Genomic DNA, 57,671 nt, shown 5'->3' with positions numbered 1-57,671 from the left:
TCGGTGGCGCTGCTGGTGCGCCCGGCAAGGTTGCGCACCTCGTCGGCGACCACGGCGAAACCGCGGCCCATCTCGCCGGCACGGGCCGCTTCGATGGCGGCATTGAGCGCCAGCAGGTTGGTCTGGCTGGCAATCGACTGGATCACCTGGGTGACCTTTTCGATCTGTTCGGTGCGGCTGCTGAGGCCGTCAATCAGCTGGCGGCTGGCGGCGGTCTGGGTGCTGAGTTGCTGCATGGCGGCGATGGCCTGGTGCAGCTCATGTTGCCCGTTGGCGCTGTTTTGGCGCACCGATTGCGCCGCAGTCAGGGTCTGCTCGGCGCGGCGGGCATTGTCCTGCTCGGTCTGGGTGATGGCCTCGGCAGCCTGGTTGATCTGCTCGACTGCGCCCAGCTGCGATTGCAGCTTGCTGGCCAGTTGTTGCACCGCGTGGGAGACCTGGGCGGCGGACAGGGCGTTATGACAGGTGTGGCGGGACAGCGTGCGGCTCAGTTCGTTGAACTGCACGCCCTCTTCGGCGGCGTGCGCCGGGCCATCGTCCTTGCGCTGCCAGGGCCCGAGCCAGGGCCACAGCGCCAGCAGCATAAAGGAGGCCATGCTCAGGTATAGCGGCATCTGGACCTGCTGGTAGAGCACCATCAGCCCGGCCAGGCCCAGAGCATGCAGTGCGCAGGTCTTGGGGTAGCTAATAAAAGCAGAGCGCATAACCAACCTCGTTATTTTTATGCCGATTCCGGCGTTGCCAGGCACGGGTACCGGCGCATAGCTGTGCAGCCGGCCGGGAGTTGTATGCAGCGCGCTGGAGGCGCGTTGTGCGTGCACAGTTGATCGGCCGTTGTCAGCGAATCTGTAGACCATAGTGGGGGCGACTCCTTACGGCCAGCATTCACGAGGTTCTTGATTCGATCACCCCTGGCGGCGCAAGGCCATGGCACTTTGGTAGCACAAGGCCTAGCCGTAAAGACGATGGCGCTGGATAAAGCCGCGGTCCAGATAGTCTTTCCAGCGCCCGTAAAACCGACCGCCGGCACTGTAGCCATGCCAGTCGAGCAGTGCGCCGCCGTCGCCGGTGGCCAGCAGCGCCAGGCTTTGTCGTTGCGGGCGGTAGCGTTGCAGCGGCAGGCCGCGCAGCGCAGCGTTGAGGTTGGCGGCCAGCACCGGGGCCTGGCGCACCGAGTAGACCCCGCTCTTGCGCGCGCCAGGCAGGCTGGCACAGTCGCCCACGGCGAAAATCGTTGGATGGGTATAGCTCTGCAGCGTTGGTGCGATCAGCACGAAACCCTGCTCATCGCAGCCCAGGCCGCTGTGCGCCGGCCAGGCAAAGGCTTTGGCACCGCTGGCCAGTAACAGGCGTTGGCCGCGCCAGACCGGTTCGTCGCCGCTGAGCAGGCAGTCGTTCTTGATCTGGCTGATCGGACAATCCTCGCGCACCCAGACGCCGCGCTGGCGCAGATGGCCGAGGGCGCGCAGGCGCACCCCGGCAGACAGACCATCGAGCAGATGGCCGGCGCAGAACAGCGCCAGCCTTGGCACCTGGCCGGCGAGCGCCAGGGCCAGTTCGACCCCCGCCGCGCCGCCACCGAGAATCGCCATGGGCTGCGGCGCGGCCTGCCACTGCTGCCAGCCCTCGAGAAACTCCGCGAAGGGTTTGACCGCCAGCAGCTGCATGGCGTCGCCCTGCTGCGGCGGTGCAGAAACTTGCGCGCCGACATTGAGCGACAGCCAGCTGGCATCCAGGGTGCGGCCATCGACCAGCTGCACCTGCTGCTGGGCGGCGGACAGGCTTGCCACCGGACTGACGATCAGCTCGACCTTGGCCGCCCGACACAGCGGCTGCAGCTCGACCTGACAATCCTCCGGCCGATGCCGCCCGGCCAGCAGCCCCGGCAGCATCCCCGAATACCAGGCCGCCGGCCCTGCACTGAGCAGGGCAATGCGCCCCGGCGGGCGCTCCAGAAGGGCCCAGCGCCGCAGTACGCCAAGGTGCGCGTGGCCGGCACCGATCAACAGCAGGTCATAGTGATGCGTCACGCCGAGCTTCCATGGTTGCACGTGCAGGGGTGCAACCATGGTAAAGCCATGTCGTCGTGATGTGTTGCTGGAATGTGAGGGTGTGCAGTGCGCACCAGGATTGCGCTCCCGACGACTTCGTTAGCTGTCTGCGCCGGGCAGGGTAATATGTTTGACCTGCTGAAAGGCTGACAAGCCCCAGGGCCCCAGCTCGCGGCCGATGCCGCTGGCTTTGCCGCCGCCCCAGGAGGTGTGCGGGTAGATCACCTGCGCCGAGTTGATCCATACATGCCCGGCTTCCAGTGCAGCCGCCACACGCAGGGCGCGGTTGCGCTCGGCGCTGACCACGGTGGCGGCCAAGGCGAAGTCGCAGTCGTTGGCCTGGCGCAGGGCATCGGCCTCGTCGCTAAAGCGTCGGCTGCAGAGCACCGGGCCGAAGATTTCCTCGCGCCACAGGCGGCTGTTTTCCGGCACATCAGCGTACAGCGTGGGCGCGACAAACCAGCCGGGCCCCGGCAGCTGCCGCGCGCCGCTCAGGCACTGCAACCCTTCGCGCTCGGCGATGGCGAAATACTCCAGCACCTTGTGCAGCTGCGCCTGGCTGGTCATCGGCCCCATTTCACAGCCTTCGCTGTACGGATCGCTGACCCTGAGCACATTGAGGGCGGCGCTCAGCTTGTCCAGCAGGGCGTCGGCGATGCTCTCTTCGACCAGCAGGCGCGAGGTGGCCGAGCACATCTGCCCGGCGTTCCAGCAGATACCGGCGATGATCCATTGCACCGCCTGGTCCAGATCGCTGTCGGCGAACACCAGGATCGGCGACTTGCCGCCCAGCTCCAGGGCCACCGGCAGGGTGCGGGCGCTCGCGGCCTGCATCACCTTGCGCCCTACCGCATTGCTGCCGGTAAAGGACAGCTTGGCGATCTGTGGATGAGCGACCAGCGCCGCGCCGGTGGCAGCATCGCCCGGCAGCAGGTTGAACACCCCCGCCGGCAAGCCGATGGCGTTGGCGATCTCGCCCAGTTGCAGCTCGATCAGCGGGGTCAGCTCGGAGGGTTTGAGCACCACGCAGCAACCCGCCGCCAGGGCCGGGGCGAGCTTCCAGGCGCTGGTGACCAGGGGGAAGTTCCACGGCACGATCAGGCCGACCACGCCGAGCGGCTCCAGGCGGGTAAAGGACTGGTAGCTGTCGTCCGGCAGGGCCACGGCGGCGTTCTGGCGGGCATCCAGGCCGTCGGCCAGTTCGGCGTAATAGGCGAAGGTGGCGATGGCATCGCTGATATCCAGTTCGGCCTCATGCCGCGGCTTGCCGTTGTTGCGCATCTGCAACTCGATCAGCTGCGGGCTGCGCGCCTCGATCTCTGCGGCGAAGGCGCGCAGGTAGTCGGCGCGTTCACGTGATGGGCGCAGGCTCCAGGCCGGCAAGGCGCGTCGCGCCGCCTGTACCGCCAGCTCGACATCCGCCGCCGACGCGCAGGCCACGCTGGCGATCCGCTCGCCGGTGCTGGGGTTGAATACCGGCAGTTGGCTGGCGCTGCCGGCGGCTTGCCAGGTGCCATCGATAAACAGTTGTGCTGTCATGCATCACCTTGAACGGCGTCTGAGGACGCAAGGGCTTAGGGCTGTAAATGCGGGTGGTCGGCAAACCAGGCGTCGATCAATAGACGCATGCGTTCGCCGGAGAAGCTCGGGAAGTGGCCGCCATGCACCACGCGTACCGGCAGCGCACGCAGGCGCGCCAGGCTGCTGGCGTAGTGATCCAGGTTGGAGTGATAGGCGTCTTCGATCAGCGGGCCGTCGTAGAGAATGTCGCCGGAAAACAGCGTCTGGGTTGCCGCTTCCCACAGGCTGATGCCGCCCGGCGAATGGCCGGGAGTATGCAGTACCTGCAACACCCGGTTGCCCAGATCGAGCACATCGCCCTCCTCGATCAGCCGCGTGGCCGGCGCAGCATGCACGCGGTATTCGGCGTAGCACAGTGGGCAATCCGGGTGCGCCTCGAACATCTCATCGCCGACAAAGGCCGTGGCCAGGGTATTGGCCCCGGTTGGCGCGGCGAGAATATCGGCTTCGGCTGGATGCACCAGGCGCTCACTAAATTCATGGTGGCCGGCGATATGGTCGAAGTGGCAATGGCTGGCCACCGCCAGCAGCGGTTTCTCGGTGAGCCAGGGCAACTGCTCACGCAGGCTGACCAGGCCAGAGCCGGAGTCGATCAGCACATCGCGCTCGCGGCCTTGCACATGCCACATATTGCAGCGGTAGAAGGGCCGTACATAGGGTTCGTGGATCAGCTGTACGCCGTCATCCAGACGGTGCACTGCAAACCATTGTTCGCGTGTGACGATTTTCATGTCGTGCTCTCAACCGGGTGGCGGGGCAGCCCCGCCACGCAGGTTCAAACTAGGCCAGTTGCGCCTTGGGCACCAGCACCCAGCGGCGCAGGATGGCATAGCTGGCGGCGGTGATCAGAAACACCGGGAGCGAGGCACCAAAGGCCAGTGGTGCAACCCAGCCCCAGTAGTAGGCCAGCACTGCGCCCAGGCCGTAGGCAGCGAAGGCAGCGGGGTTGAAGCCGCCGACATAGCGGTAACGACCGCCATCCTCGCTGAGCAGATCGCCAACGTCGTACTGACCCCGATGAATCAGGAAATAGTCGGCGATCAGCACGGCAAAGGCCGGGATAAATACGCTGCCGATGATCAGCAGGAAGTTCTGGAAGTTGTCGAGGATACCGGGAATCTGTGAGCCGAGAATCGACAGCACGCCGATGCACAGTGCCGGTTTCCAGAAGCGGGTCTTCGGGCTGATATTCAGGTACGACAGCGAGGCGCTGTAGACGCACATCACGTTGGTGGTCATCACCGAGAGGAACACCACGATGGCCGCCGGCAAGCCAAAGCCAAAACCGGCCAGCAGTACCGCCGGGTCGTAGGTCTGTTCCATGCCGCCGAGTACCGAGAACCCCGATACCGCGGCACCCAGGCCCATGGCCAGCAGGGTGGCGGCCACATAGCCGACCCAGGTGCCGACGGCGGCTATGCCCTGGCTGCGGCAGTTGCGGTTGTAGTCGGCAGCCAGGGGAATCCAGGAAAACGCCGTGGCGATAACGATATCGAAGGCGATGCCTGGGCTGATCTCGTTACGTGGCTCCACCGGCATGCTCAGCAGACTGGTGAATTCGAACTTCTGCCCCATCACATAGAAGACTGCGCCAGCCAGCAGCAACATGCCGACAGCAGCCCAGCGTTCGACCCGCTCAATGCCCAGGTGGCCGCGCAGGGCGATGAGCAGCACCAGGGTTTCGCAGAGGATGGTGAACAGCGGCAGGTTGGAGTAGCCGGTCAGATGCTCGACTGCGTAGTTCAGGCTCATGCCGGCCAGCAGTGCCTGAATCCAGCTCCAGGCCAACAGGGTCAGCAGGTTGACCAGCGACGGCAGTTTCGCGCCCTGAGAGCCATAGCTGCCGCGCGCCAGCACCATAGTGGTCAGCCCCGAGCGCTGCCCCATCAGGCCGACCAGTACCAGCGGCAGTATGCCGATGGCCGAACCGGCCAGCACGATCAGCATGGCCTGCACAAAGGGTAAGTCCGGCACCAGCAGCATCCCGGTGAGGATGGTGGTAACCACCACGTTGGCACCCAGCCACAGGGCGGTGGTACCGCCAAGACCGAGGCTGCGGTGGTCAGAGGCAGTGGGCGCAAGGCCGTCCTGACCGAAGTGTTGAGTTATGTTCTTGAGCACGCGGGTGACTCCCCTGGTTGTTGTGTTTATTCGGTTGGTGCGTGGCAGTTGTTTTGCAGGTCTCTGGCGGTTTTTTGTGGTCTAGCTGGCGAGCAGCGACAGGTGTTCGTGACAGGCGAGCCATCGGTCGCTGTCAGGCTGTCGTCGGAAGACAATGGTCTCGCGTTCCCGGCTATGCAGGTCGTTGCCGGCAATACGCACATGTGTGCTGACATCGTGAATGAAAATTGCGCTGTCGCCGTGCAGGGTCAGCAGTGGGGCGCTGGATGTACAGGCCAGGACGGTAAAGCCCTCGGTCTGCCAGGACGCCCAGCGTTGACGGTAGGCGTCGAGATTGGCTAGCACCTCGTCGCAACTGTGAAAGACGAAGGTGGCGTCCTCGCTGAAGGCGGCGAAGTACCTTGCGCTGTCGTTATTGGCGAAGGCGCTGACCAGTTCAGCGGCCGCCTGCAGTACAGCCTGAGCGTCGTGCGGCGTTGCCGGGTTGTGTGCGGCGTTCATTGTGGCACCCTGTTACTTGTTGTCGTCGGCATCGCATGGCGTGCCCGTCTGCAGCTATTAGGCCTGTTCAGCGGTGCTGAACACCCGGCAGCACGCAGAGCATTTCGTAGAGCAGATTGGCCCCCAGCAACGAGGTGTTGCCGGTGGTGTCGTAGGGTGGCGAGACTTCGACCAGATCGCCGCCAACCAGCTGCAGGCCCTGGCAGCCACGGATGATCTCCATTGCCTGGATGGTGGTCAGGCCGCCGATTTCCGGGGTGCCGGTACCTGGGGCCCAGGCCGGGTCGATACCGTCGATATCGAAGGAGAGGTACACCGGGCCGCCGCCGACCTTGGCGCGCACTTCTTCCATCAGCGGGGTCAGGGACTGGTGCCAGCACTCTTCGGCCTGGACCACACGGAAGCCCTGCTTGCGGCTCCAGTTGAAGTCCTCGGCGGTATAGCCCTGAGCGCGCAGGCCGATCTGTACCACGCGGTCGCAATCGAGCAGGTCTTCCTCCACCGCGCGGCGGAAGGTGGTGCCGTGGGCGATCTTCTCGCCGAACATATGGTCATTCACATCGGCGTGGGCGTCGATATGCACCAGGCCGACCTTGCCGTGCTTTTTCTTGATGGCACGGAGAATCGGCAGGGTGATGGTGTGGTCGCCGCCCAGGGTCAGGGGGATGATGCCCAGTTCGAGGATCTCGTCGTAAGCCTCTTCGATGATGCGGATGGCCTCGGCCATATTGAAGGTGTTGATCGGCACATCGCCGATATCGGCGATATTCAGCGAGTCGAAGGGAGCCGCGCCGGTGGCCATGTTGTAGGGGCGGATCATCACCGACTGGGCGCGAATCTCGCGCGGGCCGAAGCGGGTGCCGGAGCGCAGCGAGGTGCCGATATCCAGCGGTACGCCGACGAAGCCGACATCCAGTTCACGTTTCTCTTCGGCTTTCTGGATATGTGGCAGACGCATCATGGTGGCGATGCCACCGAAGCGCGGCATCTCGTTGCCGCCCAGGGGCTGGTGCAGGATCTTGTCCACGGCTAGGCCTCAGCATTCTTGTGGTTATAGGAGTCGTTGGGCCGGATTGTTGGACAGGCCGTGCCTGCAACAAATCGTTGCAGGCAAAAACTTAGTTCAGGAATTTCTAAACTAATAAGCGCCTCTGTAGGATGGGTTAGCCGCATAGCGGCGTAACCCATCAACTCGACCGCATGGGTATCGCTGCGCTCAACCCATCCTACGAGGAGCCCGCGCCGATGAGCCAAGCCCTGCCCGATCTCAAGCTGCTGCGCATCTTCGTCTCGGTGGTGCGCCACCAGGGCTTTGCCGCGGCGCAGCAGGAGCTGAACCTCTCCACCTCGGCCATCAGCACCTATATGAGCCAGCTGGAAAGCCAGCTGGGTCTCAGCCTCTGCCATCGCGGCCGCGGCGGCTTCAGCCTGACCAGCAAGGGTGAGCTGTTTCATCAGGAGACGCTGCGCCTGCTCGGCGAACTGGAAGGCTTCGAGCGTTACTCGGCGGCGCTCAAGGGCGAGCTGCGCGGCACCCTCAACCTCGGCGTGCTGGACTCCACGGTAAGCGACCCGGCTCTGCCGCTGGCCGAAGTGATCGGTGCCTACAGCCAGGAGCACCCGGCGGTGCATCTGCACCTGTCGGTGGCCAGCCCTTACGAGCTGCAACTGGCGGTACTGGATAACCGCCTGGACCTGGCCATCGGCGCGTTTTCCACGCGGATGAACGGCCTGGTCTACCAGCCGCTGTACCGCGAGCAGCACTGGCTGTATTGCAGCGAGCGCCACTCGCTGTTTGGCGCGCGGCGCATCCCCGAGGAAGTGATCGCCCAACAGCGCATGGTCGGTCGCGGCTACTGGAGCCAGGCCGAGCTGGCCCGGCACGGCTTCAAGCACAGCGCGGCGACGGTGGAGTCGATGGAGGCCCAGCTGATTCTGGTACTGTCCGGTGCCTATATTGGCTACCTGCCGGAGCATTACGCCCAGTCCTGGGTCGACCAGGGGCGGCTCAAGGTGCTGCTGCCGGCGACCTTCGGCTACCAGGCCCCCTTCTCGTTGATTCTGCGCCGTGGCCGCTCGCGGGAAGCGCTGATCCAGACCTTCCGCGACCTGCTCAAAACCCAGCTGAATGCGTGATGCGTATGCCGGTTAGCCGTGTTTCAGTCCTTCGCGGTAATGGCTGGGCGCTTGCCCGGTCCAGCGTTTGAAGGCGCGGCTAAAGCTGCTGGTGTCGGCGAAGCCGAGCAGGTAGGCGATCTCACTGATCGAGCAGTGCGGGTCGCGCATATGCTGCAGAGCCAGGCTGTGGCGGGTGTCGGCGAGCAGGCTCTCATAAGTGCAGCCCTCGTCGGCCAGATGCCGCTGCAGGCTGCGCAGGCTCAGGTGCAGGGTTTGCGCGATACGCTCGGCGGACGGTTCGCCATCCGGTAACTGAACCTCGAGGCAAGCACGCACCCTCTGCCTCAAGGTGGCGCTCTGCAACTGTTCGAGGGTGCGCTTGAGCACCGTCTCATTGTGTTCGGCCAGTTCCGGGTTGCCGTCGTCCAGGCGCTGTTCGAAGGCGGCGCGGGGGAAGCGCAGCAGGTTTTCCGTCGCGGCAAACAACAGCGGTGCGCGGAATACCGCATGCCAGGGCTGGGCATCGGCGGGTTCGGGGCGCTGCAGCTGCACCGCCAGCGGGGCGAAGTCGCGGCCCAGGCGGTTGCGGCAGCTGCGGATATAGATCGCGGCGAAGGCATCCAGCGCCTCGGGGGCCGGCGGCGGGCTGCCGGGCGGTACGCGAAAGCTGAATTCGTAGGCGTCGGCGCATTCGCGCAGTTCCAGCTCGAGGGCATCGCTGACCACCCGGTGGTAGCGCACGATACGCTCGAACATCTCGTGCAGGCTGCTGCTGGCACCCAGGGCGTAACCGAGGGCGTGAAAGGTGGTGGGGCTGACGTACTGCGAGGTTTTCAGGCCCAGCGCCGGGTCGCCGCTGGCCGCGACGGCCAGTTGCCACAGGCGCGTGGTGATGGACAGCGGGCAGCGCGCGTTGGGGTCGTCGAGCAGGCTCGGTTTCAGCCCGGCCTCCAGGCACAGCGCCGCGCTGTCGAGGCCCAGGGCATCGAGCTGCTTGCGCAGGGCGCGGGTCCAGCTGGCCAGGGTGGTGGGTTCGGCAGTCATGCAGATTGGCGGGTCCGGTCAACAGGTTGGCGTTCAGGGTCAGGCGGTCGCCCGTGCTTGGCGGCACAGTAGCCCCTCATCAACATGAGGATGTAGGCATGCCCCACTCCCCTGCAAGCACTGCAGCACTTAATGACGCGCAACGCGCCGCACTGATCCGCCAACAGGTGCTTGCCCATGGGGTCGAACTGCGCCAGCGCTTCCCCCTGCTCAAGCATCAGGATGCCCTGGGTGCCGGCATCCTGACCTTCGCCCTGGCCGGCATGCTCGGCTCGGCGGCGCTGTATATCGGCGGTTACCTGGCCTGGTGGGCCTGCCTGCTGCTGAACGCCTTCTTCGCCTCGCTGACCCACGAGCTGGAGCACGACCTGATCCACTCGATGTACTTCCGCAAGCGCCGGGTACCGCACAACCTGATGATGGCGCTGGTCTGGCTGGCGCGGCCGAGCACCATCAACCCCTGGGTGCGTCGCCATTTGCACCTCAACCACCACAAGGTGTCCGGCAGCGAGCAGGATACGGAGGAGCGCGCCATCACCAACGGCGAGCCCTGGGGCCTGGCTCGCCTGCTGATGGTTGGCGACAACATGATGAGCTCCTTCATCCGCTGGCTACGGGCGAGCAATCCCAAGCACCGCCGATTGATTTTGACCCGCACGCTCAAGGTCTATGCGCCGCTGGGTTTGCTCAACTGGGGCACCTGGTATGTGTTTCTCGGCTTCCATTTGATCGACTTCGCGGCCGCCGCGCTGGGCGCGCCAGTGACCTGGTCGGCGACCACCTTGAGCGTGATGGCGCTGGTGAATATCGCCGTGGTGGTGCTGGTCGGCCCCAACGTGCTGCGCACCTTCTGTCTGCACTTTGTCAGCTCGAACATGCACTACTACGGCGACGTCGAGGCGGGCAACGTGATCCAGCAGACCCAGGTGCTCAACCCCTGGTGGCTGTGGCCGCTGCAGGCGTTCTGCTTCAACTTCGGCAGCAGCCACGCGATCCACCATTTCGTGGTCAAGGAGCCCTTCTATATCCGCCAGCTCAGCGTGCCTTTCGCGCATAAGGTGATGCGTGAGCACGGCGTGCGCTTCAACGATTTCGGCACCTTTGCCCGGGCCAATCGCTGGACGCGTCGCGAGCAGGTTGAGTCCGCCAAGCAGGCTCAGGTTGCCTGATTCCTTAAAGGTAGGAGCGGGCCATGCCCGCGATGTTTTTGCATCGCAGGGGTTCGCGGGCATGGAACTGGGTGTCCCCCCCGCTCCTACGTCGTCAGGGCTTGCCGCGCTGCAACAGTGGCGCGGCGAAATAGCTTTCCACCGACTCGCCGGTATTGTCGCTGTCGGCGGCGAACACCACGCCGAGAACCCTGCGCGGTGCGCTGCCAAAGGCGGCGATAGCATCCGCGCGCAGGTCGCGGGACTCGCTCAGCCATTGCCCCAGTGGCGCTTCCGGGCCGCGCAGTACCTGCATCTCCACGGTCTCGGTATAGGCGCTGCGGGCCTGGCTGCCCGGCGGTTGGCGGTTGTCCCAGACATAGCTGAGGGTTGCCGCTGGCAGATCGGGGTCGAAGAAGGTACGCGCCAGGCGCAGCTTCTGCCGGGTAACAAAGCTCAGCGAATCCAGCGGGTAATCCAGCAGTACATAAACTCGTGCGGCGTAGTCGTCGCCTTCACGGGTGGCGAAGCGCGCCCGCTTCAGTTTCTGCTCGGTGCGCCATTGCCAGCTCAGTTGCCAGGGCTGGTCGCCGGGCAGGTCCAGCGGATGCAGCAGGCCACCGGCAGCGGCATCGGCTTTGATCCGCAGCACCTGCTTACCACCCTGCTCGACCAGGTTGCGCTCTGAGGGCTTGAGCTTGGGGATATCCGCCAGCCGCCAGGGAGCCGACCATTCGCCGTTGGGCGGGCCGGCCGTCCAGGGCGTCAGCTGGTTATCGGCTTGAGCCACCGGCGTCAGTACCAGCAGCGCCAGCAATAACCCGCGCATCAGCTTCTGCGCCAGGTGTGGAAGCGCTCGACCAGGCGCAGCAAGCCTTGCGGGGCATGGGCGCGCTTCCATTCGCCGGCCGCGTATTTGTTGGCCTCGGCCATGGTCGGGTAGGTGTGAATGGTGCCGAGAATCTTGTTCAGGCCCAGGCCGTGTTTCATTGCCAGCACGTATTCGGCGAGCAGTTCACCGGCGTGTTCGCCAACGATGCTGACGCCGAGAATCCGGTCCTTGCCCGGCACGGTCAGCACTTTGACAAAGCCGTGGGCGGCTTCGTCGGCAATCGCCCGGTCGAGATCATCGATGCCGTAGCGGGTCACCTCATAGGCGATGCCCTGAGCATTCGCCTCGCTTTCGTTGAGGCCCACGCGGGCCACTTCGGGGTCGGTAAAGGTGCAGGCGGGAATCACCCGGTAATCCACCTTGAAGCGCTTGAAACCGCTGAACAGTGCATTCACCGCGGCATACCAGGCCTGGTGCGCCGCCACGTGGGTGAACTGGTAGGGGCCAGTGACATCGCCCACCGCGTAGATATTGGGGATGCGTGTGGCCAGGTATTCGTCGACTTCCAGGGTGCCGTTGGGGCGCAGGGTCAGGCCCAGTTCCTCGACGCCATAACCGCTGACATTGGCCACCCGGCCGAGGGCCAGCAGCAGGCCATCGAAGGCGATGGTCACCTCCTCGCCGGTGTCCAGGCGGCGGGCGACCATACGCTGTTCGCCATCCACCACCTCGAAGCGCTCGGCGCGATGCTGCAGGCGCACATCCACGCCGTCGCTACGCAGGCTCTGCAAGACCAGCTCGCTGGCGTCGGCGTCTTCGCGCGGCAACAGGCGCTCGGCCAGCTCCACCTGAATCACCTGGCTGCCGAGGCGCTGGAAGGCCTGGGCCAACTCGCAGCCGATCGGCCCGCCGCCCAGTACCAGCAGCCAGCGCGGCTGCTGGCGCAGGTTCCAGATGGTATCCGAGGTGTAGCCCTGTACCGCCTCTATGCCGGGGATCTTCGGCACCAGCGGCCGCGCGCCGGCGGCAATGATCAGGTTGCGACTGGTCAGGGTCTGGCCATTCACTTCCACCGCCCAGGGCGAGAGGATTTTCGCCTCGCCCTGAATCACTTCGACGCCCAGCCCGCTGTAGCGCGCCACCGAATCATGGGGTTCGATGTCGGCGATCACCCGCTGGATACGTTGCATCACCGCCGGGAAATCCACCGCGCCCTGCACGCCGGTAAAGCCCAGGGCCGGTCCCTTTTTCAGTTCATTGGCCAGCTTGGCCGAGCGCAGCAGCGCCTTGGAGGGTACGCAGCCGGTGTTCAGGCAGTCGCCGCCCATCTGGTGTTTTTCGATCAGGCTGACCTTGGCCTTTACCGCCGCGGCGATATAGGCGCTGACCAGGCCGCCGGCACCGGCACCGATCACCAGCAGGTTGCGATCAAACGTCTTGGGTTTGTGCCAGCCGGCATACACCCGCCGCGCCTGGATCAGGCCGAGCAGCTTGCGCGCGATCAGCGGGAACACCCCGAGCAGGACAAAGGCACCGAGCAGCCCCGGCGAGAGGATGCCGGCCAGGGAGTCCAGCTGGCCCAGTTCGCGCCCGGCATTCACATAAACCAGGGTGCCCGGCAGCATGCCCAGCTGGCTGACCCACCAGTAGGTGCGCACCGGCAGGCGGGTCAGGCCCATGGCCAGGTTGATCAGAAAGAACGGGAAGACCGGCACCAGACGCAGGGCGAACAGGTAAAAAGCCCCTTCCCGTTCGACGCCGTTATTGATGCCACTCAGGCGCTGGCCGAAGCGGCTCTGTACCCAGTCACGCAGCAGAAAGCGGCTGCTGAGCATGGCCAGGGTCGCGCCCAGGGTGGAGGCAAAGGAAATCAGCACGAAGCCTTCGATCAACCCGAACAGCGCCCCGCCAAGCAAGGTCATCAGCGCCGCGCCGGGCAAGGACAGCGCGGTCACCGCGACATAGGCGAGAAAGAACAGCCCCGCCGACTGCCAGGGGTTGCTCGCAACCTGGGCGTTGAGCGCGGCCTGCTGCGCCTTAAGGGCTTCCAAATTGAGGTACTGGCCAATATCGAAGATAAAGAAGCTGCCCAGCAGCGCGAGGATCAGGCCCATCAGGGCGATTTTGCGGCTATTCATCAGTCAGCGCCTCCAGGGCGCACAGGCTTTGGCACAGGCTAAAACCGCCCAGCAGGGCAGTCTCGGGGCGGTCGCTCAGCTGGCCGAGCACCCGTGAACGATAGGACAACGCCGCCGGGCTATGGGCAGGCCACTGGCGGTCGAAGTCGGCGAGAAAGGCATCGTGCGCGTAGTTGAGCGGCAGCGCTTCGATAAACAGGCCATCACGCTGGCAGCGATACAGCGCCGCTGGATGTGGTGTCGTCGCGATGCGGCTCAGCAGGCCATAACGGCCGCCGGCAAAATTTGGCAGCCCGGCTGCACCGTTGTTGATCAGCGCGCCGTGGGGCAGATTCAAGGCTGCTGCCGAGCAGGTATGGCTGGTGGCGAGTACTTGCACATTGTTGGCGGTAAACCAAACATCCAGTTGCTGCTGGCGCTCCGGCTCGCTGAGCGATTCCCGCGAGCAGTTCCAGCCGGCCAGGGACTGCTCGTCGCCATGACTGATGGCCACACGCTGCCCGCCGACCTTGACCAGTGCGGTGGCTGGTCGCGTCGTCAGGCGTTCGGCCATGCCCGGCAAACCCTGCACGGTTTTGTTGAGTTCCTGCTGGATGGCATTGGAGCGTTCGACCACCGCTTCTTCCACCGTCAGCGGGTAGGCACAGCCGCAGCCGGCCCCGCTGTCGTCGGCGCGGCCCAGTTCGGTTTCGACATTGCCGCGCAGGGCCAAATGGCCGCTCAGCCCTTGCTCGATGGCCTGGAAAATCGCCGGATCGCGGTCAAACCAATGGGCGTCGCCGTTAAACACCACCCGCGCATTCGGTTCGGCGGCCAAGCGCCGCTCTAGCGCCGCCAGGGCCTGGCGATTGCCATACAGGCCGCCGACCACATAGAGCACGTCGCAGTCGAACAGCGGCTCACCGCGAAAGGCATCCCGTGCCAGGCGGTAGTCCAGCGGGCAATCACGGCCGGCGCGCATCAGGTTCTAGCCCCCAGCCAAACAGGGGTAGGGTGCGCCGTGCGCACCAATTCCGCAGGCAGATGCCTGGTGCGCACAGCGCACCCTACGAAGCCAAGCCGCATCAGGCAGTCCTCCGTAGCCAGCCGGGCAGTAGATAGCCGAGCACGCACAGCCCCAGTCCATACAGGTTGGTGCCGAGCAGCAATGCATATTTGCCGTCACCGATGGCCCAGCTCTGCGGAATCCAGTTCAGGGTCAGGGCTACGCCCAGGCCCAGGCCGGTCCAGAAGCTCAGGTGAAAGCCCAGGCGGGTGGGCGTGGTCAGGCCGTGGAGGACGAACACCGGTGCCAGGCCGATGACCATGGTGCCGCTGATGGTGGTGGCCTTGAGGATATCGGTGCCGGCGATCATCGGCAGGTTGCCGAGCAGGGCGAACACCACCATTACCGCTATGCCCACGCCAATGGCTTTCTGCCCGAGGTCGCGGCCGGCCAGTTTCGGCAGTTCGCGCCCGGCCAGTTTGGCCAGGCTGGAGAAGGTCGAATCCAGGGTTGAGCCGGCGGCGGAAACCATCACCACGGTCATCACCAGCAGCGCGCCGATACCCAGGCTCTTGGCCAGGGCGGCGGGCACGTTGTCCGACGCGGCCAGGCCACTGAGCTGGGCGTGCACGCCGATCAGGCTAAAGGCCAGGATGGCGATAAAGCCGAGAATGCCGGCGATCAGAAAGGAGCGGCGCATGGCCTTCTCCTCGCTGATAAAGCCGCGGTCGGTCAGCACCGGGTCGTGGAAGCCGTAGCTGAACGCCTGCAGGCCGGCGACCAGCAGCAGGTCGACCCCGGCATTCAGCGCCCAGTTACTGGTGCTGGCCAGCTCGCTGGGCGAATGCTGCGGCAATACGAGACCGAGCACCCAGACCAGCGCGATGACGAAGATCGCCGCCTGCGCCGCATCGGTGAGGATCGAGCTGCGCAGCCCGCCGCGCAGGCTGTAGGCCAGGGTCACGGCGGTAAACAGCAAGGCCGAAGCGATAAATTCGAAGCTGCCGGAATCACCGTAATAGCCGCCGACCACCGCGGTGTTGCTCCACACCTCGTTAAACAGGCGAATCAGAATCGCCGCGGAGAACGCCAGCGCCGCGCCGCGACCGTAGTGGCTGCTCAGGAAGCTGACCAGGCCGGTGGCCGCATAACGCCGACGCAGGCGGTAGATGACAAAGCCGGTCAGCGGAATCGACAGCCAGTACATGGCATAGGCCAGGCCGCCGACCAGGCCGTAAGTCGCCCCCAGATTGGCGGCGTTGGTTACCGACTTGGCGAATATCCAGCTGATAAAGATGCTTGAAGTAATCAGCCAGGGGCTGGCGCTGCGGCCCTGGCTGTCTTCGCCATTAAAGAAACCGCCCAGGGTCACGGCGCGTGGCGAAAGCGCCAGCATCAGCACGCCGTAGACCACGAGAAAACCCCAGAAGAACAGCCCGGTCAGACTGGTTGGTTGCATGGACTGATCCTTAATTGTGGGTTATATCGCCGGCCGTAGGGTGCGCTGTGCGCACCAACCGTGGCCGGTTAATCATTCAGCGCGCCGCCGCAGCTGGAGCCCTGCCCGGCGGTGCAGGCGAAGCAGTGGTCGCGGGTGACGATGGGCTTGCCGTCCAGGCTCGCGTTCAGCAGGTCACGCAGATGCGGCCGCTCGCGGCCGATCAGTCGGCCTTGCAGCTCCAGCGGCAAATCGAGCATCTGGTTGAAGTCGCAGTCGTACAGGTAGCCCTGCCAGTCGACGCTGACCAGGCTGCGGCACATCAGCGGTTCGAGGTTTTCCGGCCGGTAGCTGTCGCGCAATAGCTGCATATAACCGTTGAACTGACCCTTGCTGACCAGGGTGCTGCCAAAGCGCGCAATCGGCTGGTTGGTGATGGTCAGCAGGTGGTTGAAGTGGATGCCGAAGTCCTCGGCCAGGTGGCGTTTGTAATCGGCTTCCAGCGCCGCTTGCGGCGGCGGCAGGCTCGGGCCCTGCGGGTTGTACACCAGATTGAGAATCAGCCCACTGCCCGGCTGGCCATAGCCCAGGGCATTGAGCTGTTGCAGGCCCTTGATGCTGGCATCGAACACGCCATCGCCGCGCTGCTTGTCGACGTTATCGCGCGAGTAACAGGGCAACGAGGCGCTGACTTCGACGCCCTGGTCGGCGAGAAACTGGGCAAGGTCTGCATAACCCGGCTCGCTCAAGATGGTCAGGTTGCAGCGGTCGATCACCCGCAGGCCTTCGCGCCGCGCGTGGCTGACGATCTCGCGAAAGCGCGGGTGCATCTCCGGTGCGCCGCCGGTGAGGTCGAGGGTGTGCACCGGATGGGCGTCGATCACCTGATGCAGCAGCGCCAGGCTTTCGTCGGTCATGGCCTCGGTGCGGGTCGGCCCGGCATTGACGTGGCAATGCAGGCAGCGCTGGTTGCAGCGGTAGGTCAGGTTGATCTGCAGCGCTTCCAGCTGGCCGCGGCGAATCGCCGGAAAGGTCAGTTGGTCGAGCAGGGGCAGCATTGCATGCACGGTTTTGGCTCCTTGATGCTGACGCGCAAGCTGAATATTTCCAGCCTCTAGGTAGCCACTATAGAGAGTGCCTGAGGGGTTTTGTTACGCGCGCAGGCAGAAGAATGTTGTGGAATAAGTTATACACATCTTATACAAATGATGCAGAATCGACCAACTTAAACTCGGGTTACCAGCCCCCAGCGCTTTCGAGGACTCGACCATGCTAGTGCGCCTTACCTATGCCAGCCGTGCCAGCCATTCGGTCTCAGCCGAACTGATCCGCGAAATTCTCGACAGTTCGCAGCGCAACAACCCGGGCAAGGGGCTGACCGGAGTGCTCTGCTGCAACGCCGATATCTTTCTGCAGGCGCTGGAAGGCCCGCGTGATCAGGTCAATGCCCTGTATAACCGCCTGGCCGACGACAGCCGGCACAAGGACCTGTGCATCCTCGACTATGCCGAGATCGACGTGCGCCATTACAGCAACTGGAGCATGGGCTGGGCCGGGGCCAAGCAGGCCAATCGCGAGCTGTTTCTCAAGTACTCGAGTAGTGACCGCTTCGACCCCTTCAACATGAGTGCGGTCCAGGTCGCCGGCCTGTTGCAGGCGCTAAGTGAGACGCTTAGCGCCATCAAGTCGCCGGTTCTCAGCTAGAATTCCCGAGCGTCAACTCGTCAGGCACTGGCGGGCTGTGTTCACCCTGAGCCTTGACGCCCTCGCAGTCTACTGAGGCGTCAGGATGTTCCAGCTGTTCAAGTCCTCTGTGCTCGGCCTGTTGTTCGGCCTCTGCCTGCTCGCCAGTCCGACCTTTGCCGCCCCGCCCATGCTCAGCCTGGACAGCAACACCCTGGTGCGGCCGGTCGCGGTGCCCGCGGTCCTGGTGCTGGAAGACCCGAGCGCCAGCCTGACCGCCGGAGAAGTGCTGGAGCTGATCGAGGCCCAGGGCGTGCTGACCCAGGGCACACCGCTTATAGGGTATTCGGCCAGCGCCTGGTGGCTGGCCTTTCGCCTGGACGCCCCGGCCGCGGCGCGCCTCAACCTGATCATCGCCCACCCTTTTCTCGATGATCTGGAAGTCTGGCTATACGACCGCGAGCGCCTGATTGCGCCCTACTACAGCGGCGACCATCGCCCCTTTCTCGAGCGCGGCGAACCCTACCCGCACTTTATGCTGAGCCTGCCGCGCTTTGGCCAGGGCCCGCACACCCTGCTGTTGCGGGTGCAGAGCGGTTCGTCGATCAGCCTGCCGATGCAGGTGGTCGGTGCCGAGCAGAGCAGCCTGCTGCTGGCCCATGACTGGCTGCAAAGCGGCCTGCTGCTCGGCGCGCTGCTGAGCCTGATGCTGTTCTACATGATCAAGTTCAGCACCCTGCGCGAACCGCAGCTACTGTGGTTCTGCCTGACCCTGTTCGGTGTGGCCCTGTACAACGCCGCGCAGCATGGCCTGGTGGCGCTGTGGCTGCCGCAGTGGCCATGGCTGCCGATGCAGCTGACCAACCTGGCCAATCCGGTGATGATGATCTTCAGCAGCCTGTTTCTGATCAGTGCACTGAGGCTCAAGCTGGGGCGGCTGGTTTATCTGCTCAATGGCTTTTTCGCCCTGATCCTGCTGATCTGCGGCTGGACCATCGTCAGCTACGGCCACCATCGCGCCTACCAGACACTCAATCTACTGATCCTGCTGACCGGTGCGGTGCAGCTCAGCCTGCTCCTGCTTGGCGTGCGCCAGCGCCGGCCCTATGCGATCGGCTACCTGTGGTGCTGGAGCGCGGCGCTTTTGCTGCTGCTGCTGGTGCCCCTGGGGCGAGCCGGGCTGGTGCCGCTGATACCCGGATTCAATTACCTGCATGTGTACCTGCCGGCCATCAGCCTGCTGCTGTTCGGCGGCATGCTCGACAAGCAGCTGGAACAGGTACGGCGCGACCTGCTGCACAGCCGGGCCCAGGCGATCAGCCATCTGCAGCAGTACCAGGCGTTGTTCAGCAACAGCAGCGAGGGGATCTTTCGCTGCAGCGGGGCCGGGCTGCTGCTGGAGGCCAACCCCAGTTTCGTTGCCTTGCTCGGCGGACAGATGGTCGAGGGCCTGAATATGCAGGCGCTGTTCGGCCGCGAGCAGTGGCTCGAACGTCTGGCGCTGCTACGGGGTGAGCAGCCGGCCGCCAGCCAGGAGTGTCGGCTACAGGGGCTCGATGGCCGGGTGCACTGGGTCTACCTCGCCCTGCAGCAGCGGCCGGAGCAGGACAGCATCGAGGGCATAGTGGTCGACCTCAGCGAGCGGCGCGCCCTTGAGGAGCGTCTGCAACACCTGGCGGCCCATGATTCGCTGACCGGCCTGCTCAACCGTCGCGAACTGGAGCGGCTGCTGCAGGAAAGCCTGAAGGAGGTTGCCAGCCGGCCGTTCAGCCATCTGCTGTGCCTGGATCTGGACCAGTTCAAGCAGGTCAACGACCTCTGCGGCCACTCCGCCGGCGACCAGTTGCTGCGCCAGCTGTCTGCGCATCTGCAGCACCAGTTGCCGGCGGATGCCGCGCTGGCGCGTATTGGCGGCGACGAGTTCGCCGTGCTGCTGCGCGCCGCGGATGGGCTGACGGCCCTCGCCCATGCCGAAAACCTGCGCCTGTGCGTCGAGCAGTTCGTCTTCTCCTGGCAGGGCCGGCCGTTCCGCGTGCAGGCCAGCATCGGCCTGCTGGAACTCGACAGCGGAGTCCGCGACTGGGAAACCGCCCTGTACTGGGCCGACAGCGCCAGCCAGCAGGCCAAGCACCAGGGCCGCAACCGGGTACAACAGTTCAATCCGGCCGATGGCGCGCTGCTCGAACACCAGCGTCAGCTGCAATGGATTACCCGCCTGCGCGAAGGCATCGAGCAGAATCACTTCGAGCTGTTCTATCAGCCGGTGATGCCGTTGCAGGGGGCCGACGACGGCCTGCGCTACGAGGTGTTGCTGCGTTACCGCGACCCACACAGCGGCGAGTTGTGCAGCCCCGCGCAGTTTCTCGGTGCGGCCGAGCGCTACGGCTTTCTAGGGGCCATCGACCGCTGGGTGCTGCTCAGCCTGTGCCAGTGGCTGGCCGATAACCCACGCCATGTGCAGCTGCTGGCCCAGGTCAATCTCAACCTGACCGCCAGCTCCCTGCTCAATGCCGAGTTCCACCAGTTGCTGCACAGCCAGTTGCAGCGGCACAAGTTGCCGGCCGACAAGCTGTGCATCGAGGTCACGGAGATGGTCGCCCTCGGCGAGCTGGGGGTGTCGGCGCAATGGATCAGGCAGCTGCGCGAGCAGGGCCTGAAGGTGGCGCTGGACGACTTCGGCAGTGGCTTCGCCTCCTACGCCTACCTGCGCCATCTGCCGCTGGATATCGTCAAGATCGACGGCAGCTTTATCAGCGGCCTGGAGAACGATCCGATCAATCAGGCCATGGTCGGCTCCATGCAGCAGATCGCCCGTCAGCTGGGCCTTAGCACCGTGGCCGAGTTCGTCGAAAACCAGGCGACTCTGGAGTGCGTGCGAGCCTTGGGTATCGATTACGCCCAGGGCTACTTCATTGCGCGCCCGCAGCCCCTGGCCGGGCTGGCCGATGCGCGGCTGAGCGAGTTGGGCTTGAGCCGCTTGCCGGTGGGCTTGACGCCCTGAGGGACCGTTCGCTCGAACTGGGCCCGTAACCCAAAACCGCTGCCGCAGGTCTTGATCGGTTGTTGAGCCGCTCAGATGGCCCCTTGCCACGCCTTCTGTAGAAGCGGGCCATGCCCGCGATGTTTCTCCGGAATACCGCGATCACGGCCATGGGCCTGGGCCCCCCGCCACACCTACGAACCACCTAAACCCAGGGGCTGGATGCGATTCGGGGGGAATTGAACAACCGCTCCCGGATTTCATCCGGGCTACGAAGGCGGCACGACGGTCACGACACGGCGTAAGCCAATAGCGAAAGCCACAATATCCCGAGCAAAAGAAAACCCGCCGAAGCGGGTTTTCCATACAGCCGTTGTGCTTACGCCAGCTCGTCGAAGCACTCGGCGATGATCGCCAGGCCACGATCGAGCAGCGCATCTTCGGCGGTCAGCGGTACCAGCACGCGCAGCACGTTGCCGTAGGTGCCGCAGGACAGCAGGATCAGGCCCTTGTCGCGCGCCTTGGCGACGATCTGCCCGGTCAGGGCGGCGTTGGGTTTGTGCACGTCGCCGTCTTCGCACAGTTCCATGGCGATCATCGCGCCGAGGGCACGCACCTCACCGATGCTCTTGTGCTTGGCCTGGATGGCCTTGAGGCCGGTGACCAGACGCTCGCCGACGGCCTTGCAGCGGTCCAGCAACTTCTCTTCCTCGAACACTTCCATCACCGCCAGGGCCGCGGCGCAGGCAATCGGGCTGCCGGCGTAGGTGCCGCCCAGACCGCCTGGGGCGATGGCATCCATGTATTCGGCCTTGCCGCACACGCCGGCCACCGGGAAACCACCGGCGATCGACTTGGCGAAGGTGGTCAGATCGGCGGCGACGCCCATCTGCTCCATGGCGAAGAAGGTGCCGGTACGGCCGGCACCGGTCTGCACTTCGTCGGCGATCAGCAGGATGCCGTGCTGATCACACAGCGCGCGCAGGCGCTTCATGAAATCTTTCGGCGCGACGTAGAAACCGCCCTCGCCCTGTACCGGCTCGATGATGATCGCGGCGATATCGCGCGGTTCGGCATCGTTCTTGAAGATGCGCTCGATGCTGGCGATCGCGTCATCGGTGCTGACGCCGTGCAGTGCGCAGGGGTACTGGGCGCGGAACACGCCGCCGGGCATCAGGCCCATGCCTGCGGAGTAGGGATTGACCTTGCCGGTCAGCGAGAGGGTCATCATGGTGCGGCCGTGGTAGCCGCCGGTGAAGGCGATCACCCCAGCGCGACCGGTGGCGGCGCGGGCGATCTTCACCGCGTTCTCCACCGCCTCGGAGCCGGTGGTCACCAGCAGGGTCTTCTTGGCAAAGTCGCCCGGTACGCGCGCGTTGATCTTCTCGCACAGTTCGACGTAAGGCTCGTAGGCCAGCACCTGGAAGCAGGTGTGAGTCAGTTTGGTCAGCTGTTCCTGCACCGCGGCCACTACCTTGGGGTGCAGGTGGCCGGTGTTGAGCACCGCGATGCCGCCGGCGAAGTCGATAAACTCGCGGCCTTCAACGTCGGTCACGGTGGCGTTCTTCGCCGACTCGGCGAAGATCGGGTGGATCTGGCCCACGCCACGCGGAACTGCGGCCATGCGGCGTTGCATCAGGGATTCGTTGGTCTTGCTCATAAGGTCCTCATTCGCCGGTTAATCTCGGCGTGGTTCAAGGATGTGTCACCGGCGGCGGCTTGGCAGTATTCGATGATCGACTGTCACAGCACGCCCGGCCACAAGGTATGTCCATATAAAGCCGAAGGCGCAGCGCTCTCGTGCGTCTCCGGCGGGGTTACTGCTACTTCGCCAGGATTAGATACCCAGGCAGAGGTATTTGATTTCCAGGTAATCCTCAATGCCGTACTTCGAGCCTTCGCGGCCCAGGCCCGAGGCTTTCACGCCGCCAAACGGTGCGACTTCGTTGGAGATCAACCCGGTGTTGACGCCGACCATACCGTACTCCAGCGCTTCCGCCACACGGAACACGCGACCCAGGTCACGTGCATAGAAATACGAGGCCAGACCGAACTCGGTGTCGTTGGACATGGCGATCACTTCGGCCTCGTCCTTGAAGCGGAACAGCGGGGCCAGCGGACCGAAGGTTTCTTCCTTGGCCACTGCCGCGTTCTTCGGCACGTCGACCAGGATGGTCGGCTCGAAGAAGCTGCCACCCAGGGCATGCGGCTTGCCGCCAGCGAGCAGGCGCGCGCCTTTGCTCAGGGCGTCGGCGATATGTTCCTGGACCTTGGCCACAGCCTTGTCGTCGATCAGCGGGCCGGTGGTGGTGCCTTCATCCAGACCGTTGCCGATCTGCAGCTTGGCCACGGCGGCGGCCAGTTTTTCGGCGAAGGCGTCGTACACGCCGTCCTGAATGTACAGGCGGTTGGCGCATACGCAGGTCTGGCCGTTGTTGCGGTATTTGGAGATCAGCGCGCCTTCGACGGCTTTATCCAGGTCAGCATCGTCGAACACGATAAAGGGTGCGTTGCCGCCCAGTTCCAGCGAGACCTTCTTGATGTCCTTGGCGCATTCGGCCATCAGCTGGCGACCGATTTCGGTGGAGCCGGTGAAGCTCAGCTTGCGCACGATCGGGTTGCTGGTCAGCTCACCGCCGACTTCGCCGGCGCTGCCGGTAACCACGCTCAGCACGCCTTTCGGAATACCAGCGCGCTCGGCCAGAGCAACCAGGGCCAGGGCGGAGAACGGCGTCTGCGACGCAGGCTTGATCACCATGGTGCAACCAGCGGCCAGGGCCGGGCCGGCTTTACGGGTGATCATTGCCGCCGGGAAGTTCCACGGAGTAATGGCCGCGGTCACGCCGATCGGCTGCTTGATCACGATCAGGCGCTTGTCCGGCTGGTGGCCCGGAATCACGTCGCCATACACGCGCTTGGCTTCTTCGGCGAACCACTCGATAAAGGAAGCGGCGTAGACAATCTCGCCCTTGGCTTCGGCCAGCGGCTTGCCCTGCTCCAGGGTCATTAGGCGGCCGAGGTCGTCCTGGTTCTCGATCAGCAGTTCAAACCAGCGGCGCAGCTTGTTCGAGCGCTCCTTGGCGGTCAGGGCACGCCAGGCCGGCAGCGCACGGTCAGCGGCTTCGATGGCGCGACGGGTTTCCGTTGCGCCCATCTTTGGCACGCTGCCGATGATTTCGCCGGTGGCCGGGTTGTTGACTTTGATGGTCTGGCCGCTGTCGGCGTCCAGCCAGGTGCCGTCGATATAAGCCTGCTGACGGAACAGCTGGGTGTCTTTCAGTTGCATGGCAGTCTCCTAAATTCCGACACCCTGGCATCGGCACTTGAGTGGGGGTACGCCGCTGGGCAGCGCGCGTAGGCTATTGTTTGGCGATTGTTGCCGCTGGTGGGCGGCGGTTCGGCGCAAATGCTCGGTATTACGGGCAGTTTTCGCCAGAACGTTTGAAATCTCAAACGAATCCTAGGGTCAAGAGGGGTAAAGGGCAATAGCCTGTTCGAAAAAATTAACGCAAATTTGCCAGGCTCCGCGCGTTTGAGCCGCTATTTAGCGAGGGTGCGCGCCGTGCAGAATTGCACACAAAGCGCTCTGCACTGCCGGCCAACCCGTGTTGCGAGCGCAGCGCAACGCCCCCTGGCATGGACGCCCGCCAGCGACATGGGTATGATTGCGCCCGCGCTGCACCAGTAGCTCAGCTGGATAGAGTACTGCCCTCCGAAGGCAGGGGTCGTGGGTTCGAATCCCGCCTGGTGCACCAAATAGCTGTTTCAACCTGTCTCAGACAGTCTACGAAACACCCCAAGAAGCCCGCCCTGTGCGGGCTTTCTTGTATCTGGCTGTATCTCCCTGTTTACCCCTATACCTTCCCTTCGTGTATGCCAGCTTGTATGCTGGCCTAAAATTCGAACCGGAGGCATACAGGCATGAAGCGCAGCGAGATAAAACGCCGCCCACTGGCCGACACCACCCTAGCCGGCCTGGAGCCAGAAGGCGCGGCCTACAGGGAACATGACGGCCAGGGCCTGTACTTCCGGGTGAAGCCCAACGGCGGCAAGTCCTGGGAGCTGCGTTATAAGAAGCCGGACGGCAAGTGGTCATGGCTCGGCCTTGGAAGTTACCCCGATGTGAGCGGTGCAGGTGCCAGGCAGAAGGCCGCCGAACTGCGCGCCGATGCCGCCGATGGAGTCAACCCGCTGACCGCCAAGCATGCCCGCAAGGCTTCTGCGCTGGAGGCTGCCAACAGCACCTTTGAGGCGCTGGCCAGGGAGTGGATCGAGATACGTCGCCCTGGCTGGGCTGCCAGCACCGCCACCCGCACTATTGGTGCCCTGGAATTGCATGTCTTCCCAGTGTTCGGCAAGCGCTTGTATGCCGGGATACTGCCCATCGAGTGGATGGAGTTTCTCCAGGGCATGGAGAAGCTGGGCATCATCGAGCAGATGAGCCGGGTGCGCCGATCCTGCAAAGAGATCTACGACCTTGCCCGCGTCACTGGTCGTGCCGTGCATAACCCGCTTGAGGGGTTGAATCGCTTCCTGCAATCCAAGCCTGCCGAGAACTATGCCCACGTCACAGCCAAGGAACTGCCCACCCTGCTGCGGGCTATTAGTGCTTACCCTCACGCCCATGATCTGCGTCTTGGTCTGCGCCTGCTGATGCTGACAGGGGTGCGCCCCAGCGAGCTACGAGAAGCCCGTTGGGATGAGTTCGACCGTAAGGCCGGGCTGTGGCTGATCCCTGCCGAGCGGATGAAGAAGCGCCGCCCCCATACCGTGCCGCTCTCTCGCCAGGTACTCGATGCCCTAGAGCAGCTGCACAAGATGACAGGGGCTTACCCTCTGTTGTTCCCGGGCCGCAATGACCGCACCAAGCCGCGCAGCAATATGGCATTCAATATGGCTCTGCGTCGCATGGGGTATGCCGGCCGGCAGACTGGCCACGGCTTCCGCCATATCGCGTCCACCACCCTGCGTGAGAACGGTTTCGCCAAAGACCATGTAGAGGCTCAGCTCTCCCACGTTGAAGACGGCGTGTCCGGCGTTTACAACAAGGCCACCTACTTGGAGCAACGTCGCACCATGATGCAGTGGTATGCCGATCACTTGGACGAGCTGGAGCGGGATAACGTCGTGGAGTTCAAGCTAGGCCAAAACCGATGAGCAGTGTTGGCCTTCTGAAGCAGTTCATTGCGGGCGTATACGCTGAGCGGGGCCGAACGCAGCTTTGAGTTGCTCCTAAGATGAGCCGACTTTTTCAACAGCATCGGTCGCGAATGGCTGGAACCGGCCAAAAGCAGTCACTGGGAATGGACTTGCTCAGCGCGTATCGAGTAGTGTCTGAAGCGAATGCGTTCGCGCATCTGCATGAGCTACCGTGGCTTTCCGTCCATGGTGCATAACTCCTTATACGGTCACCCGACCGCTGCAACACCCTGACTAGACAGGGAAAGCAAAGAGGACAAGGAATGTTATCCACCAAATGCCACAGGCGTTATCACACCATTTGGTGTCTATTTATAGTTAGGAATTTATCAGTATGCCGGAAGCAATTACGGGAACTTTGCTCGGCTTGGGCGGGGTCATCGGTGCGATTTTCGCGATCCGAAAGGCATGGGGGTGGTTATTCCCAATCAACGTATTAGCGGGAATCCGTGTGCACTTCGATAAGTCAGACCAAGACGAAATTCTTGCAACAATTACAAATCGAAGTTCTGAAGCCATCTATTTAGTCAAGTGCCGTGGGCGTAGCGCGAACTCAATTAGCTACATTATTAAAACTCATCTTCGTCATCCATTTATCAAGCCCCGACTCTACGGTAATGTGCGGTTCGGCGCACCGGTTTACGAAATGATCGGCCCCGAACCTATTTGCCTGGCACCGGGCCAACCTGTAAATCTATCGCATCAACTTTCCTTTGCATTACCTATCTTCGCCTTTACGAACCCTATGGTCCAAGTTGAAGTCGTTTTGTCTAATGGCAGAGTCTTTCGAAGCCAAAGGTTAAAAATTCCAAATAATTGGCACGTCACCAAACAGATCCAGAAAGCGCGTGAAAGCGGAGTAAATTCCTAACAAATGGTTCAAATCGTTCGCTTCGCTCTCTGGGGCCGGCAGAGCCGGCCCCTTAACCAAACGTTAGAAGCCACTACAAGGAGTTCCGCAGTGTCTGAAAAGAATGAAGAAGCCCCAGAAACTATTTCTCTCAAGGCTGTTTATGAAGTAAGTATAAAGGCCCGAGACTTTGAGATTAGCCACCTAATTCAAAGAAATAATTTCTTCATGCTATTTCAAGGTGTATTGCTCGCAAGCGTTATGCAGGCAGAAAACAGCCGGCCATTCGTTGAGTTAGTCGTTTGCATTACGGGGTTTCTTGTATCGATATACCAAATTCAAATGGCAAGCGGAGCAAAATTCTGGCAGGAGTGGTGGGAGAGTCGAGTAGAGCATTTTGAAGTATTACTTTGTGGAAAGCTCAAAACCGAAACCCACGAGCCACACCAACTTTTTTCAGTCCCCCCTGGTAAAGCTAAAGAAATAGTTGCTGCTAAGCTTTCTGCCGGAAAGACGAAATTTTTAACGAATCCTCTAATTCTTAGCTCATTCTCCGTTGGCAGAGCACCAATTAAAGTCGGTATTGTTTTGGCTTTTGCATGGCTAGTACTGCTATGTGCAACACTAAATTTAACAGAAATTTTCTCTTGGTTTCCAAACGTTATTACTGGCTTCCATGTTGTAGCAATTCCAAGCGATTAATGTCTTCTAACAATGTGCTCAAATCGTTCGCTTCGCTCACTGGGCCCGGCTAAAGCCGGCCCCTTAGCTTAATCGTTAGGCTCTTTATACTGGAAGTTATATGAACATACTAAGTATCGGGTTAAGCGGGTACGACGTTGCGCTAATAATCTTATGCCCGCTCGGCGCAATGATCGGGAGCTTTGCTCACGCAATTGTCGAAACCATAGATTTAAAAGGTCCGCCCACAAATGAATCAGACATGCGGATTGCCTCAAAAGAACTACAAGAATTACGCGGAATTTGGCTCGGTCTACGCCTAATGCTTGGAGCAATACTGGGCCTAATAATTGGCCTTTATTTTATTGGTGCCATTCAAGAAACACCATCAACTATTGCCAAAGTCATGGCGCTGTCCATACTCCTAGGGTATGCAGCCCCTAAAATATGGGAAGCCCAAGATAAAATAGTTACAGCAAAAATAAACAAAATAGTTAACTCTGAAATATCTCAAAATAATACAAGCGCCTAACAAGTGGTTCAAACCGTTCGCTTCGCTCACTGGGACGGGCTAAAGCCCGCCCCTTAACCAAACGTTAGATCCAAAGGAGAAATCAGTGCTGCGAATTAAAGGGAAAGCAAGCGTTGATAGTTCGCTAAGCGCAGACACTGTTCTTTGGAGATACCTAGACACTTCAAAATTTGTACATTACGCGACCAGTCAAAATATATTTTTATGTAGAGCTGATAAGTTTGAAGACCAATTTGAAGGTTCCTTTACCCAGTCAATACGCCATGCAATAGAGAAGTCCTACAAAGACAACAAAATAAATTACACCTACGAAAAGTTTAAAGAAAAGCTGAAGCAAAGTGTGTATGTCAATTGCTGGCACAAATCGCCCAACGACAGCATGGCGATGTGGAAACTATATGGGGCAAGCAATTGCGCAGTAGCCGTAACCACCACTGTTAAAAACCTAGAAAAAGTTTTTAACGACGCCAAGATCGACGGACACATAGCAATCAAAAAAGTAACGTATGTAAAGCACTGGCGAGAGCCAAGCTTAACCATAAAGCCGTATTCTAATGTTTTTGCATACAAAGTTACGGCATACGATTATGAGAAAGAGGTAAGAGTAATAATCGACAGATTCGATGAGGGGCATGTCAATAATGAATCAGGCATAATCATAAACGCCCCTGCACAGGAGTTGATTAGAAGCATCGTAGTATCACCCGAAGCGCCTGAGTGGTACAAATCCATGATTGAGAAGGTTGCCAAAGATTATGGCATTAATGCTCCAGTGCGCAGATCAAAACTAGCAACTGGCCCAATATAATTGCAGCCCTTCTCAGCTATCGAGCCAGATCTAACAGCTGGTTCAAACCGTTCGCTTCGCTCACAGGGACGGGCTAAAGCCCGCCCCTTAACCAAACGTTAGGCAATGACCGCACTGGGTCGAAATCGGCCGGTTGCGAGCGGCCGCATTTGGCCGAAAACTGACCGTGCAGAACGATCAATGAGCCGGCTCGGCCGTACGCTTGTATGGTGGGTTGTTCGCAGGGAAGCAATCTTGGAACTCCGTGTAGATGCCTGCCATCGTTCCTGTCTCCGGCGGTACACCACTCAGAATCAAAAGCAGATTGCCTGCGATTCCGAGCAGACCATTCGAGTGCTGGATCTCTGCTAAAACCAGCTCTGGCGGAAACCCTCTTCCGTGACGATTAACTGCATGGATGCCTCCATGCACGTAGGAATTCAAAGGCCTCCAAGAGTAGTGCTTAAACTCCTTTAGGTGTGCTACCGGAGCGTGCGGAGCTTTCACTTCAATCTCTTCCAACATCTGGCTCAGCATAGGGATTTTGCTTGCCTGCTTTGCCGTCTCATGTGTGAGCTCAGCAAGCATCAAATCCGCCTGACCATCCTTGGCTACATAAAGCACCCACAGTGCGCGAACTAGTGATTCGTACTGTACTCGCAGCAATGCAGCCGCAGAGGTGTACAGCCCTGCTGCTACCAGATGCTTCAGGCTCCTGGCGTGCTCAAATCCTAGACTAGCTAGTGCCTGGGTTGCCTGCAGGCGACTGGAAGCATTGACCAAGGGCAGGGCGAAAAAGCCGACAAGCCGGTCCTCAAGCATGGCCGACCGTGCCAGTAATTCATCGAAGTGCATACAGATGCCCAAGTCAGAGAAGAGTCATGTCACCAAGGATTCTATCGGCACCGGGCGATGACCGCATCTGGCCAGTTGTAGCCTGTCGCGATCGACAGCTATGGCGCGATCTCTACCAATTCTATGGGAATCGGCTACTGGTCAACTCCAACCGAATCAGTGAGCAGCACTAATGCCAGAGTCTGGCCACATGGAGCATGGTGCGCATGTATTCTCCACTCTCGGTGCCACAAACACGTTTTCTATGGATACCGGCTTGAATACCTGTCTGGATACCGAGGCATCTGAACTGGCATCGTGTTTTCCAAGGGCTGGGTAACCACCCGGTAACCTTGGTTTGCGACCACATCTCATTACAGGCCGATTCCCTGTTAACCGGCTTGTTAACCTATGTCTGTTAACTGATTTCGGGCTATCCCGTTCATTAACCCGAACTCGCTAACCACCTGTTTTCGTGCGTACCAAGTTGCGTACCGCGCACTGCGTACCATCGGTGTGACGATGCATGAATAGCCTGTTTGGTGGTTTCGCTTGCGGACACATCCAGGCGTTAGAGGGGTGCTACGAGTTCGGCAGGTATGTGCGTATGGACGCTCAGCCATCGTCGCTATGCTCGGAACCCGCAGCTCTAGGAAATCTATTCGCCGATGGAGGGTCGGGGCGAACTGGCGCATCGTATGGGCCTGCTGTTAGAGCTGGGGACGAGGCTCCTGATGAAAGTCAGCGGGTCGTGGTGAGTACTGACTGGCTTATTGCGGATGGCGGTCAATCCGTTGACCTGTAGTCGGTGGTCTTGGCGTCAGATCCAAGGGGTTGCCTCGTAGATGGCGCGCAGTGCGGTGCCAGTCGAGCAGTAGCGGCTTGTTGGCGGGTAGCAGAGGATGCATGCGAAGGCATGGCCGTAGTACTGGTCGCGTGCTGCCAGCCACTCGGGCGTGGCGGTTGCTGCGGTGCAGACGAAGTGCTGCGGCTCGCTGGTCGACTGGGCGTCATTGACGGTGCTCAGTTCGGCCAGCAGCTCGGCGCGGTAGCCACGCACGAACTGGCGCAGGTCTTCAGTGAGGCGATCCGCTGGGGTGACGCGCAGTCGCTTGCCTTCCAGCTCAACGGCCAGGCCAGCTCCGCGCAGGTAGTCCACCAGGGCGGCCATTTCAGAAGTACTCCGATTGACTGGTAGCGGAAGAAATCTTTCGAACCGAAGTCCCAGAAGTCCCAAGTCCCAACTTTTCAGCGGGTACGTTTGGGACTTGGGACATTTGGGACTTGGCAGCGGAAACTTTCTTGCGCACCTCCCAGCGCACAACGCCCCCACTACCCTTGCCGTGACACTTGCACTCGATGCCGAGTTGGCGAAGCGCAGGAGCGGCACGGCGCAGAGCATCTCCCAGGCCCTTGGGAGACTTCGGCCAGGAGTCGCAGCCAGTCGGACGGTACTGCTCCAGGGTTTGCAGGATTTCCTTGGCCGACGCGTTCATGCCCTGCGGCCGGCCCGCAATCATGTCCACCACCGCAGCAGCGACAGGGCTGGCGTCGATGGTGCGCGCCAGACTTTCCTGCCGGCTGGCACCGAACTCGCGGAGAAAGTCCTCCGGTTTCTGGCCAGCAGCCACGGCAACTGCCATACCCAGCAAGGCAAACTCGACCAGGCGCGGGCGGTCATCGGCAGGCAGGCGCATATCGGGGAGGATGGCCAGCGCCTTGGCAGCCAAGTCGAGCAATGCTCCCAGCAAGCGCGCGCGGCCCTCCTCGTACTCGCGCCACAGGTTGGTGACTTCCTGCCGTTCGCTGATGACAGGCGTCTCGATGGTGATGGCGCGATCCACCAAGTCCTGCGCGGTGACGGCGGCGGAAATGCCGTTCAGGATGATGGGGCGTTTCACGCTGATGACGCTTTCCTCCGTGTCGGAATAAAGCTTGCGCTTGGCGAAGCCCCCTCCCGTGGCCAGAACACACAGCGCATCCTGCATCGGGGCCGACAGGTGCGAGATGTTCTCGTAGCTCATCAGGGCGCAGGCTCCAGCAGACACGAAAATATCTTCGACCGACTTGGGGGCACCGCGCAGGTCGCAGGCATTCGGGTCGATCAACCGGCGCAGGGCCATCTGAGTCGTGCTCTTGGCGCTACCCTGCTCGCCCAACAGTTCCGCGACCGGAAAAGGGGTGTCGGGACGCAGGCACTCGACCAGCCAGGCCAGCACCAGCAGGCGGCAGCCATGCGGGACGTTGGCAACCTTCCACAACAAGTCGAGATTGCCGCCAGGGACCGGTACGGGCAACGGCTGCATGGATTCGGGGCGGACGAAAGCGACCTCCAAGGACTCGACGATCTCCCAGCGACCGGGGCGCAGGCGTACGGCACGGCTACTGCCGGGCATCGCCAGATCGATCCAGTAGTCTCCCGCAGCACCAGCGAAACGCAGGCAGACCTCGTGTTGCTCTCCGTGGAACCGACCCAGGCCGGCAAGCGTGCTCAGCGCCTCGCGCACGGATTGTTCGCGCGGCGTCTTTCCCGTCTCGTTGTAGAAGCTGGCCAGTAGGCAGTCGCGGAACTGCCGGGATGCCAGGTTGCGCACCTCGCCGGTCTTAAGGTCACAGGCGTACACCTCCTTGTTGGCGTCGTGAAACAGCTCGAAACGTTGCTCCACGAACTTGACCAGGTGCGATGCCTGGCTCTGCTTCTCCTCCGGTTCTGCTTGGTCTTCGCTCGGCGATTCGTCCAGTGCCGACAGCTCCCGGTCCAATTGGTCAATGCGCTCCTGTGCCTGCGCGAGCCGGGGAATGTCTTCGTCGCGCAGGTCCTGGGGTTTGCCCTTCGCCGCATCGATAATCATGCGCTCGAAACTGCGCTCCTTCTCCAGTGTTGTGCGACGGTACTGCTGGCGCTGCTCATGGCTCAGGTTGCCGGGAAACAGGTCGCGCAGCTTCATGCCGACCGCAGCCAGCACGTCGCGGTTTTCACAGCCGGCGTAGCAGTAAACCAGGGCGCGGCCATCCTCGCCGCGCGACAGGCTCAGGGACGGCGACTTGTCATCGTGCGCCGGGCAGCGGGCGCTGTAGCGGGCTCTGTACTGTTTGACATCATCCAGCCGCGACAGCAGCAGGCCGAGCGGATCGCCACCGGGACGGCGCAGGGGAGTCACGGAATCAGTCATTGCGGCGGGACTCCTGTTGCTCGGAGGGCTTGAGCACTGCAATGGCCAGCGACTCGTTAGCGTCGAGCCAGGCGCGGTGTGCGGGCACCCAGTCCGGATCGTACGAGCCAGCCCCTCCAGTGTGCGTGAGTGTGCAATGGGTCATGCCGATACACTCCCGCCGAACAGGTCGCCTAGGACAACTCCGTAGACCTCCAGCCACGCATCTGCCGGCCAGGACACAGCCTTGCCATAGCGCGGGCACGGCACCTTCGGCGGCGTCACGTCGTGCGTCTTGCACCACTTCTTCAGTGGGCGGAATCCTTGCGTGCCGAACCGGCGACCGGATGCGTTCTCGACAGCGATGATGGTCGCGTGCATCCTGCCTCGGCCCAGCTCTTGAGCGAGGCGCGCGGCTTCGCGCTTGGCAGTCGAGGCGGTGGCCATCGCTGTCGCTTCGCGCTTGCTGCCGATCTGCGCCTTGGCCGCAATGGCCTGGTCACGCTCGGCGATGGCTTGGAGCTTCTCCCGCTCGCTGGTCAAGGCCATCTCCAGAAGCTCCAGGCGCGAAAGCGCGGCAGGGGTTGCCGGGCGGAAGTAGCTCCGCACCAGTTGGCGCTGAACGTCCCAGGCCAGATCGTCGGTCAGGCTCTTAATCAACATCAGGTAGCCCGACTCGGTCAGCAGGGTAAGGCCGTTTGGGGCGTTGGTCCCCATCTGTCGGGCTTCGTACGAATTTCGTACGAAGAAGTCCTCGGACTCGATGAAGCGCAGACGGTGCTCATTGAAGTTACGGCGGGCAGTACCATCCACTCGTTCGTGAACCTTATCGATCATGGCCAGCGTGATAACTCGCTGACCTTGGTACTCGATGATGGGCATCTGGTGGCCGCGGACCGTGATGGTATTCATACGACCTCCGCGCGTTTGGCGATGCGCGAACGCACCCACTGCTGGACTTCGGCCAGCACGAAACCAATTGGAGCGCCGCGAGCAGAGCTGTCACTTAGTGGCACGGGACGTGGAAAAGTCGGGTCATCCTTGAGGCGCTTGTAAATCGTTGGGCGACAAATGCCAGTTATTGTCTCGAGCTCAGGCATACGGATGATGATGAAATCCGGATCAAACTCCGGGATTGTGGCGGCTTGAGGCGTGAAGTGAAGCGGGGGTTTCAGCATTTACGTATCCACACTGATTGAATGGCGGATAGGCGAAGCTATGTGACTGGCGATGGCTGTAAACAAGTAGAGACAAGATTTTCCGTAGACTTTTTTTTGCGCTCTTGGATCTCCTCAACGTTGTTGCAGGGATGGTTGAGCTAGATTTTCAGGTTCAGAGCTGGCGCTTTCACGGGGGCCATGAACACTTAATGGCCAGGTCAGTAAATGGTCAAATCAGGTCCAGCAGCCGGCACCGTGTATGCCAGCCTGTATGCCAGAAAAATCACAATATAAGAAAAGCCTTTAAATACAAATGGATAGGAAGCAGGTTAGAGGCACGCCTGGGCACCACCTTTAAAAAGCCAAAAGCCCCGGATGAAAATCCGGGGCTTTTGCGTTTCAGGGTCTCCTCACTGCAAACCCAGGCGTCGGGCCAGGCGGATCAGGTTGGCGCGGTCGATGCCCAGTTCGCGGGCGGCGGGGGACCATTTGTGTTGGTGGCGGGCGAGGGTCTGGCTGATCAGCTGTTTCTGGTAGGCGTCCAGGGCTTCGCGCAGGGGCAGGCTGTTGTGTGCGGCGGGGGCGCTGGGCGTGGGCTCGGGTGCGGTGGGCTGGCTGTCCGGCAGGTCGAGAGCGCGGGTGTCGATGCTGAGGATGCGCGGACGTTCGCTGCAGGCTGACAGGGCCTTGAGCGCGGCGCGGCCGATCAGGTGTTCCAGTTCGCGCACGTTGCCCGGCCAGTCGTGGGCCAGCAGGGCCTTCTGCGCCTCGCTGCTCAGGCGCAGGCTGCGTAGGCCCAGGCGTGCGCGGTTCTCCTCGAGAAAGTAGCCGGCCAGCAGCAATACGTCGCGGCCGCGCTCGTGCAGCGTCGGCACCTTGAGCGGGTAGACACTGAGGCGGTGGTAGAGGTCGGCGCGAAAACGCCCTGCGCGCACCTCTTCGGCCAGGTCGCGGTTGGTCGCCGCCAGCACCCGCACATTGACCCGTTGCTCGCGGTCGGCCCCGACCCGCTGCAACTGGCCGCTCTGCAATACACGCAGCAGCTTGGCCTGGGCCGCCAGCGGCAGTTCGCCGACCTCGTCGAGAAATAGCGTGCCGCCGTCGGCCAGTTCGAACTTGCCGCGACGTTCGTTGTGGGCCCCGGTAAAGGCCCCGCGCACGTGGCCGAACAGTTCGCTTTCCACCAGGTTGTCCGGCAGCGCCGCGCAGTTGAGGCTGATCAGCGGCCGCGCCGCCCGTGGCGAGGCGGCGTGAATGGCTTCGGCCACCAGTTCCTTGCCGACCCCGGTGGCACCGCTGATCAGCACGCTCAGTTCGCTGTCGCCGACCAGGGCAATTTCCTGCTGCAGCTGTTTATGCACCGCGCTCTGGCCGATCAGCTCACGCGGGCGCTGCTGGCCGGCGGCCTGCTTGTAGATTTCCGCCAGTTGATGCTCGTCCTCGGCCCGGCGCTGCAGCAGGCTGATCCGTTCGTTGGCCATCACGGTGGCGGCGGCCAGGCTGGCGAAGGCCTGCAGGTTGTCCAGGTCGACGCTGCCGAAGCTGGCCGGGTCGAGGGAATCCAGGGTCAGCAGGCCCCAGGGCTGGTCCTGTACATACAGTGGGCAGCCCAGGCAGTCGTGCACCTGGAGATGGCCGCGGTGGCCCTCGACCAGGCCGTCGTAAGGGTCGGGCAGTTCGCAGTCGGTGGCAAAGCGGGTCGGCCCGCGTTGGCTCAGCAGGGCCTGCAGGCGCGGGTGTTCGCTGAGTTTGAAGCGTCGGCCGAGGGTGTCGGCGCTCAGGCCCTCCACCGCCAGGGGTACCAGTTGCTCGCCATCGAGCCTGAGCAGGGCCACGGCATCGCACGGCAGCAGTTGGCGCAGGGCCTGCAGCAGACGGCGATAGCGTTCGGCTTCCGGCAGCTCGCGGGCCAGGTCGGCAACCAGGGGAATCAGGGCGGTAAGCAGTGGGTTTGCTGTCATAAGGACACTTTAGCTGTCATAAAGACTCGCAATTTTTGCTGTCATAAGAACAGCAATATTATTAAGTTGTTGAAATATATGAATAAATTTAGTGGCACGATTTCTGTAGTAATCAGGGTGATATGAACTTAGCACGTCAGCAAGCGCGGCGTGCCAGCCTTCTAGGAGTCACCCCATGCTCAGCCCGCAACAGATCAGCCTGATCAAGGCCACCGTACCGCTGCTGGAAACCGGCGGCGAAGCCCTGACCCGGCACTTCTACCAGCTGATGTTCAGCCAGTACCCCGAGGTGCGCGCGCTGTTCAACCAGGCGCACCAGGCCAGCGGCAGCCAGCAGCGCGCCCTGGCAAATGCGGTGCTGATGTACGCCCGGCATATCGACAAGCTCGACGCGCTGGGCCCGCTGGTTGGGCAGATCGTCAACAAGCATGTGTCGCTGCAGATCCTGCCTGAGCATTACCCGATTGTCGGCAGCTGCCTGTTGCAGGCGATCCGTGAAGTGCTGGGTGCCGAGATCGCCACCGATGAAGTGATCGCCGCCTGGGCCGGGGCCTATGGCCAGCTGGCGGATATCCTGATCGGGGCCGAGGAGGCCGCCTATGCCGCTACGGCCGAGGCTCCCGGCGGCTGGCGCGGGGCGCGCAGTTTTCGCCTGAGCCGCAAGGTGCAGGAGAGCGAGGAAATCGTCTCGCTGTACCTGGCACCTGCCGATGGCGGCAGCCTGCCGCCGTTCCAGGCGGGCCAATATATCGGCCTGCGTCTGCTGCTGGACGGCGAGGAGCAGCGGCGCAACTACTCGCTGTCGGCCCTGGGCGATGGCCGCGAGTACCGCATCAGCGTCAAGCGCGAGGCGGGCGGCAAGGTGTCCAATTACCTGCACGATGAGCTGCAGGTCGGTGCCAGTCTGGAGCTGTTCCCGCCGGCCGGGGATTTCGTTTTGCGCGAGTCGGACAAGCCGCTGGTGCTGATCAGCGCCGGCGTCGGCATTACTCCGGCGCTGAGCATGCTGGAGGCGGCGCGCGACACGGGTCGCGAAATCCACTTTATCCACTGTGCGCGGCACGCCGGGGCGCATGCCTTCCGCGATTGGGTCGACAGCCAGGGTGCTGAGCGTCCGCAACTGCGTCACTACGTGTGCTACAGCGAGCCGCGGGCGGGCGATAAGGCCGATGCCGAGGGCTTTCTCAGCCTGGAGCAGTTGGCCGAATGGCTGCCCGAGCAACGCGATCTGGACGCCTACTTCCTCGGCCCCAAGCCCTTTATGGCGCAGATCAAGCGGCATCTGCAGGCACTCGGCGTGCCGGCGGCGCAGAGCCATTACGAGTTCTTTGGCCCGGCCAGCGCGCTGGACGGCTAATAACCTGGCCTAGGAGGTGATTATGTTGGCGTACCTATCCTGCCCACTGCGGGTGCTGCAACTGGCGAATCGCATGCTGCTGGTTGGTGTGCTGCTGTTACTCAGCGGTCTGCTGGGTGCCTATGGCCTGGAGGCGCAGCTGAGCATGGGCAGCCTGGTGACGGCTCATTCGCTGACGATCATCGGCCCGGGCCTGCTCAAGCTGGGTTATGTGCTGCGCCTGGCCGCGCAGCAGCAATTGCGTAAGCTGCAGCAACCCTGTTGCGTGGCTGCGTGATCGCTGGCGCGTGGCGCTGCTGCTGGGTTATCTGCCCGATTGGCCGCCTGGCCAGTCGGGATAGATAGTGGATCATCCTGTGCGTTCGGCATTGGTAGAGGATGCAGTGTGCGCCAGGGACCGGCGGTGAGGTCTTGGTGCGAGCGGCGCACCCTACGGGGCCTGCTAATGATTTATCGGGAGAACGTCTTCAGTAGAAACGCGAGCTGATCCGCTACGCTCTTCTCCCGATTCGCCCCCTGATAAATGTCGAAATGGCCCATGTCGTAACGGCGCACTTCTGCGTGCTTGATTTTCTTCGCGGCTTTCTCTGCCGCTGCCACCGGAGCCACGGTGTCCTTTTCGCAAATCTGGATCAGCGCCGGGCAAGTGACCTTGTGCGCTTGCGTGACCGGGCGGAAGGTCATCAGGGTGCTGGAGACGCGCGCGGCCACCGTATTCGGTACGCCTTCGGGTACCAGGGCGAGATAGCCGTCATAGCAATCTGCTGCAGTCATTGCTGCCACTTCGCCGGGACGACCGGCGGAAGCAATGTAGTGCGGTGACATGCCGAGCAGGGCGCGGGTGATATCTACAGCACCGTGGGCGCTGAGTTTCAGTACATGGGCAATGCCGGCATAGCGGATCACTTCGAGCGCCGAGGCCAGGCCATCCATCATCGGGCATTGAGCAATGATGGCCTGCACATTACCGTCGAGTGCCGCGGCGACTGTGACGAGCCCGCCACCGAAGGAGGTGCCCCACAGGGCGATGGCGTCGGGCCTGATGCCATCGAGCTGGCGCACGAAGGCGATGGCGCAGAGCCAGTCTTGCACTTCCCGCGATGGTACAAGCAGTTGACGTGGTTGGCCGTCGCTGGCCCCGAAGTGCCGGTAGTCGAACACGAAGGCGGCATAACCGGCGTTGGCGAAAGCCTCGGCAAAGGGTGCGATGCCGCATTCGCGGGTGGCGGCAAAGCCGTGACCCATGATCACGCAGGGCACCGGCCCTTTGGCTTCCGCCGGCCTATACAGGTAGCCCTTGCAGGTAATGCCGTGACTGGTGAATGCGAGATCAGTGCGGGTGAACATGCTGTGTTCCTTGCGGGTGTGGCTGTTTCGCGGTCGGTCGGCCGCGTCTAGGAGTTTCCAGGTGTCGACGCCTGTACCGAGCACAAGGAAATACGGAGTGAGAATGGCCCGTTTGTTGTACTGCAGCGGCTAGAAGGAAGTATTGGCCCCGGTGCCACCGACTGTGCGCGTTACGGCATCTTCAGAATCAGCTTGAGGACGGCAAGGTCAGCGGGGGGACATCCCTTTCTTTACGCGCGCGGGCCTAATAGGCTCACGCCCGTTTTGACCCGCCGAGGGCTGTTGCTAAGGCTGCGCCCTGTCTTGGTGTGGGTGGGTAAAGCTGCAGGCTCGGCATCGGTAGGGTGCGCCGTGCGCACCGGGCTAGACCGCGGGCTCTTGGTCCACGCGGCGTACCCTACATGGCCGATTAGAAACCGAGCGGTTTAAAGCACTCCGGCGGCGCGCAAGGTGGCCAGCTGTTCTGCGCTCAGGCCCAGATGGCGGCTTAGCACCTGCTCTGTGTGTTCGCCGAGCAGTGGTGGTGCGTTGCGGTATTCCACCGGAGTCTGCGACAGGCGCAGCGGGCTGGCCACCAGCGGGGTGGTGCTGCCCAGGCCATTGGGCAGTTCGATGCGCAGGCCGCGGGCCTTGACCTGGGGATCATCGAATACCTGGGCCAGGTCGTTGATCGGCCCACAGGGCACGCCGGCCTGTTCCAGCAGGGCGACCCACTCGGCGGTGCTCTTGAACACCGTGGCCTGGCGCAGCAGCGGAATCAGCTCGGCGCGGTGAGCGACGCGGGCCTTGTTGGTGATAAAACGCGGGTCGTCGGCCAAAGCCGTAAGGCCGGCGACCTCGCAAAGCTTGCGGAACTGTCCGTCGTTGCCCACGGCGATGATGAAGTTGCCATCGGCCGAGGGGAAATCCTGGTAGGGCACGATATTGGGGTGGGCATTGCCCAGGCGCTTGGGCGCGACCCCGGTGTTCAGGTAATTCATCGCCTGGTTGGCCAGGCAGGCCACCTGCACGTCGAGCAGGGCCACATCGATATGCTGGCCGAGGCCAGACTGCTCGCGCTGGTTGAGTGCCGCCAGCACGCCGACCGTGGCGTACAGGCCGGTGAGGATATCGGTCAAGGCAACGCCGACCTTCATCGGGCCGGCCCCCTCCTCGCCTTCTGGTTTGCCGGTCAGGCTCATCAGTCCGCCGAGGCCTTGAATCATAAAGTCGTAACCTGCCCGCTTGGCGTAGGGCCCGTTTTGCCCGAAGCCGGTGATGGAGCAGTAGATCAGGCGCGGGTTGAGCGCCTTCAGGGATTCATAGTCGAGGCCGTAGGCCGCGAGGCCGCCGACCTTGAAGTTCTCCAGCAGCACGTCGCAGTTCTGCACCAGCTCGCGCACCAGGCGCTGACCTTCGGCCTGGGTGAAGTCCAGGGTCACCGACTGCTTGTTGCGGTTGGCGCTCTGGAAATAGGCCGCCTCGCGCGAGTCGTTGCCCTCGCTGTCTTTCACATAGGGCGGGCCCCAGTGGCGGGTGTCATCGCCGCTGCCAGGACGTTCGACCTTGATCACCTCGGCCCCCAGGTCACCGAGAATCTGCCCGGCCCAGGGCCCGGCGAGTACGCGGGACAGGTCGAGAACGCGGATATGCGACAGGGCACCGGACATGCTGAGACCTCGAAAGTGGAAACGTTGGATGGGGCGGGCCGCGCAGGTTGAGCGCAGCGATACCCACCGGGCCGAGTGATGGGTTACGCCGTTGTGCGGATAACCCATCCTACGCAGCAGCGTTAAAAGAACGCCTGGATACCGGTTTGAGCTCGGCCAAGGATCAGCGCATGGACGTCGTGGGTGCCTTCATAGGTGTTCACCACTTCCAGGTTGACCAGGTGGCGGGCTACGCCGAACTCGTCGCTGATGCCGTTGCCGCCGAGCATGTCGCGGGCCAGGCGGGCGACATCCAGGGCCTTGCCGCAGCTGTTGCGCTTCATGATCGAGGTGATTTCCACCGCGGCGGTGCCTTCGTCCTTCATCCGGCCGAGGCGCAGGCAGCCCTGCAGGGCCAGGGTGATCTCGGTCTGCATATCGGCCAGCTTCTTCTGGATCAGCTGGTTGGCGGCCAACGGGCGGCCGAACTGCTTGCGGTCCAGGGTGTACTGGCGCGCGGTGTGCCAGCAGTCTTCGGCGGCACCCAGCGCACCCCAGCTGATGCCGTAGCGGGCGGAGTTGAGGCAGGTGAATGGACCTTTCAGGCCGCGCACATCGGGGAAGGCGTTTTCTTCCGGGCAGAACACGTTATCCATAACGATTTCGCCGGTGATCGAGGCGCGCAGGCCGACCTTGCCGTGAATCGCCGGAGCGCTAAGGCCCTGCCAGCCTTTTTCCAGAACGAAGCCGCGAATCTCACCGGCATCGTCCTTGGCCCAGACCACGAAGACATCGGCGATCGGCGAGTTGGTGATCCACATCTTCGCGCCAGTCAGGCGGTAGCCGCCGTCGACCTTCTTCGCGCGGGTGATCATGCTGCCTGGGTCGGAGCCATGGTCCGGTTCGGTGAGGCCGAAGCAGCCGATATATTCGCCGCTGGCCAGTTTGGGCAGGTACTTCTGCTTGGTCGCCTCGTTGCCGAATTCGAAGATCGGCACCATCACCAGGGACGACTGCACGCTCATCATCGAGCGGTAGCCGGAGTCGATACGCTCTACTTCGCGGGCGATCAGGCCGTAGCACACGTAGTTCAGGCCGCTGCCGCCGTAGGCTTCGGGGATGGTCGCGCCGAGCAGGCCGGTGTCGCCCATCTCGCGGAAGATCTTCGGGTCGGTCTGCTCGTGGCGGAAGGCTTCGATTACCCGCGGGGCCAGCTTGTCGGCGGCGAACTGCTGAGCGCTGTCGCGCACCATGCGCTCTTCTTCGGTCAGTTGCTGGTCGAGCAGCAGCGGGTCGATCCAGTTGAAGCTTGCCTTGGCCATGGTGAAAACCTCGAATCAGATGGTGAAGAAGCACGGCCCGGGCCGCGACTACAGAGTGTGTGAGTGATCCTAGGTGGCATCCGCGCAGCAGGCAAACGAGGATTACGCACGCTATTGTGCGTAAACCGCACTTCGAGATAGTTTTAGCGCGCCGTTTCCGACTTATCAGTGAGGCTGTCGCATAAATGCGTCGCAAGATTCCCAGTACTGCCGCCCTGATCGCCTTCGAGTCGGCGGCGCGGCACCAGAGTTTTACCCGGGCGGCGGAAGAGCTGAGCCTGACCCAGAGCGCCATCTGTCGGCAAATCGCCAGCCTGGAGGAGTTTCTCAACGTCGAACTGTTCCGCCGCTCGCGGCGTGGGGTCAAGCTGACCGAGGCCGGCCTGTCCTATGCTCGCCGGGTGGCGACCCAGCTGGATGCGGTAGAGCGCGACACCCTGGCGGTGATGGGCCAGCAGGGGGCGATGAGCATCGAACTGGCGGTGGTGCCGACCTTTGGCACCCAGTGGTTGCTACCGCGGCTGAAGGACTTCCAGCGTCTGCACCCGGAGGTCACGGTCAACCTGACCAACCGCACCCGGCCCTTTCTGTTTGCCGATACCGAGTTCGATGCTGCGGTGTATTTCGGCGACGGCGACTGGTCAGGCACGGCCTCGCACCTGCTGATGCGCGAAAACCCGATGCCGGTGTGCAGTCCGGCGCTGCTCGCCGGGCAAAGCGGCCTGAGCGCAGAGCGGATCGCCAGCCTGCCGTTGCTGCAGCAGACCACCCGGCCCTATGCCTGGCGGCAGTGGTTCGGCTCGCTGGGCCTGAATGTGCCCCGGGACATGAGCGGGCCGCGCTACGAACTGTTCTCCATGTTGGCCCAGGCCGCCATGCACGAGATGGGCGTGGCCCTGATTCCGCCCTTTCTGATTCAGCGGGAACTGAGGGAAGGCCGCCTGATGCTGGCGCTGAACCACGCCTACAGCAGCGACAAGGCCTATTACCTGATGATTCCCGAGCGCAAAGTGGAATCCGCGGCACTGCAAAGCTTTCGCGACTGGCTGGTTCGGCAAGCGCGGGACTATGCCCGGGACAGTGGCCTGGAATAAACGACAGCAAGCGAAGCAATTGTTCTGACGCCATCCCCCCTGATACTCCGGCTAGCGCTGGCAGACCCTTTTAGCCTGAGCGGCACAGGTGAAGCTGACTCCGTAGTCAGCAATGCTGGTAACTACAGTCTGACGGTTGCTACCCAGCGCTTGCGTCGAATTTATTGCACAGAAAAACCTGCATAAGGCCCGGAATAGCAGGGCTACACGCCCCGTTTGCCTGCGCAGCAGCCATTTGATGGATGGCCATTCATGGCACCCATGCCGAGATTGCTGAAAATACCGCTGATGGTCCTGGAGGCCAGGCGCAGCAGGCCTTTGCCGATATTAATGGCCTTCAAGTCGCTGAATGACTTGTAGTTGTCGCAAGGTTTTACTCCATAACGCCTTGAACGACTTATGCTGCGCCTGCAAAATGCCGCCCCGCCCGCAATATAGCTTTTGCTAGGGTGATTTGTGCTGATCCTCCCTTCGCCGCCGTGCCATCCGCAGTGCGCCGGTTCATTAAAAAAGATCACGCAGGAGATTTGACGTGCACATCGGTGTTCCTCTCGAAACCCATGCCGGCGAAACGCGGGTAGCCGCCACGCCAGAAACCATCAAGAAACTGGTCGGCCAGGGCCATCAGGTCACGGTGCAGACCGGTGCCGGCGTTAGCGCTAGCATTCCGGACAGCGCCTACGCCGCCGTCGGTGCCTCCATCGGCAGCGACGCCGCCGCCTTCGCGGCCGACCTGGTGCTCAAGGTCGTGGCCCCGAGCGATGCCGAGCTGAGCCATATGAAGGCCGGCGCGGTGTTGGTCGGCATGCTCAATCCGTTCAGCAACGAAACCATCGCCCGCCTGAATGCCCGGGGCATCACCGCCTTCGCCCTGGAGGCCGCGCCGCGTACTTCTCGGGCGCAGAGCCTGGACGTGCTGTCGTCGCAAGCCAACATTGCCGGTTACAAGGCCGTGTTGCTGGCGGCGCACCACTACCCGCGCTTTATGCCGATGCTGATGACCGCCGCCGGTACCGTGAAGGCCGCGCGCATTCTGGTCCTCGGTGCCGGTGTCGCCGGCCTGCAGGCCATCGCCACGGCCAAGCGCCTGGGTGCGGTGATCGAGGCTTCGGACGTGCGTCCGGCGGTGAAGGAGCAGATCGAATCCCTGGGAGCCAAGTTCGTCGACGTACCCTGCGAGACCGATGAAGAGCGCGAATGCGCCGAAGGTGTCGGCGGCTATGCGCGGCCGATGCCGGCCTCGTGGATGGCGCGTCAGGCCAAGGCGGTGCACGAACGCGCCAAGCAGGCCGATATCGTCATCACCACCGCACTGATCCCGGGCCGCAAGGCACCGACCCTGCTGCATGAGGCCACTGTGGCGGAAATGAAGCCGGGCTCGGTGATCATCGACCTGGCGGCGGCGCAGGGCGGCAACTGCCCGCTGACCGTGGCCGAACAGGTGATCGTCAGCAACGGCGTGACCATCGTTGGCCACAGCAACCTGGCGGCGCTGGTACCGGCCGACGCTTCGGCCCTGTATGCACGCAACCTGTTGGACTTCCTCAAGCTGGTGATCGACGGCGAAGGCAAGTTCCACCTCAACCTCGAAGACGACATCGTCAAAGCGTGCCTGATGTGCGCCGACGGCCAAGTCGTACGAACCAACGGCTAAGGGGAGAACAACCATGGATATGATTTCCGACGGTATCTACAACCTGATCATCTTCGTGCTGGCGATTTATGTCGGCTACCACGTGGTCTGGAACGTCACCCCGGCCTTGCACACCCCGCTGATGGCGGTGACCAACGCGATTTCCGCGATCGTCATCGTCGGTGCCATGCTCGCCGCGGCGCTGACCGTGACCCCGCTGGGCAAGACCATGGGCACCCTGGCCGTGGCCCTGGCCGCGGTCAACGTGTTCGGTGGCTTCCTGGTAACCCGGCGCATGCTGGAAATGTTCAAGAAGAAAGCGCCTAAGGCAGCACCGGCTGCCGCGCCAGCGGAGAAGCACTGACCATGAGCATGAACCTGATCACTGTTCTCTACCTCGTCGCCTCGATCTGCTTTATCCAGGCGCTCAAGGGCCTGTCGCACCCGACCTCGTCGCGGCGCGGCAACCTGTTCGGCATGCTCGGTATGGGCCTGGCGGTGCTGACCACCGTTGGCCTGATCTACAAGCTCGGTGCTGATATTGCTACTCAGGGCATCGGCTATGTGATTATCGGCCTGCTGGTCGGTGGCAGCGTCGGCACCGTGATGGCCAAGCGCGTGGAAATGACCAAGATGCCCGAACTGGTTGCCTTCATGCACAGCATGATCGGCCTGGCCGCGGTGTTTATCGCCATTGCCGCGGTGGTCGAGCCGCAGTCCCTGGGCATAGTCGCCAGCCTCGGCGATGCGATTCCGGCCGGTAACCGTCTGGAGCTGTTCCTCGGCGCGGCCATCGGTGCCATCACCTTCTCCGGTTCGGTGATCGCCTTCGGCAAGCTCTCGGGCAAGTACAAGTTCCGCCTGTTCCAGGGCGCACCGGTACAGTTCAAGGGCCAGCACTGGCTCAATCTGGCCATCGGCCTGGCCATCCTCGGTCTGGGTCTGGTGTACACCTTCACCGGTGACCTCAGCGCCTTCGCCATTCTCCTGGCCCTGGCCTTCGTCATCGGCGTGCTGATCATCATCCCCATCGGCGGCGCGGACATGCCGGTGGTGGTGTCGATGCTCAACAGCTACTCGGGCTGGGCGGCGGCCGGTATCGGCTTTTCGCTGAACAACTCGATGCTGATCATCGCCGGTTCCCTGGTCGGTTCGAGTGGCGCGATCCTCTCCTACATCATGTGCAAGGCGATGAACCGCTCGTTCTTCAACGTGATCCTTGGTGGTTTCGGTGGCGCGACTGACGCAGCCGGCCCTGCCGGCGCTCAGGAAGCCCGTCCGGTCAAGTCCGGCTCGAGCGACGACGCGGCCTTCCTGCTGACCAACGCCGACACCGTGATCATCGTTCCGGGCTACGGCCTGGCCGTGGCCCGTGCCCAGCACGCGCTGATGGAGCTGGCGGAGAAGCTGACCCACCGTGGTGTGACCGTGAAGTACGCGATCCACCCGGTTGCCGGGCGTATGCCGGGCCATATGAACGTGCTGCTGGCTGAGGCCGAAGTGCCTTACGAGCAGGTGTTCGAGATGGATGACATCAACTCCGAGTTCGGCCAGGCCGACGTGGTGCTGGTGCTGGGTGCCAACGACGTGGTCAACCCGGCCGCGAAGAACGACCCCAAGTCGCCAATCGCCGGCATGCCGATCCTCGAGGCCTACAAAGCCAAGACCGTGATCGTCAACAAGCGCTCCATGGCCAGCGGCTACGCCGGCCTGGATAACGAACTGTTCTATATGGACAAGACCATGATGGTCTTCGGCGACGCGAAGAAGGTGATTGAAGATATGGTCAAGGCTGTGGAGTAACGGCTGCCCGCTGAACCCTAGGCTGGACCTCTAATGCCGCTCACTTGAGTCAAGTGAGCGGCATTTTTGTAAGTGCTGTGCTTACGCGCAAGGCCTGGCTTGTCCGCTATTCGGGCCGTAAGCAGCGCGGCTTGCGAGGAAAGCATCATTTGTAGCCCAGATAAGCCTTGGCGCAATCCGGGACGCCGCGACCCGGATTGCCTTGCTGGCGACAAAGGATAGTCCCTTAAATGAAGCGCATTGGCCCAAGGCCGGGTTAAGTATTCTGGCCCTGCCATCAGGAGTACAGCTGCGGCTCGAAGGCTTTTTTATCAGGCAAAAGCTGAACAACAGGTCAGTTGTGTGAACCAATCAATTTACAACTGTACCTGTGGCTATTCACTGCTAACTGATCAATAAGCGAGATTAATACCTGGTGCAGGCTGCCATATGGGTGAATTCACTAATGGCAGGTACAGTTTGCGCAAAAACAGGCAAAACAGTTACAAAGCAACCTATCTATTAGCTCTGCAATTTAGTTCAGCTGTGACTATTGAGTGTTGTGCGACTGGAGGAATATAGGCACCAAGTTAAAGCAGCCCCCCAGAACCGCCACAAGCGGAAGGATGACCACCATGGAACGTACACTCAGTTCCGACCTGTTTTTCGATCACAGCCAAGCCAATAACGTCAGCGCCCTGCCGCTGCGTATGTTCAGCACCCTGATGCTATGGCAGCGCCGCATTGTTAGCCGCCGCCAGCTTGCCCGCCTGGATGCCCGCCTGCTGGCCGATGCCGGTATCAGCGAAGCGCAGCGCCATGCCGAACTGAGCAAGCCCTTCTGGCGCTGATTGCCGCCAGACACCGATTTCATGCTCCTCCCATTTTTTGGGACTTTTGAAAGCTCCATCGCCCTTGCGCGTTGGGGCTTTCTTTTTATCCGCTGTCATTCGGCAGGTTGTCTTTAGACACCCTGCTGTAGTGCATCAAAAAGCGGTCTCGGGCATCGTTTCTCTGCAACAGCCTGCAGGCAAGGCGACCGGTACAGATTGCCTAAGTGGTCGACTGCACCCTGACAATTTCACATTGCTGTGCCTGCCTCTCGCTCCTGTGTCAGCTCACCCTAGGTTGCCATCCCGGGTTTAAGACAAGGACAGCACCATGGAGCGCCTACTCAAACGCCAACCCTCAGCACAGCGCCGGCCTGCTCACTCGCTCTGGTTAAGGCTTTACGCCACCCTCTTGCACTGGCGGCGTAACCTGCGCACGCGTCACCAATTGGCGCGCCTGGATACCCGGCAGTTGGCCGATGCGGGGATCAGTGAGGCGCAGCGCCAGACTGAATCGAGCAAACCATTCTGGGATTGATCAGCCCTGCGCAAACAGCAGCGCTTAAGGTCAAGTGCGCTTGCTTTCCAGCAGTCCTCGATAAAGGGCGGCGGTCTGCTGGCCCATGCGCTCGGCGGTAAACAGCTGTTCATAGCGCCGCTCGGCCTGTTGGCCCATCTGCTCCGCCAGCGCGGGGTTTTCCCACAGCGTGCGCATGGCCTCGCGGAAGGCCCGCGGGTCGCTCGGAGGTACCACCAGGCCAGTCTGGTTATGGATATTGATATAGCTGGTGCCGGTGCCGATTTCGCTGGAGATCATCGGCTTGCCGTACATCGCGCCTTCCAGCAGGGAGATGCCGAAAGCCTCGGAGCGCAGATGCGAGGGAAAGACGATGGCGCTGCACAGTTGCAGCAAGGCCACCTTGTCCTCATCGCCCACACGCCCAACAAAATGCACATGGTCCAAACCCAAGGCCTGCGCTTGCGCACGCAACTCCAATTCCAAGGGGCCAGCACCGACAATAACCACCGGATACTGAGTGCCTTGTAAGGCCTCGAGCAGAATATGCAGGCCCTTGTAATAGCGCATCACCCCAACGAACAGGAAGAAACGCTCGCCGAAGCGCTGTCGCCACTGCGCACTGCATTCCGCGGAGGGCACCGGGTAGGCTGCCTTATTCAGGCCATAGGGGATAACCCTGGTCTTGTCGCGGTATTGCGTCAACACATCGCTGGTCGCCAGGTAGTTTGGCGAGGCCGCCACGATGCGATCGGCGCTGCTTAGAAAGCAGTTCATCAGCGGACGGTAGAGCTTGAGCAGGTGCTTCTGGCGAATGATGTCCGAGTGATAGGTAACCACCGTCGGTTTCTTGATTCGCGCGGCAAAATGCAGCACGTCCATATAGGGCCAGGGGAAGTGATAGTTGACCACGTCGGCTTCAGCGGCCAACGCCTTCAGGCGGCCCAATACGCTGTAGGAGAAACCGGTGGAAGCCAGTTGCAGATCCAGCTTGGCGCGATGCACATAGTGATCGGCGAGCATCAAGTCACGCGGTTCAGGAGCGGCGCTCAACGTCAGCACATGGCTTTCGATGCCGTGGGCAATACCGCTCTGGCAGATCTGGTAGATCACTTGTTCGATACCGCCCACGGTTTCCGGCAAGTAAGTCTTGAAGACGTGCAGAATCCGCATTCAGTGCTCCAGCGCCTGCCGATAGGCGGCAGTAGTGATAGTTGCACAGCGTTTCCAGGAAAACTGCTGTGCCTGTTGTAAACCCATTGTCCGGTGCCGCTGCCACTCGGCTTCATCCTCGACCAAGCGGATAATCGCCTCGCACCAGCCCCGGTCATCGCCCGCCTCGAGATAGACTCCGGCGGGGCCGGCCACTTCGGGCAAGGCCGATTGCGCTGATAGCAGTACCGGCACGCCACTGGCCATTGCCTCCAGCACAGGCAGGCCAAAGCCTTCGTAGAGTGACGGGAACAACAGCAGGCGTGCGCCGGCCAGCAGCTCAGCTAGCATCTGGTCACTCTGATAGCCAAGCAGGCGAACATGGCCGCTGGCCAACGCCGCTTGCAACTCGGCGGCGAAACAGTCGCTGCGCCAGCCCGCCATGCCGGCGATCAGCAACGGAAAACGCTTTCGCAGCGTCTCGGGAAGCAAGGCATGGGCACGCAGGGCCTGGACCAGGTTCTTGCGCGGCTCCAGAGTGCCGACACACAGCAAATAGCCGCCAGGTTCGAGCCCTAACTCGGCCAAACAGCCGCGCAACTGTTCCGGTTGGCGAGGATGAAAACGCGGCGCATAGCCCAGTGGGGCGACCTTCACACGTTCGGCAGCCACGCCGTAGTACTGGCAAATTTCGTCCGCAATGAACTGAGAATCCGTAAGGATGCACCCGGCCCTTTCAAGCGCCGGCCCGATTCGACGCTCGATCTCGGCCAGGCGGTCGCGCGGTTGGGTCTGCGGATAATGCACGTGGGTCAGGTCATGCAGGGTCATGACCATAGGCCCGGAGAAATCCAGGGGCCACAGACTTGGCTCATGATAGAGGTCGATACGGCGCTGCCCTGCACCACGGTCGAAGCGATGCTGATCCAGGGCGCGACGAATCTGGTAGGCCCAGGGTACGTGTTTGGCGAGCGTCGCCCAGCGGCTATAGCCGGGCAGCGCAGCCTGCGGCACCAGCTGGCTCCAGCCCCAGCCATGGAAAAGCTCCAGCTCAATCTGCGGATCGTCGCGTAGCGCCTCGATCAGCTCGACCAGGTACTGGCCGATCCCGGTGCGGGGTGCCTGCAGAATCCGTGCGTTAAGGGCAATCCGCATGCGCCACCGCTGCGGCTTGCACGGAGGGCTTGGAGGCGCGCCGAATGCCGCTCAGCGTCCCGCTGATCAATTGCCGGGCAGCACCGTTCCAGTCGATCCACTGCCATTCGCTCACCGGGCGCGTTGCCGGGAATTGGCCCGTGGTCTCGAAGGTCCGTATATGCTCGGCCAGGGTTTGCGGGTCGTTCAGGTCGAAATACGCCATAAAGTCGCCGCCGATCTCGCGAAATACCGGGATGTCGCTGGCCATGGCCGGCAAGCCCCGCTGCATCGCCTCCACCAGCGGCAGGCCGAAGCCTTCGGCATAGGAGGGGAAGACCAGCGCGCGGGCATTCGAGTAGGCGTACTCCAGGCTCTTGTCGTTGATGCCGTTGAACATAAACAGGCACTTGTCGTTTAACGGATGCTTATTAATTCGCTCGATCAGCGCCTCGCATTTCCAGCCGACCTTGCCGATGATGCATAAGCGCGCGGTCGAGCCCTGCGCCCACAGCAACTCGAAAGCGTCGAGCAGATAGGCGTGATTCTTGCGCGGCTCGATGGTGCTGACCATCAGGTACACCGGCTCTTTCTGGGCAAACATGCGCCGCAGCTCGGGCTGTAGCGTTGCGTCGGCGCGTACCAGGTCCAGCTCGGAGCCGAGGTGAAAGTGACCGTGCCAGCGCCTGCCGGCTTCATCCGCCCCCAGACGTAGCTGCAGTTCGCGCTCAACCTGCTCGCTGATGGTCTTGGAGATCGCCATAAAGCCATCGGCGGTTCTGGATATCCAGTCGAACCATTGATCGAAGACCTTGACCAGGCCGGCGTCGCAGAACTGTGGATGGGTCAGTGGAATCAGGTCATAGATCACCGAGACGATTCCCACGCCTTGCTGTTTCAGGCGTTCTGCCAAGGCGAAGAAATCGGCGTGCCAGGACGAGTCGAGCAGCAACAGCTGATCGCCCTCTTGCACCTGCAGCGGCACGGCGCGCTCAGGTGCCGGCTGGGCATTGCGGTTGAGCCAGAGCAGGCTGCGCAGCGGCAGGGTGATCGCCAGACTGGCCAGCTTGCACAGCAAGAACAGCGCGCGGCGGGCCGTATGCGATGAGCTGAACGGGCGAAAACGTTCGAGCCGCGAGTGCCACCACCAATAGCGGTTGCGGGCGTGATCCAGGCGAATAATCAGCGCCTGGCGCAGCGGCGTTTCTTTGCGGGGCTTCAGCGGGGCCAGGCTCAACACTTGGTACAGCTGCCCGCCATTCATCATCACCGGAATGCACTCGACATCCCCCGGCAGATGAGCCAATTGCTTGATGATGTTACGCACGACCCGCTGAATACCGGAGTTGTCCTGCGGGTGCTCATAGACATAGGTGCATTCAATCAGGAAGCGCATGATCCCTCAGTCCTTCGATATTGGGCGGTGTTGCCGCAGGCGGCGTTCGCTCGATAGCCACTTGTGAGTCCAGCCAGGCGCAGCCGACAAAGTCCGGCTGGCGAATATTGATGACGTGAAACACCAGCGCGAAATCGCGCCATTCGTAGTTGGTATCCAGGTGTGAATCCAGACGCGACAGCGACAAGGCGATGGAGTAGTTGCCCTTGCCCAGGCGTGCTGGAAACTCGAAGCGGTAAGTCACCTGCTCACCCGCCTTGAGGTTTTCCAGCGGCTGGTTGAGGCGATGGGTGTTGATGCCATAGATGGCCTGTCCCATGCGATCCTTGATCATAAAGCCCAGCACCAGGCGGGGGATATCGATCTTGATATCAACGACCACCTGCAGCGTGACCGTGCTGCCGACCGAGACTACTTCGATGCGCTGGTCCTGTTCGTTGAGCAGGGCGATATCGGCAAAGCTGGCCTCGCCGGTGCCGGAGATGGTGCGAATCTGTCCACCGGCCAAGCGCTCCTGGCGTACCGTTTGCTGTTCTTTCTCGGCCAGCATGGCGCTGTAGAAATCCATCACCTCTTCGGGCGCGCCTTCCAGCGCCAGTCGGCCGCTGGCCAGCAGGATGGCCCGGTCGCAGAGGGACTGAATGGCCTGGCGGTCATGGGACACGATCAGCAAGGTGGTGCCCGCCTTGCGGAACTCGCGGATGCGGTCGAAGCTCTTGTGCTGAAAATAGGCGTCGCCCACCGACAGCGCCTCGTCGACAATCAGTACGTCGGGGCGGCGCGCCGTGGCCACGCTGAAGGCCAGACGCATCTGCATGCCGCTGGAGTAGGTGCGCACGGGATGGTCGATATATTCGCCGATCTCGGCAAAGGCCTCGATCTCGGGCATCAGGGCATGCAGTTCTTCCATGCTCAGGCCCAGCAGTTGACCCGCCATAAAGACGTTCTGCCGGCCGCTGAAGTCCGGGTGAAAGCCCATGCCTAGTTCGAGCAGCGCGGCGACGCGCCCCTCGATCTGGATATGCCCGGCATTGGGCTGGGTGGTGCCGGTGATCATTTTCAGCAGCGTGCTCTTGCCCGCGCCGTTGACCCCGATAATCCCCAGCGCCTCGCCAGGTTTGACCTGGAAGGAGACGTCCTGCAGCACCCAGGTCAGCTGATGCCGCGGTGCCGAGAAAGGGATCAGCCACTCCGCCAGACGCGACCAGCGGGTGGGGTATTGTTTGTAGGCCTTGCCCAGTTGGCTAACGCGAATACTGCCCATCAGAGTTCATCCACCATTTCACCGGAGCGCTTGCGGAACAGGCGCATGCCCAGCAGACAGAGTACTGCCGCGAGCAGCGCGGTCGGCCAGAGCGCAAGCCAGTCGGGCCATTGGCCATAGACGAAAATGCCCTGGTAGGCAGAAATCAGCGGCACCATCGGATTCATCGCGATCCACGGCTGGATTTCTTCGGGGAGGATCGACAATGGATAGACGATGGGGGTGAACCAGAACCAGAACTGCAGGAAGATCCCGGTAAATTGCCCGACATCGCGGAAAAATACATTGAGCACGCCGAGGATGATGCCCAGGCCAATAGAGAAGGCGATCTGAATCAGCAGAACGGGAATCACCCCTAGAATGGCCCAGCCGGGAAAGTTCTGGGTCACCAGTAGAAAGCCGAGAAACAGCGCGAAAATGATCGCGAAGTTGACCCCGGCATTCATCACCACAATCAGCGGCAGACAGATACGCGGGAAACTGAGCTTCTTGATCAGGTTGGCGTGCTCGAGAAACACCGACTGGCTACGCCCGATCACCTCGGCGAAAAAGCCCCAGGCGAGAATCCCAGCGCACAGATAAATACCGTAGGCCAGGCTGTTATCCACACCGGGTAGGCGGGCTTTCATCAGCTGGGAAAAGATCACCGTGTAGACGATGATCATCGACAGCGGGTTTAGAATTGTCCAGGTCGCGCCCAGCAAGGAGTTGCGGTAGCGCGTCTGAAACTCGCGCTTGACGCTACCCAGGACAAAGCCGCGGTAATTCCAGACCGCACGTACCATACCGACTGCCACTAGAGAGTCCTGCCGTATTGATCTTCGAAACGGACAATATCGTCCTCGCCCAGGTATTCGCCGCTCTGCACTTCGATCATGACCAGATCGATCACCCCGGGATTCTCCAGGCGATGCTTGTGTCCTGCCGGGATAAAGGTCGATTCGTTGCTGTTGACCAGGCGCTCCCCGTTGCCATTGGTCACCTTGGCCATGCCTTGCACCACCACCCAATGCTCGCTGCGGTGGTGATGCATCTGCAGCGATAGCGCCGCGCCTGGTTTGACCACGATGCGCTTGATCTTGAAGCGCGGCCCTTCCTCCAGCACGGTATAGGTGCCCCAGGGTCGACTCACCGTACGGTGCAGGCGATAGGCATCGTGGTTGCTGTCTTTCAGACGTTTGACCACCTGCCGCACATCCTGGGCGCGGTCGGCGTGGGCCACCAGAATGGCATCGGCCGTATCGATGACGATCAAGTCCTCCACGCCGACTGTCGCCACCAGGCGGCCGTCGCTCTGCACGAAGGTATTGCGGCTGTCGATAAAGATCGCCTCGCCTGTCGCACGATTGTTCTGTGCATCCGCCGAGACCAGCTCGCTCATGGCCCCCCATGAACCAATATCACTCCAGCCGAAGGAGGCGGGTACCACCGCGACCTTGGCTGAGCGCTCCATCAGGGCATAGTCGATGGAAATATCCGGCAGGGCCGCGAAGTGTTCGGCATTCAGCTCCTGTTGCATCACCGTGCCCAGATCCTGGGCAGGACTCGCTGCCACGCAGGCGGCGGCCAATTCGAGCAGCTCGGGGGCATGCGCCTCGAGCTCCCCCAGCAGTGTGCTGGCGGTGAAGCAGAACATCCCTGAATTCCACAGGAACTTGCCACTGGCCAGGTAGTGTTCGGCGGTTGGCTGGTCGGGTTTTTCGACAAAACGCTCGACCAGGGCTGCGCCATGCTGATCCAGGGAGGGGCCGACCTCGATATAACCAAAGCCGGTTTCCGGTGCCGTAGGGCGGATGCCGAAGGTGACCAGATAGCCATCCGCGGCCAGCGCGGCGGCCTGTGCAACCGACGCGACAAAGGCATCTGAATCCTGAATCAGGTGGTCGGCGGGCATTACCACCATCATCACCTCGTCGCCGTAGCGCTCGCGCAACACCAGCGCCGCCGCGGCTATGGCGGGGGCGGTGTTGCGGCCCAGGGGCTCGAGGATAAAGTGGGCATGCTGACGTGGCAGCTTGGCGGCAAGAAAATGATCCTTGCTCTGGAAGTAGTAGTCACGGTTGGTCACCGTAACGATATCGCCACCCTGGGCCAGCAGCTCGGCGGCCCGTCGGTAGGTCTTGGCCAGTAACGACTCGCCATCGGGCAGCAGCATAAAGGGCTTGGGCTGCCCCTCTCGGGAGACCGGCCACAGCCGGGTGCCGGCACCGCCGGAGAGAATCACGGGAACGAGCATCAACCTACTCCTTGGCTACGCGCTTAAGATCGGCATCCACCATCGACTGGATCAGGGTTGCGAGGCTGGTTTTCGGCGTCCAGCCCAGCACCCGCTCGGCCTTGCCCGGATTCCCCAATAGCACTTCCACTTCCGCAGGGCGAAAGAACGCAGGATCGATCACCACATGTTCCTGGTAGTCCAGGCCCACATAGGCAAAGGCAATGCGGCACATCTCCCGCACCGTGGTGGTCACACCGGTCGCCACCACGTAGTCGTCGGCCTTGTCCTGCTGCAGCATCAGCCACATGGCCTCGACATAGTCGCCGGCAAACCCCCAGTCGCGCTTGGCGTCGATATTGCCCAGGCGCAACTCGCGCTGCTTGCCCAGCTTGATCCGCGCCACCGCGTCGCTGACCTTGCGAGTGACGAACTCGATGCCGCGCAGCGGCGACTCATGGTTGAACAGGATGCCGCTGGAGGCATGCAGGTCAAAACTTTCACGGTAATTGACGGTGATCCAGTGGCCATACAGCTTGGCCACGCCATAGGGGCTGCGGGGATAGAACGGGGTGTTCTCGTCCTGACGTTCGGCCTGGATCAGGCCGAACATTTCACTGGTCGATGCCTGATAGAAGCGCGTCTGCGGGCTGAACTGGCGTATCGCCTCAAGCATATGGGTCACGCCCAGGCCATCGACAATGCCGGTAGTGATCGGCTGATCCCAGGAGCTGCCGACAAAGCTCTGCGCGCCCAGGTTATACAACTCGTCGGGTTTGGCCTTGAGCACCGCGCGCTGTACCGAGCAGGCATCGGCCAGATCGCCATCCAGGTAGTTGATCTGCGACTCGATACCCAGCTCGCGCAGCCGCCAGCGGGTATCACTGCTGCGCCGGGCCACCAGGCCGTGAACCTGGTAGCCCTTGTCCAGCAGCAGCTTCGCAAGATAGGCCCCGTCTTGCCCGGTAAGCCCCGTAATCAGTGCACTTTTAGTCATTATTGTCGTTCTCTTTCTTCCCAGTCAGAGAGCACTCTGCATAGGGTTTCCGTGATATTTACGCCAGGTGTCCACCCGGTCTCTTTTTGTAGTTTTTCGGAACTGCCGACAACGCGGCGTTGCTCGCTCCTGCGCATGCGCGCGGGATCCTGCAGCAACTCCACCTCCACCCCAGCCAGTTCGGCCATCTCGCTGATCAGGTCACGTACTCGGCGCTCCTGCCCGGAGCAGACGTTGTAGACCTCGCCATTACGACCCTTCTCCAGCAGCAACAGATAAGCCTCGATGACATCCTGAACATCCAGAAAATCGCGAGTCACATCAATATCACCAACCTCCAGGCGCGGTGGCTGTAACCCCTGGCGAACCCGAACTATTTGTTTGGCCATATTGGCGATAACAAAGGACTCGCCCTGACCCGCGCCGATATGGTTGAACGGGCGTGCCACTATGATGCGCCAGGGCTCTGTATAGCTCCATTGCCGGCACAGCAGTTCAGCTGAAACTTTGCTGACTGCATAGGGATTGCGTGGCTGGGGTGCCAGGGTTTCGACGACTGGTAAGTCAGTTTCTGCGACCTGGCCGTAGACGTCGCCTGAGCTGACGTAAAGGAAGGTGCCGCTGAAGCCTCGCCGCTTGAGTGCCTGTAGCAGGTTAAGCGTACCCAACAGATTGACCTGCAGGGTGTGCGCCGGGTCGCGGAAGGCCTCGGGAACGAAGGTTTGCCCCGCCAGGTGGATCACTGCGTCTGGCTGGTGTTGCTCCAGCATGCGGTTGAGTGCAGCGCTATCGAGCAGATCGTAACTGCCCTCAGGCTGCAGTAACTGCCAGTCGAGTGCGGGCCGTGCGCCGCCAAGAACTCGCTGTAGGTGCTGCCCGACAAACCCGGAAAGCCCGGTGACCAACAGTTTTTTTCTCATGCTTGTTCAACCTGTTTGCAGCGGATCAGGCCAAGTAGACAACGTTACCGAGGTATTAGTTGAGCGAAGGTTATCTGCCCAGATGCCTTGTGCAGCCATCCGCTTTTCAGCTAGCGAGTGGTAATCAATCGCTTCAACGAGGTGATCAGTCTCGCCACCTTCCATAGACGGCTGTTGTAAATCGCGGCCAATTGCGTTTCGGCAAGATCGGCACGTTGCGTCGCTTTTTGCAGGTTCACTTGCAGCGGTTCGATATCCGCAACGGGATGACTGAAGCGGTGCCCGTAACACAGCTGGAATTCATCGAGGAAATTAGGCGGCATGGACAGTGGCACAAGTAACTCGAGCTTCTCCTGGGCTACGTAATAGCGGTTGATACCATCGCACAGGGCAGGTTGATAGCCTGCCTGCAGAATCAACTCCTCCCACTCGGGTGTCTTGTCGAAGGCGGCCTCGATCAAAATGATCCATGGCCGCCAGCGTTGAAAATCCATGCCCTGAAGGACATTGCGCTCAAAGCCTTCGACATCGATCTTGAGGAAATGAAAGGGTGCTGTGGCAGATAGGTATTGATTGCAGATATCGGCAAGTAGTTTCGTTTGCACCGTGCGCTGGACGAAAGGAATTCCCTCGGCCTGTTGCAGTTCTGCCATCTCAAGGCTAAGGGTCGAAAGACCAGTATCAGACGACTCGAAGAAGACCAACTCGCCTTCCTGATCGCCCACCGCCACACAGAGATTGGTGTCTTGCGGGCGCTCGTCGCACAGTGCCTGGTAATAGTGCCGGACCGGTTCGATATTGATGCCACGCCAGCCCCGCTCATACAGTGAGCGAGTCACCGAATCGAGAGTGGGGTGGTTGGCCCCTACGTCGACGTAATTGCCCGGACCGAACAGCTTGAGGGTTCGCCAAAGCATCACGTCCTCAAAGTTCTGGGCGTAGGAAATGAATTGCGGGGATACGGCGTCCTGATTATTCATGGGTTCCACTGCATTATTTAGATCTGACCGAGTCCGACATATCTGCAAAGCCATCGCTTCCATCCCTGATTCTTAGTGCGGCCCGCTTTCCATAGTCGCGCAATGGAGCTTCCAGAAGGCGATAGTTCAGTTCGCTCAACACCACGATTAGCAGGAAAGCCGTAATTACGAACGGATAGAAGAAATCTTCATTAAAACCTTGCGCCGCCGCATCTGTGTGAAACCAGAGTTCTCGAGTGAAGTAAAAAGCCGGTATATGAATCAGGTAGATGGCATAGGACCGTGAGCCGAACCATATCAGCAGGTTCGAAAGAATTTTCGGAAACC

Annotated in this window: 51 protein-coding genes and 1 tRNA gene (2 of these 52 running past the window's edge); 18 read left to right on the top strand and 34 right to left on the bottom strand. The window is 61.8% G+C overall.

Translation table 11 applies throughout. The annotated features are described in order from the left end of the window. The 7 genes from WMW70_RS18625 to speB form a co-directional block, all read right to left on the bottom strand. Positions 1-584, bottom strand: partial view of a methyl-accepting chemotaxis protein gene (locus WMW70_RS18625; RefSeq protein ID WP_445942169.1) — the beginning only. The gene continues 865 nt to the left of window position 1, outside the view; 584 of the gene's 1,449 nt are visible here — the first part of the coding sequence; the start codon lies at positions 582-584; its stop codon lies off the left edge, out of view. 366 nt (positions 585-950) lie between these two features. Then, complete coding sequence (locus WMW70_RS18620; RefSeq protein WP_341438950.1) at positions 951-2,030, bottom strand: FAD-dependent oxidoreductase; 1,080 nt, start codon at positions 2,028-2,030, stop codon at positions 951-953. A gap of 120 nt (positions 2,031-2,150) precedes the next feature. Continuing rightward, positions 2,151-3,590 (bottom strand): aldehyde dehydrogenase family protein, encoded by a 1,440-nt coding sequence (locus WMW70_RS18615; RefSeq protein WP_341438949.1) that lies wholly within the window; start codon positions 3,588-3,590, stop codon positions 2,151-2,153. A gap of 35 nt (positions 3,591-3,625) precedes the next feature. Continuing rightward, the gene (locus WMW70_RS18610; RefSeq protein WP_341438948.1) at positions 3,626-4,363 is read right to left on the bottom strand and encodes an MBL fold metallo-hydrolase; all 738 of its coding nucleotides are present in this window, start codon (positions 4,361-4,363) and stop codon (positions 3,626-3,628) included. Between the two features lie 49 nt (positions 4,364-4,412). Then, a complete protein-coding gene (locus tag WMW70_RS18605) occupies positions 4,413-5,753 on the bottom strand; it encodes a purine-cytosine permease family protein (protein ID WP_341438947.1) in 1,341 nt (446 codons plus the stop codon). Between the two features lie 81 nt (positions 5,754-5,834). Beyond that, the gene (locus WMW70_RS18600) at positions 5,835-6,254 is read right to left on the bottom strand and encodes a YybH family protein (RefSeq protein WP_341438946.1); all 420 of its coding nucleotides are present in this window, start codon (positions 6,252-6,254) and stop codon (positions 5,835-5,837) included. A 67-nt stretch (positions 6,255-6,321) separates the two neighbouring features. Continuing rightward, positions 6,322-7,281 (bottom strand): agmatinase, encoded by a 960-nt coding sequence (gene speB, locus WMW70_RS18595; protein ID WP_341438945.1) that lies wholly within the window; start codon positions 7,279-7,281, stop codon positions 6,322-6,324. A gap of 218 nt (positions 7,282-7,499) precedes the next feature. Here speB and WMW70_RS18590 point away from each other — a divergent pair, with 218 nt between their 5' ends. Beyond that, entirely contained in the window at positions 7,500-8,390 is an 891-nt protein-coding gene (locus WMW70_RS18590; RefSeq protein ID WP_341438944.1) for a LysR family transcriptional regulator, read from the top strand. A gap of 12 nt (positions 8,391-8,402) precedes the next feature. On the opposite strand, the gene WMW70_RS18585 is transcribed toward WMW70_RS18590, so the two are convergent. Further along, entirely contained in the window at positions 8,403-9,416 is a 1,014-nt protein-coding gene (locus WMW70_RS18585; protein WP_341438943.1) for an AraC family transcriptional regulator, read from the bottom strand. A 98-nt stretch (positions 9,417-9,514) separates the two neighbouring features. Between WMW70_RS18585 and WMW70_RS18580 the strand changes: the two genes are divergently transcribed. Next, entirely contained in the window at positions 9,515-10,585 is a 1,071-nt protein-coding gene (locus WMW70_RS18580) for a fatty acid desaturase (RefSeq protein WP_341438942.1), read from the top strand. A gap of 94 nt (positions 10,586-10,679) precedes the next feature. Here the strand turns inward: WMW70_RS18580 and WMW70_RS18575 are convergent, their stop codons facing one another. The 5 genes from WMW70_RS18575 to arsS form a co-directional block, all read right to left on the bottom strand. Then, positions 10,680-11,393: a DUF3047 domain-containing protein gene (locus WMW70_RS18575; RefSeq protein ID WP_341438941.1), complete on the bottom strand. Its 714-nt coding sequence runs from the start codon at positions 11,391-11,393 to the stop codon at positions 10,680-10,682. Then, a complete protein-coding gene (locus tag WMW70_RS18570; RefSeq protein ID WP_341438940.1) occupies positions 11,393-13,534 on the bottom strand; it encodes an FAD-dependent oxidoreductase in 2,142 nt (713 codons plus the stop codon). The genes WMW70_RS18575 and WMW70_RS18570 overlap by 1 nt, the downstream gene beginning before the upstream one ends. After that, the gene (locus WMW70_RS18565; RefSeq protein ID WP_341438939.1) at positions 13,527-14,495 is read right to left on the bottom strand and encodes a hypothetical protein; all 969 of its coding nucleotides are present in this window, start codon (positions 14,493-14,495) and stop codon (positions 13,527-13,529) included. Before WMW70_RS18565 ends, WMW70_RS18570 begins: the two co-directional genes overlap by 8 nt. A gap of 103 nt (positions 14,496-14,598) precedes the next feature. Then, a complete protein-coding gene (locus WMW70_RS18560) occupies positions 14,599-15,978 on the bottom strand; it encodes a sodium:solute symporter (RefSeq protein WP_341438938.1) in 1,380 nt (459 codons plus the stop codon). Between the two features lie 68 nt (positions 15,979-16,046). Then, positions 16,047-17,015, bottom strand: a complete 969-nt coding sequence (gene arsS, locus WMW70_RS18555; RefSeq protein WP_341439087.1) for an arsenosugar biosynthesis radical SAM (seleno)protein ArsS — start codon at positions 17,013-17,015, stop codon at positions 16,047-16,049. Between the two features lie 211 nt (positions 17,016-17,226). Between arsS and WMW70_RS18550 the strand changes: the two genes are divergently transcribed. After that, positions 17,227-17,661 carry a BLUF domain-containing protein gene (locus WMW70_RS18550; protein ID WP_341438937.1) on the top strand — a complete coding sequence of 145 codons (435 nt, stop codon included), beginning with the start codon at positions 17,227-17,229 and terminating at the stop codon, positions 17,659-17,661. Between the two features lie 85 nt (positions 17,662-17,746). Further along, complete coding sequence (locus WMW70_RS18545) at positions 17,747-20,641, top strand: EAL domain-containing protein (protein ID WP_341438936.1); 2,895 nt, start codon at positions 17,747-17,749, stop codon at positions 20,639-20,641. 358 nt (positions 20,642-20,999) lie between these two features. Here WMW70_RS18545 and gabT read toward each other — a convergent pair whose 3' ends face one another. Continuing rightward, positions 21,000-22,280: a 4-aminobutyrate--2-oxoglutarate transaminase gene (gene gabT / locus WMW70_RS18540; protein ID WP_341438935.1), complete on the bottom strand. Its 1,281-nt coding sequence runs from the start codon at positions 22,278-22,280 to the stop codon at positions 21,000-21,002. 177 nt (positions 22,281-22,457) lie between these two features. Then, a complete protein-coding gene (gene gabD / locus WMW70_RS18535) occupies positions 22,458-23,906 on the bottom strand; it encodes an NADP-dependent succinate-semialdehyde dehydrogenase (protein ID WP_341438934.1) in 1,449 nt (482 codons plus the stop codon). A 392-nt stretch (positions 23,907-24,298) separates the two neighbouring features. Between gabD and WMW70_RS18530 the strand changes: the two genes are divergently transcribed. The 6 genes from WMW70_RS18530 (at position 24,299) to WMW70_RS18505 (ending at position 28,690) form a co-directional block, all read left to right on the top strand. Continuing rightward, positions 24,299-24,375: transfer RNA gene (locus tag WMW70_RS18530), tRNA-Arg, on the top strand. 166 nt (positions 24,376-24,541) lie between these two features. Beyond that, a complete protein-coding gene (locus tag WMW70_RS18525; protein WP_341438933.1) occupies positions 24,542-25,777 on the top strand; it encodes a tyrosine-type recombinase/integrase in 1,236 nt (411 codons plus the stop codon). A 376-nt stretch (positions 25,778-26,153) separates the two neighbouring features. Then, the gene (locus WMW70_RS18520) at positions 26,154-26,690 is read left to right on the top strand and encodes a hypothetical protein (protein ID WP_341438932.1); all 537 of its coding nucleotides are present in this window, start codon (positions 26,154-26,156) and stop codon (positions 26,688-26,690) included. Between the two features lie 90 nt (positions 26,691-26,780). Beyond that, complete coding sequence (locus tag WMW70_RS18515) at positions 26,781-27,371, top strand: RipA family octameric membrane protein (RefSeq protein ID WP_341438931.1); 591 nt, start codon at positions 26,781-26,783, stop codon at positions 27,369-27,371. A 100-nt stretch (positions 27,372-27,471) separates the two neighbouring features. Then, positions 27,472-27,882: a hypothetical protein gene (locus WMW70_RS18510; RefSeq protein WP_341438930.1), complete on the top strand. Its 411-nt coding sequence runs from the start codon at positions 27,472-27,474 to the stop codon at positions 27,880-27,882. A gap of 85 nt (positions 27,883-27,967) precedes the next feature. After that, the gene (locus WMW70_RS18505; protein ID WP_341438929.1) at positions 27,968-28,690 is read left to right on the top strand and encodes a hypothetical protein; all 723 of its coding nucleotides are present in this window, start codon (positions 27,968-27,970) and stop codon (positions 28,688-28,690) included. A gap of 177 nt (positions 28,691-28,867) precedes the next feature. Here the strand turns inward: WMW70_RS18505 and WMW70_RS18500 are convergent, their stop codons facing one another. The 6 genes from WMW70_RS18500 to norR form a co-directional block, all read right to left on the bottom strand. Beyond that, positions 28,868-29,524, bottom strand: coding sequence for a DUF6988 family protein (locus WMW70_RS18500; protein ID WP_341438928.1), 657 nt, complete (start codon positions 29,522-29,524; stop codon positions 28,868-28,870). A gap of 799 nt (positions 29,525-30,323) precedes the next feature. After that, positions 30,324-30,674 (bottom strand): hypothetical protein, encoded by a 351-nt coding sequence (locus WMW70_RS18495; RefSeq protein ID WP_341438927.1) that lies wholly within the window; start codon positions 30,672-30,674, stop codon positions 30,324-30,326. Between the two features lies 1 nt (position 30,675). After that, complete coding sequence (locus tag WMW70_RS18490) at positions 30,676-32,676, bottom strand: hypothetical protein (protein ID WP_341438926.1); 2,001 nt, start codon at positions 32,674-32,676, stop codon at positions 30,676-30,678. A gap of 141 nt (positions 32,677-32,817) precedes the next feature. Further along, positions 32,818-33,567 (bottom strand): ORF6N domain-containing protein, encoded by a 750-nt coding sequence (locus WMW70_RS18485; RefSeq protein WP_341438925.1) that lies wholly within the window; start codon positions 33,565-33,567, stop codon positions 32,818-32,820. After that, complete coding sequence (locus tag WMW70_RS18480; RefSeq protein WP_445942165.1) at positions 33,564-33,833, bottom strand: helix-turn-helix transcriptional regulator; 270 nt, start codon at positions 33,831-33,833, stop codon at positions 33,564-33,566. The genes WMW70_RS18485 and WMW70_RS18480 overlap by 4 nt, the downstream gene beginning before the upstream one ends. A 392-nt stretch (positions 33,834-34,225) precedes the next feature. Continuing rightward, entirely contained in the window at positions 34,226-35,776 is a 1,551-nt protein-coding gene (gene norR, locus WMW70_RS18475; RefSeq protein WP_341438924.1) for a nitric oxide reductase transcriptional regulator NorR, read from the bottom strand. 175 nt (positions 35,777-35,951) lie between these two features. Between norR and hmpA the strand changes: the two genes are divergently transcribed. Together hmpA and WMW70_RS18465 are read left to right on the top strand one after the other, a co-directional pair. Then, on the top strand, positions 35,952-37,133 hold the full coding sequence (gene hmpA / locus WMW70_RS18470; protein ID WP_341438923.1) for an NO-inducible flavohemoprotein: 1,182 nt from the start codon (positions 35,952-35,954) through the stop codon (positions 37,131-37,133). 22 nt (positions 37,134-37,155) lie between these two features. Continuing rightward, a complete protein-coding gene (locus tag WMW70_RS18465; protein WP_341438922.1) occupies positions 37,156-37,410 on the top strand; it encodes a transmembrane sensor/regulator PpyR in 255 nt (84 codons plus the stop codon). Between the two features lie 173 nt (positions 37,411-37,583). Here WMW70_RS18465 and WMW70_RS18460 read toward each other — a convergent pair whose 3' ends face one another. From WMW70_RS18460 to WMW70_RS18450, 3 genes are all read right to left on the bottom strand, one after another. Continuing rightward, complete coding sequence (locus WMW70_RS18460; protein ID WP_341438921.1) at positions 37,584-38,480, bottom strand: alpha/beta hydrolase; 897 nt, start codon at positions 38,478-38,480, stop codon at positions 37,584-37,586. Positions 38,481-38,905: 425 nt separating this feature from the next. Next, on the bottom strand, positions 38,906-40,129 hold the full coding sequence (locus WMW70_RS18455; protein ID WP_341438920.1) for a CaiB/BaiF CoA transferase family protein: 1,224 nt from the start codon (positions 40,127-40,129) through the stop codon (positions 38,906-38,908). Between the two features lie 122 nt (positions 40,130-40,251). Continuing rightward, on the bottom strand, positions 40,252-41,430 hold the full coding sequence (locus WMW70_RS18450; RefSeq protein ID WP_341438919.1) for an acyl-CoA dehydrogenase: 1,179 nt from the start codon (positions 41,428-41,430) through the stop codon (positions 40,252-40,254). A 185-nt stretch (positions 41,431-41,615) separates the two neighbouring features. On the opposite strand from WMW70_RS18450, the gene WMW70_RS18445 reads away from it, so the two are divergent. From WMW70_RS18445 to WMW70_RS18420, 6 genes are all read left to right on the top strand, one after another. Beyond that, positions 41,616-42,524, top strand: coding sequence for a LysR substrate-binding domain-containing protein (locus WMW70_RS18445; RefSeq protein ID WP_341438918.1), 909 nt, complete (start codon positions 41,616-41,618; stop codon positions 42,522-42,524). A gap of 532 nt (positions 42,525-43,056) precedes the next feature. After that, on the top strand, positions 43,057-44,178 hold the full coding sequence (locus WMW70_RS18440) for a Re/Si-specific NAD(P)(+) transhydrogenase subunit alpha (RefSeq protein WP_341438917.1): 1,122 nt from the start codon (positions 43,057-43,059) through the stop codon (positions 44,176-44,178). A 13-nt stretch (positions 44,179-44,191) separates the two neighbouring features. Next, positions 44,192-44,521, top strand: a complete 330-nt coding sequence (locus WMW70_RS18435) for an NAD(P) transhydrogenase subunit alpha (RefSeq protein ID WP_341438916.1) — start codon at positions 44,192-44,194, stop codon at positions 44,519-44,521. 2 nt (positions 44,522-44,523) lie between these two features. After that, complete coding sequence (locus tag WMW70_RS18430; RefSeq protein ID WP_341438915.1) at positions 44,524-45,960, top strand: NAD(P)(+) transhydrogenase (Re/Si-specific) subunit beta; 1,437 nt, start codon at positions 44,524-44,526, stop codon at positions 45,958-45,960. 614 nt (positions 45,961-46,574) lie between these two features. Next, a complete protein-coding gene (locus WMW70_RS18425) occupies positions 46,575-46,790 on the top strand; it encodes a DUF1127 domain-containing protein (RefSeq protein WP_341438914.1) in 216 nt (71 codons plus the stop codon). A 310-nt stretch (positions 46,791-47,100) separates the two neighbouring features. Further along, positions 47,101-47,307: a DUF1127 domain-containing protein gene (locus WMW70_RS18420; RefSeq protein ID WP_341438913.1), complete on the top strand. Its 207-nt coding sequence runs from the start codon at positions 47,101-47,103 to the stop codon at positions 47,305-47,307. 30 nt (positions 47,308-47,337) lie between these two features. On the opposite strand, the gene WMW70_RS18415 is transcribed toward WMW70_RS18420, so the two are convergent. From WMW70_RS18415 to WMW70_RS18370, 10 genes are all read right to left on the bottom strand, one after another. Continuing rightward, a complete protein-coding gene (locus WMW70_RS18415; protein WP_341438912.1) occupies positions 47,338-48,459 on the bottom strand; it encodes a glycosyltransferase family 4 protein in 1,122 nt (373 codons plus the stop codon). Beyond that, the gene (locus WMW70_RS18410; RefSeq protein ID WP_341438911.1) at positions 48,460-49,593 is read right to left on the bottom strand and encodes a glycosyltransferase family 4 protein; all 1,134 of its coding nucleotides are present in this window, start codon (positions 49,591-49,593) and stop codon (positions 48,460-48,462) included. Further along, complete coding sequence (locus tag WMW70_RS18405) at positions 49,577-50,971, bottom strand: glycosyltransferase family 4 protein (protein ID WP_341439085.1); 1,395 nt, start codon at positions 50,969-50,971, stop codon at positions 49,577-49,579. The genes WMW70_RS18410 and WMW70_RS18405 overlap by 17 nt, the downstream gene beginning before the upstream one ends. Next, positions 50,952-52,232, bottom strand: a complete 1,281-nt coding sequence (locus WMW70_RS18400) for an ABC transporter ATP-binding protein (protein WP_341438910.1) — start codon at positions 52,230-52,232, stop codon at positions 50,952-50,954. Before WMW70_RS18400 ends, WMW70_RS18405 begins: the two co-directional genes overlap by 20 nt. After that, positions 52,232-53,029, bottom strand: a complete 798-nt coding sequence (locus tag WMW70_RS18395) for an ABC transporter permease (RefSeq protein WP_341438909.1) — start codon at positions 53,027-53,029, stop codon at positions 52,232-52,234. Before WMW70_RS18395 ends, WMW70_RS18400 begins: the two co-directional genes overlap by 1 nt. Further along, positions 53,029-54,468 (bottom strand): mannose-1-phosphate guanylyltransferase/mannose-6-phosphate isomerase, encoded by a 1,440-nt coding sequence (locus WMW70_RS18390; protein ID WP_341438908.1) that lies wholly within the window; start codon positions 54,466-54,468, stop codon positions 53,029-53,031. The genes WMW70_RS18395 and WMW70_RS18390 overlap by 1 nt, the downstream gene beginning before the upstream one ends. 4 nt (positions 54,469-54,472) lie before the next feature. Further along, entirely contained in the window at positions 54,473-55,444 is a 972-nt protein-coding gene (locus tag WMW70_RS18385) for a GDP-mannose 4,6-dehydratase (RefSeq protein ID WP_341438907.1), read from the bottom strand. After that, on the bottom strand, positions 55,444-56,364 hold the full coding sequence (locus WMW70_RS18380; RefSeq protein WP_341438906.1) for a GDP-mannose 4,6-dehydratase: 921 nt from the start codon (positions 56,362-56,364) through the stop codon (positions 55,444-55,446). The genes WMW70_RS18385 and WMW70_RS18380 overlap by 1 nt, the downstream gene beginning before the upstream one ends. Before the next feature lie 110 nt (positions 56,365-56,474). After that, positions 56,475-57,344: an FkbM family methyltransferase gene (locus WMW70_RS18375; protein ID WP_341438905.1), complete on the bottom strand. Its 870-nt coding sequence runs from the start codon at positions 57,342-57,344 to the stop codon at positions 56,475-56,477. 13 nt (positions 57,345-57,357) lie between these two features. Then, positions 57,358-57,671 carry the 3' portion of an acyltransferase family protein gene (locus WMW70_RS18370; RefSeq protein WP_341438904.1) on the bottom strand. Its footprint extends 844 nt past the window's final position, so the window shows 314 of its 1,158 coding nt (coding positions 845-1,158); its start codon lies beyond the right edge, outside the window; the stop codon is at positions 57,358-57,360.

Origin of the sequence: Pseudomonas sp. XK-1, assembly GCF_038069885.1 — a bacterium.
In the GTDB taxonomy this organism is placed as follows: domain Bacteria; phylum Pseudomonadota; class Gammaproteobacteria; order Pseudomonadales; family Pseudomonadaceae; genus Aquipseudomonas.
This window is presented reverse-complemented; position numbering and strand designations above follow the sequence as displayed.

Bases quoted from the DNA above. Each gene is read 5' to 3' on its own strand.
- WMW70_RS18380 (WP_341438906.1), bottom strand. From the start codon at position 56,364: ATGAGAAAAAAACTGTTGGTCACCGGGCTTTCCGGGTTTGTCGGGCAG.
- WMW70_RS18520 (WP_341438932.1), top strand. From the start codon at position 26,154: ATGCCGGAAGCAATTACGGGAACTTTGCTCGGCTTGGGCGGGGTCATC.
- WMW70_RS18600 (WP_341438946.1), bottom strand. From the start codon at position 6,254: ATGAACGCCGCACACAACCCGGCAACGCCGCACGACGCTCAGGCTGTA.
- WMW70_RS18390 (WP_341438908.1), bottom strand. From the start codon at position 54,468: ATGCTCGTTCCCGTGATTCTCTCCGGCGGTGCCGGCACCCGGCTGTGG.
- WMW70_RS18580 (WP_341438942.1), top strand. From the start codon at position 9,515: ATGCCCCACTCCCCTGCAAGCACTGCAGCACTTAATGACGCGCAACGC.
- WMW70_RS18495 (WP_341438927.1), bottom strand. From the start codon at position 30,674: ATGGCCGCCCTGGTGGACTACCTGCGCGGAGCTGGCCTGGCCGTTGAG.
- WMW70_RS18400 (WP_341438910.1), bottom strand. From the start codon at position 52,232: ATGGGCAGTATTCGCGTTAGCCAACTGGGCAAGGCCTACAAACAATAC.
- WMW70_RS18500 (WP_341438928.1), bottom strand. From the start codon at position 29,524: ATGCACTTCGATGAATTACTGGCACGGTCGGCCATGCTTGAGGACCGG.
- WMW70_RS18565 (WP_341438939.1), bottom strand. From the start codon at position 14,495: ATGCGCGCCGGCCGTGATTGCCCGCTGGACTACCGCCTGGCACGGGAT.
- WMW70_RS18560 (WP_341438938.1), bottom strand. From the start codon at position 15,978: ATGCAACCAACCAGTCTGACCGGGCTGTTCTTCTGGGGTTTTCTCGTG.
- WMW70_RS18615 (WP_341438949.1), bottom strand. From the start codon at position 3,590: ATGACAGCACAACTGTTTATCGATGGCACCTGGCAAGCCGCCGGCAGC.
- norR (WP_341438924.1), bottom strand. From the start codon at position 35,776: ATGACAGCAAACCCACTGCTTACCGCCCTGATTCCCCTGGTTGCCGAC.
- WMW70_RS18430 (WP_341438915.1), top strand. From the start codon at position 44,524: ATGAGCATGAACCTGATCACTGTTCTCTACCTCGTCGCCTCGATCTGC.
- WMW70_RS18550 (WP_341438937.1), top strand. From the start codon at position 17,227: ATGCTAGTGCGCCTTACCTATGCCAGCCGTGCCAGCCATTCGGTCTCA.
- WMW70_RS18575 (WP_341438941.1), bottom strand. From the start codon at position 11,393: ATGCGCGGGTTATTGCTGGCGCTGCTGGTACTGACGCCGGTGGCTCAA.
- WMW70_RS18375 (WP_341438905.1), bottom strand. From the start codon at position 57,344: ATGAATAATCAGGACGCCGTATCCCCGCAATTCATTTCCTACGCCCAG.
- WMW70_RS18570 (WP_341438940.1), bottom strand. From the start codon at position 13,534: ATGAATAGCCGCAAAATCGCCCTGATGGGCCTGATCCTCGCGCTGCTG.
- hmpA (WP_341438923.1), top strand. From the start codon at position 35,952: ATGCTCAGCCCGCAACAGATCAGCCTGATCAAGGCCACCGTACCGCTG.
- WMW70_RS18410 (WP_341438911.1), bottom strand. From the start codon at position 49,593: ATGCGGATTGCCCTTAACGCACGGATTCTGCAGGCACCCCGCACCGGG.
- WMW70_RS18450 (WP_341438919.1), bottom strand. From the start codon at position 41,430: ATGGCCAAGGCAAGCTTCAACTGGATCGACCCGCTGCTGCTCGACCAG.
- WMW70_RS18485 (WP_341438925.1), bottom strand. From the start codon at position 33,567: ATGAATACCATCACGGTCCGCGGCCACCAGATGCCCATCATCGAGTAC.
- gabD (WP_341438934.1), bottom strand. From the start codon at position 23,906: ATGCAACTGAAAGACACCCAGCTGTTCCGTCAGCAGGCTTATATCGAC.
- gabT (WP_341438935.1), bottom strand. From the start codon at position 22,280: ATGAGCAAGACCAACGAATCCCTGATGCAACGCCGCATGGCCGCAGTT.
- WMW70_RS18435 (WP_341438916.1), top strand. From the start codon at position 44,192: ATGGATATGATTTCCGACGGTATCTACAACCTGATCATCTTCGTGCTG.
- WMW70_RS18420 (WP_341438913.1), top strand. From the start codon at position 47,101: ATGGAGCGCCTACTCAAACGCCAACCCTCAGCACAGCGCCGGCCTGCT.
- WMW70_RS18415 (WP_341438912.1), bottom strand. From the start codon at position 48,459: ATGCGGATTCTGCACGTCTTCAAGACTTACTTGCCGGAAACCGTGGGC.
- WMW70_RS18460 (WP_341438921.1), bottom strand. From the start codon at position 38,480: ATGTTCACCCGCACTGATCTCGCATTCACCAGTCACGGCATTACCTGC.
- WMW70_RS18480 (WP_445942165.1), bottom strand. From the start codon at position 33,833: ATGCTGAAACCCCCGCTTCACTTCACGCCTCAAGCCGCCACAATCCCG.
- WMW70_RS18465 (WP_341438922.1), top strand. From the start codon at position 37,156: ATGTTGGCGTACCTATCCTGCCCACTGCGGGTGCTGCAACTGGCGAAT.
- WMW70_RS18425 (WP_341438914.1), top strand. From the start codon at position 46,575: ATGGAACGTACACTCAGTTCCGACCTGTTTTTCGATCACAGCCAAGCC.
- arsS (WP_341439087.1), bottom strand. From the start codon at position 17,015: ATGCTGCCCCTGCTCGACCAACTGACCTTTCCGGCGATTCGCCGCGGC.
- WMW70_RS18445 (WP_341438918.1), top strand. From the start codon at position 41,616: ATGCGTCGCAAGATTCCCAGTACTGCCGCCCTGATCGCCTTCGAGTCG.
- WMW70_RS18510 (WP_341438930.1), top strand. From the start codon at position 27,472: ATGAACATACTAAGTATCGGGTTAAGCGGGTACGACGTTGCGCTAATA.
- WMW70_RS18590 (WP_341438944.1), top strand. From the start codon at position 7,500: ATGAGCCAAGCCCTGCCCGATCTCAAGCTGCTGCGCATCTTCGTCTCG.
- WMW70_RS18385 (WP_341438907.1), bottom strand. From the start codon at position 55,444: ATGACTAAAAGTGCACTGATTACGGGGCTTACCGGGCAAGACGGGGCC.
- WMW70_RS18525 (WP_341438933.1), top strand. From the start codon at position 24,542: ATGAAGCGCAGCGAGATAAAACGCCGCCCACTGGCCGACACCACCCTA.
- WMW70_RS18585 (WP_341438943.1), bottom strand. From the start codon at position 9,416: ATGACTGCCGAACCCACCACCCTGGCCAGCTGGACCCGCGCCCTGCGC.
- WMW70_RS18545 (WP_341438936.1), top strand. From the start codon at position 17,747: ATGTTCCAGCTGTTCAAGTCCTCTGTGCTCGGCCTGTTGTTCGGCCTC.
- WMW70_RS18610 (WP_341438948.1), bottom strand. From the start codon at position 4,363: ATGAAAATCGTCACACGCGAACAATGGTTTGCAGTGCACCGTCTGGAT.
- WMW70_RS18455 (WP_341438920.1), bottom strand. From the start codon at position 40,129: ATGTCCGGTGCCCTGTCGCATATCCGCGTTCTCGACCTGTCCCGCGTA.
- WMW70_RS18490 (WP_341438926.1), bottom strand. From the start codon at position 32,676: ATGACTGATTCCGTGACTCCCCTGCGCCGTCCCGGTGGCGATCCGCTC.